At 40.9% G+C, this 42699-nt stretch carries 38 protein-coding genes; 32 read left to right on the forward strand and 6 right to left on the reverse strand.

The genetic code is table 11. The features are described 5' to 3' along the window. Positions 1-34: 34 nt before the first annotated feature. A complete protein-coding gene (locus tag V7097_RS00720; protein WP_335701670.1) occupies positions 35-2104 on the reverse strand; it encodes a transglycosylase domain-containing protein in 2070 nt (689 codons plus the stop codon). A gap of 304 nt (positions 2105-2408) precedes the next feature. Here V7097_RS00720 and speE point away from each other — a divergent pair, with 304 nt between their 5' ends. The 5 genes from speE (at position 2409) to V7097_RS00745 (ending at position 6972) form a co-directional block, all read left to right on the forward strand. Next, entirely contained in the window at positions 2409-3236 is an 828-nt protein-coding gene (gene speE, locus V7097_RS00725) for a spermidine synthase (protein WP_335701671.1), read from the forward strand. Between the two features lie 14 nt (positions 3237-3250). Next, positions 3251-4129, forward strand: coding sequence for an agmatinase (gene speB, locus V7097_RS00730; protein WP_335701672.1), 879 nt, complete (start codon positions 3251-3253; stop codon positions 4127-4129). A 162-nt stretch (positions 4130-4291) separates the two neighbouring features. After that, positions 4292-4390 (forward strand): putative holin-like toxin, encoded by a 99-nt coding sequence (locus V7097_RS00735; protein WP_335701673.1) that lies wholly within the window; start codon positions 4292-4294, stop codon positions 4388-4390. A gap of 399 nt (positions 4391-4789) precedes the next feature. Further along, complete coding sequence (locus V7097_RS00740; RefSeq protein WP_335701674.1) at positions 4790-6685, forward strand: heavy metal translocating P-type ATPase; 1896 nt, start codon at positions 4790-4792, stop codon at positions 6683-6685. A 77-nt stretch (positions 6686-6762) separates the two neighbouring features. Next, on the forward strand, positions 6763-6972 hold the full coding sequence (locus V7097_RS00745) for a heavy-metal-associated domain-containing protein (RefSeq protein ID WP_335701675.1): 210 nt from the start codon (positions 6763-6765) through the stop codon (positions 6970-6972). A gap of 43 nt (positions 6973-7015) precedes the next feature. Here the strand turns inward: V7097_RS00745 and modB are convergent, their stop codons facing one another. After that, positions 7016-7675, reverse strand: coding sequence for a molybdate ABC transporter permease subunit (gene modB, locus V7097_RS00750; protein WP_335701676.1), 660 nt, complete (start codon positions 7673-7675; stop codon positions 7016-7018). Further along, entirely contained in the window at positions 7672-8460 is a 789-nt protein-coding gene (gene modA, locus V7097_RS00755; protein WP_438824176.1) for a molybdate ABC transporter substrate-binding protein, read from the reverse strand. The genes modB and modA overlap by 4 nt, the downstream gene beginning before the upstream one ends. A gap of 111 nt (positions 8461-8571) precedes the next feature. Between modA and V7097_RS00760 the strand changes: the two genes are divergently transcribed. From V7097_RS00760 to V7097_RS00780, 5 genes are all read left to right on the forward strand, one after another. Beyond that, complete coding sequence (locus V7097_RS00760; protein WP_335701677.1) at positions 8572-9489, forward strand: helix-turn-helix transcriptional regulator; 918 nt, start codon at positions 8572-8574, stop codon at positions 9487-9489. 116 nt (positions 9490-9605) lie between these two features. Beyond that, the gene (locus tag V7097_RS00765; RefSeq protein WP_335701678.1) at positions 9606-9983 is read left to right on the forward strand and encodes a cytochrome-c oxidase; all 378 of its coding nucleotides are present in this window, start codon (positions 9606-9608) and stop codon (positions 9981-9983) included. A gap of 147 nt (positions 9984-10130) precedes the next feature. Further along, positions 10131-10568 carry a DUF1934 domain-containing protein gene (locus V7097_RS00770; RefSeq protein WP_438824177.1) on the forward strand — a complete coding sequence of 146 codons (438 nt, stop codon included), beginning with the start codon at positions 10131-10133 and terminating at the stop codon, positions 10566-10568. Continuing rightward, positions 10569-12239 carry an arginine--tRNA ligase gene (gene argS, locus V7097_RS00775; protein WP_335701680.1) on the forward strand — a complete coding sequence of 557 codons (1671 nt, stop codon included), beginning with the start codon at positions 10569-10571 and terminating at the stop codon, positions 12237-12239. Positions 12240-12369: 130 nt separating this feature from the next. Next, a complete protein-coding gene (locus V7097_RS00780) occupies positions 12370-12549 on the forward strand; it encodes a XapX domain-containing protein (RefSeq protein ID WP_335701681.1) in 180 nt (59 codons plus the stop codon). A gap of 122 nt (positions 12550-12671) precedes the next feature. Here the strand turns inward: V7097_RS00780 and cls are convergent, their stop codons facing one another. Further along, positions 12672-13877, reverse strand: a complete 1206-nt coding sequence (cls, locus tag V7097_RS00785; RefSeq protein ID WP_335701682.1) for a cardiolipin synthase — start codon at positions 13875-13877, stop codon at positions 12672-12674. Positions 13878-14180: 303 nt separating this feature from the next. On the opposite strand from cls, the gene V7097_RS00790 reads away from it, so the two are divergent. The 12 genes from V7097_RS00790 to V7097_RS00845 all read left to right on the forward strand — a co-directional run bounded on the left by V7097_RS00790 (position 14181) and on the right by V7097_RS00845 (position 29232). Beyond that, positions 14181-16301, forward strand: a complete 2121-nt coding sequence (locus tag V7097_RS00790) for a (Fe-S)-binding protein (RefSeq protein ID WP_335701683.1) — start codon at positions 14181-14183, stop codon at positions 16299-16301. Positions 16302-16662: 361 nt separating this feature from the next. Further along, a complete protein-coding gene (locus V7097_RS00795; RefSeq protein ID WP_335701684.1) occupies positions 16663-17841 on the forward strand; it encodes an acetyl-CoA C-acetyltransferase in 1179 nt (392 codons plus the stop codon). Positions 17842-17869: 28 nt separating this feature from the next. Next, entirely contained in the window at positions 17870-18724 is an 855-nt protein-coding gene (locus V7097_RS00800; RefSeq protein ID WP_335701685.1) for a 3-hydroxybutyryl-CoA dehydrogenase, read from the forward strand. 70 nt (positions 18725-18794) lie between these two features. Beyond that, entirely contained in the window at positions 18795-19928 is a 1134-nt protein-coding gene (locus V7097_RS00805) for an acyl-CoA dehydrogenase (RefSeq protein ID WP_335701686.1), read from the forward strand. A gap of 281 nt (positions 19929-20209) precedes the next feature. Further along, complete coding sequence (locus V7097_RS00810) at positions 20210-21349, forward strand: acyl-CoA dehydrogenase (RefSeq protein ID WP_335701687.1); 1140 nt, start codon at positions 20210-20212, stop codon at positions 21347-21349. A 33-nt stretch (positions 21350-21382) separates the two neighbouring features. Further along, positions 21383-22021, forward strand: coding sequence for a TetR/AcrR family transcriptional regulator (locus tag V7097_RS00815; protein ID WP_335701688.1), 639 nt, complete (start codon positions 21383-21385; stop codon positions 22019-22021). Between the two features lie 124 nt (positions 22022-22145). Beyond that, positions 22146-25406 carry a fused isobutyryl-CoA mutase/GTPase IcmF gene (gene icmF / locus V7097_RS00820; RefSeq protein WP_335701689.1) on the forward strand — a complete coding sequence of 1087 codons (3261 nt, stop codon included), beginning with the start codon at positions 22146-22148 and terminating at the stop codon, positions 25404-25406. Positions 25407-25590: 184 nt separating this feature from the next. Further along, a complete protein-coding gene (gene rpoE / locus V7097_RS00825) occupies positions 25591-26151 on the forward strand; it encodes a DNA-directed RNA polymerase subunit delta (RefSeq protein ID WP_335701690.1) in 561 nt (186 codons plus the stop codon). 266 nt (positions 26152-26417) lie between these two features. Then, on the forward strand, positions 26418-28025 hold the full coding sequence (locus V7097_RS00830) for a CTP synthase (RefSeq protein ID WP_335701691.1): 1608 nt from the start codon (positions 26418-26420) through the stop codon (positions 28023-28025). A gap of 150 nt (positions 28026-28175) precedes the next feature. After that, positions 28176-28379 (forward strand): helix-turn-helix transcriptional regulator, encoded by a 204-nt coding sequence (locus V7097_RS00835; protein ID WP_335701692.1) that lies wholly within the window; start codon positions 28176-28178, stop codon positions 28377-28379. A gap of 3 nt (positions 28380-28382) precedes the next feature. Then, positions 28383-28910, forward strand: coding sequence for a hypothetical protein (locus V7097_RS00840; protein WP_335701693.1), 528 nt, complete (start codon positions 28383-28385; stop codon positions 28908-28910). After that, on the forward strand, positions 28903-29232 hold the full coding sequence (locus V7097_RS00845) for a hypothetical protein (RefSeq protein ID WP_335701694.1): 330 nt from the start codon (positions 28903-28905) through the stop codon (positions 29230-29232). The genes V7097_RS00840 and V7097_RS00845 overlap by 8 nt, the downstream gene beginning before the upstream one ends. Before the next feature lie 45 nt (positions 29233-29277). On the opposite strand, the gene V7097_RS00850 is transcribed toward V7097_RS00845, so the two are convergent. After that, entirely contained in the window at positions 29278-29811 is a 534-nt protein-coding gene (locus V7097_RS00850) for a DUF2529 domain-containing protein (protein ID WP_335701695.1), read from the reverse strand. Positions 29812-30094: 283 nt separating this feature from the next. On the opposite strand from V7097_RS00850, the gene V7097_RS00855 reads away from it, so the two are divergent. The 7 genes from V7097_RS00855 (at position 30095) to V7097_RS00885 (ending at position 37824) form a co-directional block, all read left to right on the forward strand. Then, the gene (locus V7097_RS00855; RefSeq protein ID WP_335701696.1) at positions 30095-30466 is read left to right on the forward strand and encodes a response regulator; all 372 of its coding nucleotides are present in this window, start codon (positions 30095-30097) and stop codon (positions 30464-30466) included. 335 nt (positions 30467-30801) lie between these two features. Further along, on the forward strand, positions 30802-31659 hold the full coding sequence (locus tag V7097_RS00860) for a class II fructose-bisphosphate aldolase (RefSeq protein ID WP_335701697.1): 858 nt from the start codon (positions 30802-30804) through the stop codon (positions 31657-31659). 787 nt (positions 31660-32446) lie between these two features. Then, on the forward strand, positions 32447-33733 hold the full coding sequence (locus tag V7097_RS00865) for a UDP-N-acetylglucosamine 1-carboxyvinyltransferase (protein ID WP_335701698.1): 1287 nt from the start codon (positions 32447-32449) through the stop codon (positions 33731-33733). Positions 33734-33914: 181 nt separating this feature from the next. Next, the gene (gene glpX, locus V7097_RS00870; RefSeq protein WP_335701699.1) at positions 33915-34877 is read left to right on the forward strand and encodes a class II fructose-bisphosphatase; all 963 of its coding nucleotides are present in this window, start codon (positions 33915-33917) and stop codon (positions 34875-34877) included. Positions 34878-35321: 444 nt separating this feature from the next. Beyond that, positions 35322-36614, forward strand: coding sequence for a transcription termination factor Rho (gene rho / locus V7097_RS00875; protein ID WP_335701700.1), 1293 nt, complete (start codon positions 35322-35324; stop codon positions 36612-36614). Between the two features lie 210 nt (positions 36615-36824). Next, positions 36825-37025: a 50S ribosomal protein L31 gene (gene rpmE, locus V7097_RS00880; RefSeq protein ID WP_053403734.1), complete on the forward strand. Its 201-nt coding sequence runs from the start codon at positions 36825-36827 to the stop codon at positions 37023-37025. A gap of 178 nt (positions 37026-37203) precedes the next feature. Further along, positions 37204-37824, forward strand: coding sequence for a thymidine kinase (locus V7097_RS00885; RefSeq protein WP_335701701.1), 621 nt, complete (start codon positions 37204-37206; stop codon positions 37822-37824). Positions 37825-37888: 64 nt separating this feature from the next. Here V7097_RS00885 and V7097_RS00890 read toward each other — a convergent pair whose 3' ends face one another. Next, positions 37889-38404, reverse strand: a complete 516-nt coding sequence (locus V7097_RS00890; RefSeq protein WP_335701702.1) for a MerR family transcriptional regulator — start codon at positions 38402-38404, stop codon at positions 37889-37891. A 406-nt stretch (positions 38405-38810) separates the two neighbouring features. On the opposite strand from V7097_RS00890, the gene putP reads away from it, so the two are divergent. The 3 genes from putP (at position 38811) to prmC (ending at position 42593) form a co-directional block, all read left to right on the forward strand. Further along, positions 38811-40292, forward strand: coding sequence for a sodium/proline symporter PutP (gene putP / locus V7097_RS00895; protein WP_335701703.1), 1482 nt, complete (start codon positions 38811-38813; stop codon positions 40290-40292). A gap of 364 nt (positions 40293-40656) precedes the next feature. Then, entirely contained in the window at positions 40657-41724 is a 1068-nt protein-coding gene (prfA, locus tag V7097_RS00900) for a peptide chain release factor 1 (protein ID WP_335701704.1), read from the forward strand. Then, positions 41724-42593 carry a peptide chain release factor N(5)-glutamine methyltransferase gene (gene prmC / locus V7097_RS00905; protein WP_335701705.1) on the forward strand — a complete coding sequence of 290 codons (870 nt, stop codon included), beginning with the start codon at positions 41724-41726 and terminating at the stop codon, positions 42591-42593. The genes prfA and prmC overlap by 1 nt, the downstream gene beginning before the upstream one ends. The last annotated feature ends 106 nt before the right edge of the window (positions 42594-42699 follow it).

A 42699-nucleotide genomic window follows, 5' to 3' on the forward strand; every position in this document is an offset into this window, starting at 1 on the left:
CAGTCCGAATCCAGTCGTCTAAATTCTATCAGTATTAAAACCAATCAAACATCCGTTTAAAGAAACCTTTCTTCTCTTTTTCTTCGTCTTTCTTTGGCTTTTCCTTCTTTCCATCTTCTACATTCGCCGAACAATATTCTGTTGGCTCGGTTCCTGCTTTATAATAGGTCAGTCTAGAAACAGGGCAATCCTTTGTTGGAAGCAAGCCTGTATCTGGATTTACATACACCCCGACAACTCCTTCTGTCGGTTTGAATGGTTTTGGTGCAATATCCTGATGGGCTTCCTCCATGAATCCGGCCCAAATGTTTTTTGCATATTTGTTTTCTTCGACAATCGTCAGTTGTTCATTATTGTCATATCCGGTCCAAATACCCGCGACAAGCTGTGGAGAGTATCCAATCATCCAGCTATCCGTGTCAGTTGATCCTGATTTCGCAGCGTAAAAGCGTGTCAGCTTATCGCTAATTGTTGATCCTGTTACAGCTGTATAATCATTTAATTTTTCATCAAACATTCCTGTCATTAGCTGTGTTGTTACAAACGCTAGATCCTCATCAAGCACCTTTTTGGGTTTAGGAGTATTTTCATAGATGACTTCACCTTTGTAATTTTCAACCCTCGTGATAAAAATGGGCTTATGAAGGGTCCCGCCATTATTAAAGGTGGCGTATGCATTAACCATTTCAAGTACGCTTACACCCGAAGTCCCTAATGCAAGTGAAGGCACATCCTTAAGTTTGCTTGTGATTCCAAGCTTCTTCGCAGTGTCGACAAGCTCGCCGTCATCTAGGAAAAGATGTGTTTTCACGGCGTACACATTGTCAGACAAGGCAATTGCCTGAGCTAACGTAATGGAATCATTGGCATAGTAATTTTTATAATTTCGTGGTGTATATTTTGAGCGGTCATCATCATACAAAAACGTTGTAAGTTCACTTCGAATTTGTGTTGACGGCGTGTAGCCTTTCTCAAGTGCCGCATAATATAAAAATGGTTTAAAGGTTGAACCTGGCTGACGTTTTGCTTGTGTTGCCCGATTAAATGGGCTATCTTCGAAATTTCTACCACCAATTAATGCACGCACCTCACTATTTTTCGGGTCCATCGCAATAAAGCCAAGCTGAATCCCGGAATCTTCTTTTATAAAGTTGACGGACTTATCCTCAGCGATTTTTTGCAGATCTGGGTTTAATGTAGTGTAGACACGTAAGCCACCCGTTTCAATCGTTTCTTGGTCAAGCTTCAATTTTGAATGGAGTTCTTTTTTTACAATGTCCTGGAAATAAGGAGCAATATCCTCCCGCCCAACTATTTTGTTACCGGTTAAGCTTAATTTTTCTGCATTTGCTTGTTCAGCTGTCTTTTTTGAAATGGCGCCATTCACAACCATGGAGTGAATGACGACATTTTGGCGCTGTTTTGCTTTTTCCTCATTTACTAAAGGAGAGTAATGTGTTGGACCCTTTGGGATCCCTGCAAGCATGGAAGCTTCTGCAAGTGAAAGCTCGCTTGCTCTTTTTCCAAAATAGTAATTTGCTGCCGCTTCAATTCCATAGACACCATGTCCATAATAGATAGTATTTAAATAGCCTTCTAAAATCTCTTTCTTGGAATAGCTTAGTTCAAGTCGAATCGTATAAAGGGCCTCGGTGAGTTTTCGGTTCCATGTTTTTTCATGCTCTAAAAACAGGTTTCGGGCGTATTGCTGGGTAATCGTACTCGCGCCTTGGACCTTGGCCATTGCTTTAATGTCGGCAATGATTGCACCGCCAATTCGTTTGTAGTCAAAACCACGATGGTCAAAAAAGTTCCGATCCTCAATCGATACCGTTGCATCAATCACCGCATCGGACATATCATCAAGCGACACCCAATAGCGGGTTTCGCCTTGATGACGTTCTTCCCCGATTAAAGTTCCATCTTCCGCGTAGAATAAGGTCGATAAAGGAACCGCAAGAGGTGGTGCCCCCTGAGTTTTCGCATAGGAAAGCACGCCTAAAATTCCGGCAGCCACAAGGGCACAGCCGATTAAGCCAATGAAAAGACAAGCGCGCAAAATTTTAATCGCCATTTTTAACCGATCATTTGTGATAAGCTCCACCAGGGTTCACCTCTCTCTTTTCTAAGCCATTTCTCGCAGGCATATATCAATCAGTATGAAAAGAATGACGGCATTTTAAACATTAATTTGCTAAAAGATGAAAAATTTTCTTGCATTTTCGCTGGATTCATCTATACTTTTTTGAGTTGAGAGAAATCCGGAAGCTAGCTTTACGTATGCCAAGGCAGATCCATCAACATTGTCTAATTGCACAATCAGGCAGAAACATCAATTTTTTTGAAGGAATTGGGAACGATAAAGGGATGGAATCCCTGAATTTTTCAATCGAAAGGATGTTATGAACATGGAATTATGGTTTACGGAGAAACAAACAAAAAGCTTTGGTATCACGGCAAAAATTAAACAAACCTTACATACAGAACAAACAGAGTTTCAAAAGCTCGATATGATAGAAACTGAGGAATTCGGTAACATGCTTGTTCTTGATGGCATGGTGATGACCACTCAGGTAGATGAGTTCGTTTACCACGAGATGGTAGCGCATGTACCTTTATTTACTCACCCGAATCCTGAAAACGTATTAGTTGTTGGTGGCGGTGACGGCGGAGTAATCCGTGAAGTGTTAAAGCACCCAAGTGTGAAAAAAGCAACTTTAGTTGATATCGACGGAAAAGTAATTGAGTATTCAAAGAAATACCTTCCTGAAATTGCAGGCAAGCTTGAGGACCCACGTGTGGATGTGAAGGTTGACGACGGCTTCCTGCATATTGCCAACAGTGAAAATGAATACGACGTCATTATGGTTGACTCCACTGAGCCTGTAGGTCCAGCGGTAAATCTATTCACAAAAGGCTTTTATGCGGGCATTTCAAAGGCATTAAAAGAAGATGGCGTTTTTGTTGCGCAATCTGACAACCCGTGGTTCACACCAGATTTAATCAGAAACGTTCAACGTGATGTGAAGGAAATCTTCCCAATCACACGTCTATATATTGCGAATATCCCAACATACCCAAGTGGTTTATGGACATTCACGATCGGTTCGAAAAAATATGATCCACTTGAAGTAAGTGACGATCGCTTCCATGAGTTGGAGACAAAATACTATACAAAAGAAATCCATAAAGCAGCGTTTGTATTACCTAAATTTGTTGCTGACTTAACGAAATAATTGGGGGATTTTTGATGAGATTTGATGAAGCTTATTCAGGAAATGTGTTTATCAAAAGCCATCCGAATTTTGAGGAGAGCGAAGCAGTCATTTATGGCATGCCAATGGACTGGACAGTTAGCTACCGTCCAGGTTCACGTTTTGGCCCTAGCCGAATTCGCGAGGTATCGATTGGACTTGAGGAATATAGTCCATACCTTGATAAAGAGCTAGATGAAGTGAAATATTATGATGCGGGCGATATTCCGTTGCCTTTCGGAAATCCGCAACGAAGCCTTGATATAATAGAGGATTTTCTTGATCAGGTGTTAGCAGCTGGAAAATACCCACTTGGAATGGGCGGCGAGCACCTCGTATCCTGGCCAGTGATGAAGGCAGTTTATAAAAAGTATCCAGATCTAGCGATTATCCATTTGGATGCCCATACCGATTTGCGAGAGAATTATGAGGGAGAAGCACTCTCTCACTCGACACCAATTCGTAAAATTGCTGAACTGATTGGTCCTGAAAATGTATTTTCATTCGGGATTCGCTCAGGAATGAAGGAAGAATTCCAATGGGCGAAGGAAAACGGGATGCATATTTCAAAATTTGAAGTGCTAGAGCCGTTAAAAAAGGTTCTGCCAAAGCTAGCGGGCCGCCCTGTATATGTAACGATTGATATTGATGTATTGGATCCGGCGCATGCACCAGGAACAGGTACTGTGGATGCGGGAGGAATTACGTCGAAGGAATTATTAGGTGCGATTCACGAGATTGCGAAATCCGATATTCGAGTAGTCGGTTCAGACTTGGTAGAGGTTGCACCAATCTATGATTCGTCTGAACAAACAGCGAATACAGCTAGTAAGCTAATTCGTGAGATGATTTTAGGATGGGTTCAGAAGAAATAATTAGTGAGTGGAAAGCTTGGGTCTTGGTGGCCCAGGCTTTTTTGTTATGATAGATTTTTGGAATATGTAGGAAAAACGAACAAAAATATGGGTATAATGGAGCTATACAGTTGAAGCAGGGTGGGCAATGTGGTCACTTCCCTAGAGAAGGGAGGTGGCAATATGGTTACTGTTTACGAGGCGCTGTCTCTTATGCTCGGATTCGGAACATTAATCGTAACAGTCATTGCCGTAGTTATTTCGTTTAACAAAAAGAAATAGCTCACCCTGCTAATGTCCAGTTAGATGGTGAGCTTTCTCGCTTAGGACCACTGCTCTTCTTGCAGTAGACTGTATGGTGGAGGAATGGTTGTTAGAGCAACCATTCCTCTTTTTAATATGTGTTGTATTATACATATAATATACCATTTTTTTGACAATAGCAAAACACTTTACCTTCATTTATTAAAAAACCAAAGATTAAAAGACCTATATAGAAAAATTCATAAACTAGAAAAAAGATAAAAATGTAAAATAAGGAACTCCCCAAATCACGTTCATGTGCAACAGTGTTTGGGGAGTTTTTCTTGAATTTTGACGGCGGTCAAATAATTTATCCTGTCTTTTCCTTATCATAAAGATATAGAAAGAAAGCAAAGTAGGAAAGGGGAGAAAATCAAAATGATCAAGTGGATTAATCAACAAAAAACGAAAGTAACTGTAATTTCAGGAGCCTTGCTTGTTCTCGCTTTGATTTTTCATTTAGCCGAATATGATTTGTTAAAATCAGCTTCACTCATCATTGTGACAATCACCGCGGGAATCCCAATCTTCATTAGAGCATTCCAAGCATTAAAAATGAGGGCATTCAGCATTGAGCTACTCGTCACGATCGCTGTTATTGGTGCGTTGTTTATCGGTGAATTTGTCGAGTCAGCCGTTGTTACATTCCTATTTTTATTCGGTGATTATTTAGAAGCTCGAACTCTGGAAAAAACACGTTCATCCCTAAAAGACCTTGTCGAAATGGCACCACTGGAAGCGGTTGTTATCAGAGATGGCAGTCAAGTCACAATCCCAGTTAAAGAGGTTCGAGTTTGCGACCGTGTGATTATCCGCTCAGGTGGAAAGGTTCCAGTAGACGGCAGAATCGTTTCAGGTCAGGCTTCTCTCAATGAAGCAGCTGTTACCGGTGAATCTGTACCAGCATCAAAGAAAATAGAAGACAAAGTATTCAGTGGAACAATCGTAGACAATGGCTATATCGAATTGATTGCAGAAAAAGTGGGAGACGATACAACTTTTGCAAAAATTATCGAGCTTGTGGAAGAAGCACAGGAATCTAAATCAAAAACAGAGAAATTCCTTAATAAATTTGCGAATATCTATACACCAGCTGTCGTTGTTTTATCAGTACTTGTCTATCTGTTCACTAGAGATGTCCATATCGCGATAACGTTCCTTGTCATCGCTTGCCCCGGTGCACTTGTGATTGGAGCCCCAGTATCAAACGTTGCTGGGATAGGAAATGGTGCGAAAAACGGTGTCTTAGTGAAAGGTGGAGAAGTCATGGATATATTCTCAAAAGTAGACACGCTCGTCTTCGATAAAACAGGTACACTGACGAAAGGGAAACCCGAAGTAACAGATATCAAGGCCTTCGGAAGCCTCGAAACAAATGAATTATTGCAACTCGTTGCACAAGCGGAAACCATTTCCGAGCACCATCTAGGACAAACGATTGTTAAAGAAGCAATTGCGAGAAAACTAGCGTTAGAGATTGAACCAGAAGAAGGCGAAGTCATTAAAGGAAATGGGATCCGGGCAAAAGTTGCAGGTTATGTACTTGCGATTGGGAATCGGAAACTGATGGATTCTGAAGGTATTGAAATTCCTGAAACCATCGGGGCTTATGCAATTGACAGAGAAAAAGCTGGAAACACCGCAATCTTTGCTAGTGTTGATGGCAAAATCGCAGGCATTTTTTCAATTGCGGATCAAATTCGTGAAGATGCACAAAGAGCACTAGCCCAATTGCGAAAAAATGGCGTTAAGAAAATCGTGATGTTAACCGGTGATAACAAACATACCGCGGAGCTTGTCGCAACTACCTTAGGCTTGGATGGATTTCATGCAGAGTTACTTCCAGAGGATAAAGTCGAATACGTGAAAAAATTAAAAGCAGCAGGTCATGTCATTGCAATGGCAGGAGACGGAATCAACGATGCTCCAGCAATTGCAACTGCTGATATCGGACTCGCAATGGGTGAAGGTGGTACAGATATTTCGATGGAAACGGCTGACGTCGTCTTAATGGAAGATAAGCTCATGCAATTCTCACATGCTTATTTATTATCAAAAGCAACCATTCGCAACATGAAGCAAAACACATTCTTTGCAGTTGGAATTGCATTCGTCCTTCTTATCGGGGTCCTCATGGGAACGGTCCACCTAGCATCTGGAATGTTCATCCATGAAGCAAGCGTCCTCCTTGTGATTCTGAACGCTATGAGATTAATGGGCTTCAACCGCAAAACAATGAAGAAGGAACACGCATTGCGAGTAGCAACTGCCTAAAATTTGACCTGGGTCAAAGAAGTACATGAAAAATCATCTTACAATAATAATAGAAAAAGAAAAAAGGAGAGATTTACATGGAAACAATTAAACTACAATTAGAACCACTTACTTGTCCATCTTGTATTAAAAAGATCGAATCAAAGGTTGCAAAAATGGAAGGTGTAGAAGAAGCAAAAGTATTATTTAATTCAAGTAAAGTGAAGGCTACATTTGACTCCGAACGAGTTTCAAAAGAACAAATCGCGGAAACCATCGAAAAACTAGGTTACCAAGTATTGCATTAATGTTGAAACGGGCAGGCGACCATGAGACTTGCCCGTTTCATATTTAGTTAGCTTTTATAAAATGCACAAGAAACAGCATGATAAACGAAATGACAATGATACATGCGACCCACGCCCATGCTAATTGCATGTTTCCTGAATCAATTGCCAAATAAATGGCTACCGAAGTTGTCTTGGTTTTTCCTGGGATATTTCCAGCAAACATGAGAGTGGCACCAAATTCACCTAATCCCCTTGCAAAGCTTAATATTCCGCCTGAAATAATGGATTTTAGCGCGAGTGGAATCGAAACGAAGAGAAATAGTTTCCAATTCCCTGCACCATCTACACGGGCTGCGTTCTCAATATCAGGATCAATACCTTCGAATCCTGTCTTAGCGGATTGATACATGAGTGGAAAAGCAACAACGGTTGAGGCGATTGCAGCAGCCCACCATGTAAACATAATCGGTTGATCAAATAGCCATTCAATCCCTTGACCAATCACACTGTTTCTACCAAAAATAATAATTAACAAGAATCCTACAACGGTAGGGGGTAAGACTAAAGGTAATAGAAAGATCGTTTCTACGATTGCCTTCCCTTTGAATTTAGCATGAGCCATTCCTCTTGCTAAAAACAGCCCTGCTATTAATACGATTACAGTTGATACTGTAGCTATTTCGAGTGAAAGCTTGATCGGTGACCAAAAATCAGATGTCATTTTGCTTCATTCAGTCCTTTGAATCCATATTCTTCAAATATATTTATCGAAGATTCATTTTGAAGATATTCATAGAATTTTAGTGCTTCCTCCCGATGCTTGCTTTCTTTAATGACACCTAGAGGATAAATAATGGGTGAATGGGTATCAGCGTCTGCTGTTGCAATGATTTGCACTTTTTCAATAGAGACAGCATCTGTTTTATAGACGATTCCCGCATCTACATTATTCGTTTCCACATATGTAAGTACTTGGCGAACATCTTTAGCGAATACAATCTTTTCTTCAATGGCAGTCCAGATATTCATTTTTTCTAGAGCTTCCTTGGCGTATTTTCCGGCAGGTACAGATTCCGGTGTGCCAATGGAAATTCTGGTCGCATTTGATAGTTCTTCGAATGATGTAATCCCATTTTCAGCATCCTTAGGAACGACCAAAACGATTTCATTCCCCAATAGTTGGATCCCATCTTCCTTGTCAATGAGTCCTTCATTAACCAATGATTCAAATTTATCCATTGCAGCAGAGAAAAATAAATCAGCCGGAGCTCCCTGTGAAATTTGCTGTTGAAGGGTACCAGATCCACCAAAGTTAAAAACTAACTTTATATTAGGGTACTCTTCCTCAAACCCTTTTTGAATTGTTACTAAGGCATCCTGTAAGCTTGCTGCAGCAGAGATGGTCAGCTCTACTTTTTCAGTGGTCTTTGCTTGGTCATCTGCTGAACAAGCCACTACGACAAAGAACATCATTAAAAAAAGTAAGAAGTAAGTAAATTTTTTCATTTTGTACTCCCTTTTATATCTAGTTATAACTAATTATAGCTAGATATAATTGAAAAGAAAATAACAATTTTGCGGATGATTGGGATAAAATGAAGAGATGGAGGGATGAACATGCCAAACGAACTTTCCTATACGATAGAAGAAGTATCACAGTTACTCAAGGTATCCAAATTAACCGTATATGACCTTGTGAAAAAAGGAGAACTTCCTGTTTTTCGAGTGGGTAGACAGATGCGGATGGACGCGAAGGATTTGCACAATTATATCAATCAACAAAAGACTTCTTCAGTGATACCGCCTGAGCTACAAAGACCAGAGGTAAAATCTTCACCGAGCATTGTCATAAGTGGACAGGACATGGTATTAGATATTCTCGGGAAGTACATTGAGCAGCATTCAACCCATAAAACACTCCGTTCATTCTCGGGTAGTTTGAATAGTCTTATCTCCATGTATAATGGAGAATGTGATGTTGTAAGTTTACATATGTTTGATGGAGATACAGGAGAGTACAATCTTCCTTATATAAAAAAGATCTTAGTGAGTTACCCATATGTATTAATCAATCTTCTTTCTAGAAAAGCAGGTTTTTATGTTCAAAAGGGAAACCCACTTGGGCTCTCTGATTGGACAGATTTAAGTAGGGAGAAGCTAAGAATCGTTAACCGCGAAAAAGGCTCTGGAGCTCGAATTTTGCTTGATGAACAGCTTCGAATCAAGCAGATTCCGGTAGCGGGTATTAATGGTTATGAACGCGAGGAAACAAGTCACTTAAGTGTGGCATCTGCTGTTTCCACAGGAGCTGCAGATGTTGGTGTCGGGATTGAAAAGGCAGCAAAAATAGTTGGAATTGATTTTATCCCTTTAATTTCGGAACGATACGACCTAGTGATGCTAAAAACACCAAAAAACGAAGAACTCATTAAGACTGTAAAATCCATTTTGGCTTCTAAGGTATTTCAAACTGAGATAAACTCCTTGGGAGATTATGATGTATCCGAAACAGGCAAGGTTCTTTTTGAAACGTGAATGATCATACGGAGGCTAAGCGCTCCTAAAATATATTTACAAAATTATGGCAATTCTTTCTTGTTAGGTGAATATAATACATTTGAACTACATTTGCCTAATAAAGGAGGAATTCGATGGTTGGGATTCGCTTTTTGAAAATGGCGGCATTGTATTTTGTGATTGGTGTTCTGATCGGGATGGGCATGTCGATGTCACACACGTACACGCTAACAGGAGTCCATGTTCATATTAACTTACTAGGCTGGGCCTCCATGGGGCTTGCTGGGATTGTTTACTATTTATTCCCGCGGGCAGGAGAATCAATGCTTGGTAAGATCCATTTTTGGCTTCATAACATTGGCTTGCCGGTGATGATGATTGGACTTACGATGTTATTGTTTGGCAATACGGCGGTCGAACCAGCTATTGCAGTAGGCGGCACCGTTACAACCCTCGGCATCATACTATTTGCAATCAATGTCTTCTTGAATGTCAAAGTTACAAAGCAATAATACTATAATCACACTTATCCAAACATCCAAACTCGGCCCACAAAGCCGAGTTTTTTTATACCATCACGACGGCGAAAAATCCATTTTAATTTGAAATCCCCTCACAAAATGCCGTATACTAGTAAAGTTAATGACTTATAGGGATGTGTGAAAATGAGTCAAGAAGGAACACCTATTGACCTCAAATTTGTAACAGAAATTAAAGACGGCCCGCGGAAAGAAAATGTTGCTTTTGACGCAAATGGTCTATACTACATAAAGGGTAATAATACGTACTTGCAGTTTGATGAAGAGCAAGAAATCGGTACAGTAAAAACGGTCATCAAAATCTCGGACAAAGAGGTTCTCATTCTTCGTTCGGGTATTGTGAAAATGCGTCAGGTTTACCGAAAAAATGAAACCACAAACGGTTCCTTTAAAAACCAGCTTGGAACGTTTAACCTCACCACAAAAACAAATAATATTGAATACAAATGGTACAAAAACTCTCGTAAAGGGACGTTGTTTTTAGCATATGAGCTTTCACTTCACGGTGAAAAGTCGGGATTACATAAAATAACCATTACATTTAAGGAGCGAAACTAGATGAATGTTGTTGACCAAGTAAAAGAACGCTTAAAAGCAGAAATAAAAGCCGCGGTTTTAAAAGCTGGACTAGCTACAGAAGACCAAATTCCTGAGGTTGTGTTAGAGCTTCCAAAGGATAAGGCGCACGGGGACTATGCGACAAACATGGCGATGCAGCTAGCGCGTGTAGCGAAAAAGGCACCTCGTATGATTGCCGAAGAACTCGTTGCGAACTTCGATAAATCAAAAGCCTCCATTGAAAAGATTGAAATTGCCGGCCCAGGATTTATCAATTTTTATATGAATAATTCCTATTTAACAGATTTAATCCCCGCGATTTTAACAGCAGGTGAAGCGTACGGTGAAACAACAGTAGGTAATAAGCAGAAGGTTCAAGTCGAGTTTGTTTCAGCAAACCCAACAGGTGACCTTCACCTTGGACATGCTCGTGGGGCAGCAGTAGGTGATTCATTAAGTAATATTTTAGAAAAAGCAGGCTATGATGTGTCTCGCGAGTACTACATCAATGATGCCGGTAACCAAATCAACAACTTAGCGAAGTCCGTTGAGGCACGCTATATGCAGGCGCTCGGCAAGGATGCCCAGATGCCTGAAGACGGCTACCATGGGCAAGATATCATAGGGATCGGAAAGCGAATTGCTGAAGAGTTCGGCGATAAATATGTGAATATAGCTGAACAAGAACGCTTCGACTTTTTCCGTGAATATGGGTTGAAATATGAGATGGAGAAGCTTCAAAAGGATTTAGAAGAGTATCGAGTTCGTTTTGATGTATGGTACTCTGAGACTTCTCTTTACCATAACGGAAAAATTGACCGAGCTCTTAGTGCGCTTCGTGAAGCTGGACATATTTACGAAGAGGACGGTGCTACATGGTTCCGTTCAACAACATTTGGTGACGACAAAGACCGTGTTTTAATTAAAAATGATGGTTCGTATACGTATTTAACACCGGATATTGCCTACCATCAGGACAAGCTTGAGCGTGGCTTTGAAAAATTAATCAACGTGTGGGGTGCTGATCATCACGGATATATTCCACGTATGAAGGCGGCCATTCAGGCGTTAGGCTATGAAAATGATACTCTTGAAGTCGAAATTATTCAGCTTGTTCATCTCTTTAAAGATGGTGAAAAAATGAAGATGAGTAAACGTACAGGTAAGGCTGTTACGATGCGCGAACTAACTGAAGAAGTTGGTTTAGATGCAGTTCGATACTTCTTCGCAATGAGAAGCTCTGATACTCATCTTGATTTTGACCTTGATTTAGCGGTATCACAATCAAATGAGAACCCTGTGTACTATGCACAATATGCGCACGCACGTATTTGCAGCATGCTCCGCTCTGGTGACGAGATGAATATTACCCTAGACGGAAACTATGCGCTTGAAAATATTAATTCCGAAAAAGAAATTGACCTTTTGAAGAAGCTTGGTGAGTTCCCTGCGGCTGTAACGGAAGCAGCAGAAAAGCGAATTCCACACCGCATCTCAAATTATATTAATGAGCTAGCGGCTGCACTTCATAGCTTCTACAATGCTGAAAAAGTGCTTGATCAAGACAATCTTGACAAAACAAAAGCACGCCTGGCTCTAATGAAAGCTGTACAAATTACATTGCAAAGTTCGTTAAAATTAATTGGTGTATCTGCACCTGAAAAAATGTAATACTTTTGCCTGAGGCCCTTACTTTGAGTAGAGGGCCTTTTTGTCGGGAATAATGAGGTAAAGTGAAGCTTCAATTAGTGGAGGTTTTACTGCTTTGTTAATTCGGGGAAAAAAGGGGAGGATTCCATACATGAAAGAGGTTCTCTTGGCACTCATATCGGGTGTAATTGTCGGATTTTTATTTGCTTTACTAAAACTACCAATCCCAGCACCACCAGCGCTCGCAGGGGTTACTGGAGTAGTTGGCGTTTATTTGGGATTTAAGTTATTCCAATGGATAGTACCACTCTTTCAATTTGGACCGAAATAAAGAAGAGGCACCTATGCTACGGGTGCCTCATTTGTGCTAAAAACAGTATTTCTGAATTAACGTTTGTATTTTCGTATTAAAAACAGTTTTTGAAAAATAAAAACAGTATTTCGCACCGAACCCTATAAAAAGAACGAAATCAAGGTCGCAAATTTGATTTTAAACTTTTTCTCTGACTTTAGTTCATTGATTCGATCCCGAGTAAGTTCATCTGAAGTTGCAAAATCCTCCTCCACAACCTTTTTTATCTCTTTAATCACTTCCTTGTCATGGATATAACAATTGATTTCATAATTAGAATAAAGACTTCTTTTATCAAAATTTGCGGTTCCAATGTCACATAGCTTGTCATCGATACAAATCACTTTTGCATGATAAAAGCCCCTTGTATACATATTGAATTGAATGCCAAACTTTGAAAGTTCGTCTAAATATGGTATGGAAGCTTCTTTTACAAAAGGATGATCTGGTTTCTTTGGTAAAAGGACACGGATTTTTACATTTCGTTTCGCAGCGGCAATCAATTCCTGTTTGAGCTGATCACTTAGTACAAAATAAGGAGAACCAATGATGATTTCATTCTCAGCCTCCTTGATCATATCGACAAAATCGTCTTCTAGGTAAGCGCCGTTTGTTGAAATGAACCTTGTGGGCGATTTACCTTTTGGAAGTGGTGGGAAATAGGTGTTATGGTTTTTGATGGCTTCCTCTGTTGAATCATACCAATCTTTCAAAAACTGTGTCTGCAGGTCTGCGACTCCTTCACCGGTCAGTTTCAAATGATAATCACGCCAAAAGCCAAATTTCGGGTCCTTGCCGAGATATTCTTTTCCGATATTAAAGCCGCCCATATACCCCGTTTTTCCATCAACGACAGTAATCTTTCTGTGGTTACGTGCATTGAGCTTGTAAAAAAAATATGGAAAGTTAGGTTTGTTGCTGTAGGCAAATGAAACGCCTGAACGGGTCAGGTCTTTTTCCATTTCCTTCGTAACATTGTGGGCACCAACCCAATCCAGAAGCAAACGAACCTTGACACCTTGCTCCGATTTTTTCTTTAAAAGAGTGACAAAATCTTTACTAATATCATCATCCTGCAAAATATAAAACTGCACATGAATATGATCGGATGCATTTTCCATGTCTGAAAAAAGCTCGGAGAAGAGTGAATTCCCTGTGGCATATAGACTGACATCACTATTTCGTAATGGAAACTCATCGTTAACTTGTTTTTTTAAGTGACTTTTTCTTCCGAGACTGTAATCAAGGCGGAGTAACAGTAATAGAATAATGATAATAAGGACAATCCAGAAGATAGCTCTCAACATATTTACCCCTCCTTTAATGGCGTTCACTTAGTTTATACGAAAATTGGATTGATTATTTGAGATTTCTTAATAAAAATCATTGACTGAATGCTCATTCATTATATAATGGAGGTATAAACAATATAGTCTGAAAATTAATTCCATTAACTTTATTCAGTCGAAGTTTGAACTCCGACTAAATAAAGTTAAAGCCTCCGGCGGAGACATGCGATTTTCAAAGGAAATTTTTCGAGCAAGTCGAAAAAATCTGGGCGCAAATACGCCAAGGCGCATTTGATTAAAACTTACGAAAGGAGTTTAAACATGAATATCCTCTTAGTTATCAATCTTCTTGCATTCTTAGTTGTAACCGCTTACGCAATTTATCTTTTCGTTTATCTCATTAAGACAAGAATTGCTTATATCAAGCTTGGCAAAAAGGTTGAATTTGATGGGAAAGTCAAGGAACGCCTTGAACAGATTTGGATCAACGTGTTCGGACAGAAGAAACTTTTAAAGGATAAAAAGAGTGGAGCCATCCACGTCATGTTTTTCTATGGGTTTATTCTTGTCCAATTTGGAGCGATTGATTTTATTTGGAAGGGCTTAAAGCCAGGATCGCATCTTCCCCTTGGACCATTGTATCCAGGCTTTGCATTTTTCCAAGAAATTGTCACATTTATGATTTTAGTTGCGGTCGTGTGGGCTTTCCATCGTCGCTATGTTGAAAAGCTTGTACGTCTCAAAAGAGGCTTTAAATCAGGACTTGTCCTTTTATTTATTGGTGGCTTGATGCTTTCTGTTTTATTAGGAAACGGTGCGGGAATCGTCTGGCATGGTCATGAAGCAACATGGACTGAGCCAATCGCATCCGTAATTTCACTTGCTTTAGGTGGGCTTAATGAAACAGCTGCAATTGTCATTTTCTATATTGCATGGTGGATTCACTTAATCTTCCTGCTAAGCTTCCTTGTCTATGTGCCACAATCTAAACACGCGCACTTAATTGCTGGACCTGTGAATGTTTACTTAAGTAGACAAACAAGCCCAGGCAAGCTTGAGAAAATTGATTTTGAAGATGAAACTCAGGAAACCTTTGGTGTTGGAAAAATTGAAGACTTTAAGCAAACACAATTAGTCGATCTATATGCATGTGTTGAATGTGGTCGCTGTACAAATATGTGTCCGGCAACAGGCACTGGAAAAATGCTTTCGCCAATGGATTTGATTTTGAAATTACGTGATCACCTAACTGAAACAGGTGCGGTCGTTACTTCACGTGTACCATGGGTGCCAGCTGTTGCATTCAATCATACAAAGGGAAATCAGCTAGCACTTGCTTCAAGTAGCCAAGGCGCAAATGAAACAGCTGCTACTGCTGAATTAGCCTATAGCCCAAGCTTAATTGGCGATGTCATCACAGAAGAAGAAATTTGGGCATGTACTACTTGCCGTAACTGTGAAGACCAATGTCCAGTTATGAACGAGCATGTAGATAAAATCATTGATTTACGTCGTTATTTAGTTCTTACAGAGGGCAAAATGGATGCCGATGCTCAGCGTGCAATGACGAATATTGAGCGTCAAGGAAATCCTTGGGGCCTTAACCGTAAGGAAAAAGAAAACTGGCGTGCAGTCCGAGATGATGTTCATGTACCAACAGTAAAAGAAGTAAAAAAAGCAGGCGAAGAGTTCGAATACCTTTTATGGGTTGGTTCCATGGGTGCATTTGATAACCGAAGCCAAAAAATCGCTCTTTCTTTTGCGAAGCTGATGAATGAAGCAGGCGTGAAGTTTGCGATTTTAGGAAACAAGGAGAAAAACTCTGGTGATACACCTCGTCGTCTTGGAAATGAATTCCTATTCCAAGAGCTTGCGACAAATAACATCGCTGAATTTGAAAAGGAAGAAGTGAAGAAAATCGTCACAATCGACCCACATGCATACAATATTTTCAAAAATGAGTACCCAGACATGGGGCTTCAGGGTGTTGAGGTCTTCCACCATACAGAGCTCTTATATGACCTTGTAAAAGAGGGAAGATTGGTTCCGAAGCATGCAGTGAACGAAGTCATTACTTGGCATGATTCATGTTACTTAGGACGCTACAATGACGTGTATGATCCACCTCGTGAAATATTAAAACAAATTCCAGGTGTGCAGCTCGTCGAAATGGAACGCAACCGTGAACAAGGAATGTGCTGTGGTGCAGGTGGCGGTCTAATGTGGATGGAAGAGGATACAGGTACTCGCATTAACGTAGCAAGAACAGAGCAAGCGATAGCTGTAAACCCAACCACAATTGGGTCCGGTTGTCCTTACTGCTTAACAATGTTAAGTGATGGTACGAAGGCGAAGGAAGTTGAAGACCAAATCGGAACTTACGATATCGCTGAAATCCTTGAAAGATCAGTAGTCGGCGATCAAAAGGAAATTGCATCTTAATGGAAATTCATGATTTATCTTCCATGATTGATGTTGTAAAATAGGAATATAGGAAACTTCCAAAAGAATTTTAATAGTATAAGAGTAACGAGAGAGGTGTACATTCGTACGCCTCCCTCTTTCAGACAAGGTTGAGCGAGCGTTCAGTCGGGTAAATGTAAGCGGTTTCTAATGTTGGGTGAATTGTACCCGATTCGGGGTAGCTGCAAGGAAAAGGGTAACACAAACGTGAGAATCGTACCCGATTTGGGGTAGCTGCAAGGAAAAGGGTAACACAAACGTGAGAATCGTACCCGATTTGGGGTAGTTGGAAACCAATAGCTAAACTAATTTCATTCGATAAAAATCAAGGAGGTTGGAGATGGGAAAAACAGTAATTGTCAGCGGTGTTCGTACTCCATTTGGAAAATTAGGGGGAAGTCTTAGTTCATTAACAGCATCTGAGCTTGGTGGAATTGCCATCAAGGAAGCATTAAAGCGAGCAGGTATCGAAGGTAATATTGTGGATGAAGTAATATTTGGAAATGTTTTACAGGGTGGCCAAGGTCAGATTCCTTCACGTCAGGCAGCACGAAACGCGGGAATCCCGTGGGAAGTAAAAACAGAAACCATCAATAAAGTGTGTGCATCAGGGCTTCGCAGTGTCACGCTTGCCGATCAAATCATTCGTGTTGGTGACGAAGAAGTGATTGTTGCCGGTGGCATGGAATCAATGAGCAATGCGCCATATTTTTTACCGAAAGCACGCTTTGGACTACGTATGGGAGATGCGAGCTTAAAGGACTTAATGGTTCATGATGGCTTAACCTGTAGCTTCCAGGGTGTTCACATGGGAACCTATGGTAATGAGGTTGCGTCAGAGCTGGACATTTCAAGAGAAGAACAAGACGAGTGGGCTCTCCGCAGTCATGAACGTGTGATCTCAGCAACCCGGTCAGGGAAACTAGCTGAAGAAATTGTGGCAGTGGAAGTAAAAGGTCGAAAAGGAGCAGTTACAGTCGTTGACCAAGACGAGGCACCACGTGCAGACACAACCATCGAAAAGCTAGCAAAACTTAAGTCTGCGTTTAATGCAGACGGTACGATCACAGCAGGGAATGCGCCTGGTGTTAACGACGGTGCGGCTGCTCTCGTTCTTATGAGTGAGGAGCGGGCAAAGCAAGAAGGAAAAGAGCCCATTGCTACAATTCTTGCCCATGCAGCCATTTCCGTTGAAGCGAAGGACTTCCCAAAAACTCCAGGCCTTGTGATCAATGAATTATTAAAGAAAACAGGTAAAACGGTTGATGAGATTGATTTGTTTGAAATCAATGAAGCCTTTGCTGCAGTTGCGTTAACAAGTGGAAGAATATCCAATCTTGACCCAGAAAAAGTCAACGTCAACGGTGGAGCAGTAGCACTAGGTCACCCAATCGGGGCAAGTGGAGCGAGAATTATTATTACACTTATCCATGAATTAAAACGTCGTGGCGGTGGCATCGGAATTGCGGCTATCTGTAGTGGTGGAGGCCAGGGCGACGCGATAATGGTCGAAGTATAAAAATGGTGAATCTAGGAGGTATGTTTCGATGAAGGTTCAAAAAGTGATGGTAATTGGGGCAGGGCAAATGGGCTCAGGGATTGCACAGGTTTGTGCAATGGCAGGCTATGATGTGAAGCTTCATGATTTAAAGCAGGAATACCTTGATCGCGGGTTTGCGACGATCACGAGAAATCTTACCCGCCAAGTGGATAAAGGTCGAATGAGTGAAGAAAATAAGGCAGCAATATTGGGAAGACTCTCACCATCTCTAGAACTACAAAATGCAAGTGATGTTGACCTAGTCATCGAGGCTGCCCTTGAAAATATGGACATCAAAACGAAGCTTTTCTCTCAACTAGATGAAATTACACCTCAGAACGCTATTTTAGCAACAAATACTTCCTCTCTCCCAATTACTGAAATTGCGGCAGCAACAAAGCGCCCGGAAAAAGTAATTGGAATGCATTTTATGAATCCAGTTCCAGTTATGAAATTAGTTGAAATTATTCGCGGCTTAGCGACAGGCGATGAAGTCTATCAAGTCATTGAAGACATGACAAAAACGTTAAACAAGGTCCCTGTTGAAGTGAACGACTTCCCAGGATTTGTGTCAAACCGCATTTTAATGCCGATGATCAATGAAGCAATTTACACACTTTACGAAGGTGTTGCCACAAAGGAAGCAATTGATGACGTCATGAAGCTTGGAATGAATCATCCGATGGGGCCACTGACACTAGCTGATTTTATCGGGCTTGATACATGCCTTTATATTATGGAAACCCTTCACGAAGGCTTCGGTGATGACAAATATAGACCATGTCCATTGCTTCGTAAATACGTGAAAGCAGGTTGGTTAGGCAAAAAATCAGGTCGAGGTTTCTATACTTACGAGGGATAGAGGTGAGTCATACGTGACAACTCTAGCAAATAACCCAAAACATCAGGAACCCCTATCGGAGGGAAACAGCATGGATTTTCATTTTACAGAAGAGCAAGACATGATGCGGAAAATGGTTCGTGATTTTGCGAAAGAGGAAATCGCGCCGTTTGTGGAGCGCATGGAAAATGGGGAGTTTCCAAGAGACATTCTTTCGAAAATGGGGTCCCTTGGACTAATGGGAATAACAACCCCTGAAAAATATGGCGGTGCTGGGATGGATTTTACATCCTATATTATTGCCATCAATGAGCTCTCTAAGGTGAGCGCGACAATCGGGGTTATTTTATCCGTTCATACCTCTGTTGGTACGCACCCCATTTTATATTTTGGAACAGAGGAGCAAAAGCAGGAGTACATTCCTAAGCTTGCCAGTGGGGAATATCTTGGGGCTTTTTGCCTCACAGAACCGAGCGCTGGCTCAGATGCCGCAAGCTTAAAAACAAGAGCTGTAAAGCGGGGTGACCATTATGTATTGAATGGTTCAAAGGTCTTCGTCACAAATGGTGGGGAAGCGGATGTGTATATTGTGTTTGCTCGTACAAATCCGAATGAAACAGGAAGTAAGGGCATTACGGCTTTTATTGTTGAAAAAAACACCCCGGGCTTTGTGTTCGGTAAAGATGAGCATAAAATGGGGCTTCTTGGTTCTCGGACACTTCAAATCACACTTGAGGATGTGAAGGTGCCAGTTGAAAATGTTCTAGGTACTGAAGGTGAGGGCTTTAAGGTCGCAATGGCGAATCTAAGCGTTGGTCGAATCGGTATCGCCGCACAGGCCCAAGGAATTGCGGAGGCTGCGCTTGAACACGCAGTGGAATACGCAAAAGGACGTCATCAATTCGGTAAACCAATCGCCTCATTACAGGGGGTAGGCTTTAAGCTAGCTGATATGGCGACAGCTGTTGAAGCGGCAAGACTACTTGTTTATCGGGCGGCATTTCTACAACAGCAAGGTTTGCCTTGTGCGAAGGAATCCTCGATGGCAAAGCTATTTGCATCTAAAACCGCGATGGAGGTCACCTCGGAAGCGATTCAGGTATATGGCGGCTACGGATATACGAAGGATTATCCAGTAGAAAGGTTCTTCCGCGATGCGAAAATAACCGAGATTTATGAGGGTACAAGTGAGATTCAAAGGATTGTGATTAGTAAGCAATTGTAATGGGCTATTGTGCAAATAACTGTGTGGGTGACGCGAATATGAGGTCAGCAACGCAAATCTGTTGGTGACGACGCAAATCCGTCGCATGTGACGCAAATAATTAGCCGAGGACGCAAATCCGTGGATTCCGACGCAAATATTTAGCTGGAGACGCAAATATCCGGCCACAGACGCAAATAACTGGGCGAATGACGCAAAAATCCAAACAATGACGCAAATCCCGCCCTAACGATGCAATTCATCACAAAAACTAACATTCTATGAAAGTGGAGGTCCTATCGATGTACTTTAAATTATCAGAAGAGCATGAAATGATTCGGAAAATGGTTCGTGATTTTGCCAAAAATGAAGTGGCACCAACTGCAGCAGAACGCGATGAAGAAGAACGATTTGACCGTGAAATTTTCGATAAAATGGCAGAACTCGGCTTAACCGGGATTCCGTGGCCAGAGGAATATGGTGGCATTGGTAGTGACTATTTAGCGTATTGTATCGCAGTTGAGGAGCTATCAAGAGTTTGTGCATCAACAGGGGTAACACTTTCTGCCCATACATCACTGGCAGGCTGGCCTATTTACAAGTTTGGTAGTGAGGAGCAGAAGCAAAAATATCTACGACCAATGGCACAGGGCGAAAAAATCGGTGCGTATGGTTTAACCGAGGCTGGCTCCGGATCTGATGCTGGTGGAATGAGAACAACTGCTAGATTAGAAGGTGACCATTATGTTTTAAACGGCTCTAAAATCTTCATCACAAATGGTGGGATTGCTGATATTTATGTCGTGTTTGCGCTAACAGATCCATCCTCTAAGCATAAAGGAACGAGTGCATTTATTATTGAAAGCGACTTTCCTGGTTTCTCAGTAGGGAAAAAGGAAAAGAAGCTGGGTATTCGTTCATCACCTACAACTGAAATTATGTTTGAAGAGTGTCGCGTACCTAAGGAAAATTTACTTGGTGAAGAGGGAGAAGGCTTTAAAATTGCAATGATGACGCTTGATGGTGGCCGTAATGGGATTGCTGCACAAGCAGTTGGGATTGCGCAAGGCGCACTAGATGCAGCAACGGAGTATGCGAAGGAGCGTGTCCAGTTTGGCAAGCCAATTGCAGCTCAACAAGGGGTTGGCTTTAAGCTTGCGGATATGGCAACTAGTGTAGAGGCTGCTCGTCTCTTAACCTATCAAGCGGCATGGTTGGAGTCAGAGGGACTTCCATATGGAAAAGAATCAGCGATGTCGAAACTTTTTGCTGGGGACACCGCGATGAAGGTGACAACGGAAGCAGTTCAAGTCTTTGGTGGGTACGGTTATACAAAGGATTACCCAGTGGAGCGTTATATGCGCGATGCTAAAATCACCCAAATCTATGAAGGTACACAGGAAATCCAACGTCTCGTTATCTCTAGAATGCTAACAAAATAGTACAATCAAAAAATTGGAGTAGGGGGTGAAGGGATGCGAAGGAATGATGTGCCGGCTTCTGTGAAGGATGAGCGGCTCATTAAGAAACGTCGGGACCAGATGATAAAGGGGGCTGTGACTCTTTTTAAGGAAAAAGGGTTTCATCGCTCGACAACAAGGGAGATTGCAAAAGCAGCCGGGTTTAGCATCGGTACGCTTTATGAATATATCCGTAAGAAAGAGGATGTTCTCTATTTGGTTGTAGACAGCATTTATGACCAGGTTCAGGAACGTCTCCAGCAAGCTATCAACACGAAGGAAGGCAGTATTGAAAGTCTGAAGCTTGCGATTCGTAATTACTTCCTCGTTATGGATGAGATGCAGGATGAGGTTCTAGTACTTTACCAGGAGGCAAAATCACTTTCGAAGGATGCTCTACCATATGTGCTGAATAAGGAAGTGGAAATGGTCGGCATGTTTGAAAAAGCGATTGAAGACTGTATCGCAAAGGGAGAGCTTCAATTGCCGAAGAAGCAGGTTGAGCTTGTTGCCCATAATATTTTCGTGCAAGGCCAGATGTGGGGCTTTCGCCGTTGGGCGATGCGCAAGCGTTTCACACTTGAGGAATATATTGAAATGCAAACAGAGCTTTTATTAAAGGGGATTACCTTTATTCAGAAAGGGACTGAATAAAGGTAAAGCCTCCGGCGGATGCCACGATTTTTCTAAGGGGATTTTTCGAGCAGGCTCGAAAAAAATCGGGTGGCAAATACGCCAAGGTGTATTTGATAAAAATAGCAAGACAGGGGGAGTAGGAATGAGCACGGTAGAAGTGTATCGTCCTAAACATCATGTAAGGTTTGTGACGGCATCAAGCTTATTCGATGGGCATGATGCTTCGATAAATATTATGCGCCGCATCCTGCAGGCGAGCGGGGCTGAGGTCATTCACCTTGGGCATAATCGCTCTGTCGAGGAAGTGGTCAACGCAGCAATCCAGGAGGATGCACAAGGGATTGCGATTTCCTCCTATCAAGGTGGCCATGTGGAATATTTTAAATATATGTACGATCTTCTAAAGGAGCGAGGGTCATCCCATATCCGGATTTATGGCGGTGGCGGCGGTGTAATCATCCCTCGTGAAATGAAGGAGCTTCATGAATACGGGATTGCTGGCATTTTTTCACCTGAAGATGGTCGTATCTTGGGGCTCCAAGGGATGATCAACAAAATGATACAAGAGTGTGATTATCCAACAAACACTGAGCTAACAGATGAGCTTGAACTACTTCAAACAAGGGATTACAAAACAATCGCAAAACTGATTACGATTGCTGAAAATCAAATTGGTAACGCAGATGAAACGGCAGCGGCTGCAGAATCAATCATTCAAAAAATAAAAGACCTTGAGAAAGAAGTTCCCGTTGTTGGAATTACGGGTACAGGCGGAGCAGGTAAAAGCTCACTCACGGACGAATTAATACGCCGTTTTATCAATGAATTAGATGATAAAAAGGTAGCAATTCTATCAGTTGATCCCACAAAGCAAAAAACAGGTGGAGCTTTACTTGGTGACCGAATCCGCATGAATGCAATTTTTAACCCAAGAGTTTATATGCGAAGCCTTGCAACAAGGGGGTCTAAATCAGAGCTCTCACTTGCGATTAAGGATGCCATCGCCGTCGTAAAAGCAGCCGGCTTTGACTTAATCATCGTTGAAACAAGCGGAATTGGGCAAGGTGATGCCGAAATTACTGAAGTTTGTGACGTATCCATGTATGTCATGACGAGCGAATTCGGTGCACCTTCACAGCTTGAAAAAATCGACATGATTGACTATGCCGACCTCATTGTCATTAACAAATTTGAGCGCAAAGGCTCAGAGGATGCAAAACGTCAGGTGCAAAAGCAGTACCAGCGCAGCCATCTTTTATTTGAAAAAGACTATGAAGAAATGCCGGTATTCGGCACAATTGCGAGTCAATTTAATGACCCTGGGACAAACGCCCTTTTTGCTAATTTAGTTGATCGAATCAATCAAAAAATGGGTACGAATTGGAAAACGTCTTTTGAGAAAACAGCAGATGTTCAAAAACAAAATGTGATTATCCCAAACGACCGTCGTTATTATTTACGTGAGATTTCTGATACTGTTCGGAACTATCATAAAAAAGCAGCTGAGCAGGTGGAAATTGCCCGAAAGCTATTCCAAATTACCGGCACGATTGAAAGTGTGAAGGAGCTTGGAAATGCAGAAGTCGTCACAACTCTTGAAACCTTAAAAACTCAAAATGAAGCAAGGCTTACGGATGAATCGAAGAAAATCCTTGCAAACTGGGAATCCATTAAAGAAACCTATAAGGGCGAAAAGTTCATTACGAAAATTCGCGATAGAGAAATTGTCACGATTTTAAAAACAAAAAGCCTTTCTGGTCTATCAATCCCCAAAATTTCCCTACCAAGCTTTAAGGACTTCGGGGAAATTTTACGATGGGTTTATAAAGAAAATGTTCCGGGTGCATTCCCGTATACGGCCGGTGTTTTTCCGTTCAAGCGTGAAGGGGAAGATCCAAAGCGTCAGTTTGCTGGCGAAGGGACACCTGAAAGAACGAACCGCCGCTTTCATTACTTATCGAAGGATGATGATGCAAAACGCTTAAGTACAGCGTTTGATTCTGTTACCTTATACGGGGAAGACCCAGCATATCGCCCTGATATTTATGGGAAAGTTGGAGAAAGTGGCGTCAATATTTGTACCCTGGAGGATATGAAAAAGCTGTATAACGGCTTTGACCTCTGTGCTCCTTCAACATCTGTTTCGATGACAATCAATGGTCCAGCACCGATTATTCTTGCGATGTTTATGAATACGGCGATTCACCAGCAGGTTGAAAAACGCGAACAGGAGCTTGGTCGCATTTTAACAGTGGAGGAATTCCAGGAGGTCCGCGCAAAAACGCTACAAACTGTTCGTGGAACCGTTCAAGCCGATATTTTGAAAGAAGACCAAGGTCAAAATACATGTATTTTCTCAACAGAGTTTGCACTTAGGATGATGGGCGATATCCAAGAGTATTTCATTGACAATAAAGTGCGTAACTATTATTCAGTTTCGATTTCGGGCTATCATATTGCTGAAGCGGGTGCAAACCCAATTTCCCAGCTTGCCTTTACGTTATCAAATGGGTTCACATATGTGGAGTATTACCTCAGCCGTGGTATGAATATTGATGATTTTGCGCCAAACCTTTCCTTCTTCTTCAGTAACGGTTTGGACCCAGAATATACGGTAATAGGTCGCGTAGCACGCCGTATCTGGGCAACAGTAATGAGAGAGAAGTATGGGGCAAATGAGCGCAGTCAAAAATTAAAGTATCATGTTCAAACATCAGGTCGCTCCCTGCATGCACAGGAAATTGATTTTAATGATATACGTACGACCTTACAGGCGCTCATGGCTCTTCATGATAACTGTAATTCGCTTCATACAAACGCGTATGATGAGGCGATTACCACACCGACAGAGGAATCCGTAAGACGTGCGATGGCGATTCAAATGATCATTACGAAAGAGCATGGCTTAACGAAAAATGAAAATCCGCTACAAGGCTCCTTTGTTATAGAGGAACTCACAGATTTGGTTGAGGAAGCAGTGCTTCAGGAATTTGAACGACTCAATGACCGGGGTGGGGTTCTTGGTGCGATGGAAACACAGTACCAGCGCGGAAAAATTCAAGATGAGTCGATGCATTATGAAATGAAAAAGCACACAGGAGAGCTTCCGATTATTGGGGTGAATACGTACCTTAATCCAAATCCACCAACAGAAGAGGATTTAAACAATATTGAGCTTGCCCGTTCAACGAAGGAAGAAAAAGAACTTCAAATAAATAATTTAAAAGAATTCCAGGACAGAAATAAGGATAAGGTAGAAGACGCATTGAAGAACTTAAAACAGGTTGCCGTTAGTAATGGAAATATTTTTGAGGAGTTAATGGAAACGGTACAGGTCGCAAGTCTCGGCCAAATTACGCAAGCACTTTATGAAGTAGGCGGACAATACCGTAGAAATATGTAGAAAAAGATCGAGGCTGGGTCAAAATGGATGACTCAGCCTTAAAAAATGAATAGACTGGCATAAAGTGGTTGATTTTGTTTATAATGAATGATATGTATTTTACAGAACTTATTTTTTGTAGTTCATAGTTAAACATTATACTTAAGTTATTACCATGATTTGTACATAGAAAGGGAGTGCCTTGATGAGTCTTGATCAATACTCACCAGAGCAAATAAAAGAAATGTCAATGCTTGAAGTAGCGTATGAGATTTTCTTAGGGAGAAAAGATGCGATTACATTTAACGAGCTAGTTGACGAAATAGCAAAAGTATTAAAGCTTTCCGAAGAAGAGCTTCGCGCAAAAGTTTCTCAGTTTTATACAGACATTAATATCGATGGTCGTTTTATTACATTAGGCGATAATCGTTGGGGACTTCGTACATGGTATCCATACGAGCAAATCGATGAAGAGGTTACGCATACTGAAAAACCGAAGAAGAAGAAAAAAGGCAAGAAGAAGAAGGACGAGGATGACGATCTTATTGGCTTCGATGACCTTGACGAAGATGATCTTGATTTCGATGAAGATTACGATGAAGAAGAAGAAGTTGATGACATTGACGATGAAGAGGAAGAGTTCGACGACATCGAAGACGAAGATGAGGATTTCGATGAGGAAGAAGAAGAAGAGTTATTAGACGATGAAGAATATGAGTTAGATGAAGACGAGGAAGACCTGGAGGAAGACGAGGAAGAAGACTAATAGTTGTCTAAATTCCACTTAAACTCATATTGACTTTTCAATCCTAACTCGGTAGAATACTTTTTGGGCTCTAAAAAAGAGTATCTACGAAACCATATTACAAGTTTCGCTCCCTTACATATTGTGAGAGGAGCTTTTTTATTTTTATAAGAGTAAAAAGGTACGGCGTGTGAAATCTGTTACCCCCGCACCACAAAGAATTTCTTTATACATTTTGATTTTTTGAGCAAACTTTAACTAATTACATGAATGGGGGAAAAAGAAAGATGACGAAATATATTTTTGTAACAGGTGGGGTTGTATCGTCCCTCGGAAAAGGGATTGTTGCCGCATCTTTAGGTCGTTTATTGAAAAACCGCGGATTGAATGTAACGATTCAAAAATTTGATCCATACATTAATGTGGACCCAGGAACAATGAGCCCATACCAGCATGGCGAAGTGTTCGTTACCGATGACGGTGCTGAAACAGACCTTGACTTAGGTCACTACGAACGTTTTATCGACATTAACTTAAACAAATACAGCAACGTGACGACAGGTAAAATCTATTCAACTGTATTAAAGAAAGAGCGTCGCGGTGATTATTTAGGTGCAACGGTTCAGGTTATCCCACACATTACAAACGAAATCAAGGAAAGAGTATTCCGTTCTGGCCATGCAACAAATGCAGACGTCGTAATCACTGAAATCGGTGGAACGGTTGGAGACATCGAATCATTACCTTTCCTAGAAGCTGTCCGTCAGATTAAAAGTGACGTGGGCTCCCGCAATGTGATGTATGTGCATTGTACGCTTGTTCCATACATTAAAGCTGCTGGTGAGATGAAGACAAAGCCAACTCAGCACAGTGTAAAGGAGCTTCGTAGCTTAGGAATTCAGCCAAACATCATTGTTCTCCGTACAGAAATGCCGATTTCAGAAGAAATGAAGGATAAAATTGCACTATTCTGTGACATTGATTCAAGAGCAGTTTTTGAGAGCCGTGATGCAGAAACTTTATATTCAATTCCGTTATCTCTTCAACAACAGGGTATTGATCAAATCGCATGTGAGCATCTTCAATTAGACTGCCAAGAAGCAGATATGACAGATTGGATCAAGCTCGTTGAGAAAGTTACACACCTAACAAAAACAACAAATATCGCGTTAGTCGGAAAATATGTGGAGCTTCAGGATGCGTATCTATCTGTTGCAGAAGCATTAAAACATGCCGGCTATGCATTTGATTCTGATATCAATATCAACTGGGTAAACTCTGAAGAAGTAACAGATGAAAATGTAGCAGAATTACTTAGTGGCTCAGATGGAATTCTTGTTCCTGGTGGTTTCGGTGACCGCGGTGTGGACGGAAAAATTGAAGCTCTAAAATATGCGAGAGAGACAAACACACCTATGCTAGGTATTTGTCTTGGTATGCAGCTAGCATCTGTTGAATTTGCACGAAATGTACTAGGTTTAGAAGGTGCACATTCTGCTGAGCTTAATCCAGATACTACACATCCAGTCATTGACCTTTTACCAGAGCAAAAGGATGTTGAGGATTTAGGCGGAACGCTACGTCTTGGACTTTTCCCTTGTAAAATTGAAGAAGGGACAAAGGCTTACGAGGCATATAATGATGAAGTGGTCTATGAGCGTCACAGACACCGTTATGAATTTAACAACCATTATCGTCAAGCAATGGAAGAAGCAGGCTTTATTTTCTCTGGGACTAGTCCAGATGGCCGTCTAGTGGAAATTATCGAGCTGAAGGACCATCCATGGTTTGTGGCTTCACAATTCCACCCAGAATTTAAATCAAGACCAAACCGTCCACAACCATTATTCAGAGAATTTATTCGAGCATCAATAACAAACGCAGAAAAAATGTAAAAATATAGATATGAACGAAATGGCGAGTGTGATAGACATTCGCCATTTTTTATTAAGAGGAAAAAATTGACGATAAAACAAATATGTTATATATTTATAACATAATGTGAGAAATATATAACATTTATCAAAGGAGGAGGTCAGTGCCATTTGCTAAAAACAAATTTAAAGGAATTTCGTGCAAAACATAATATGAATCAGCAAACGCTCGCAGATAAGGTGGGCGTCAGAAGGGAAACGATTGGACATCTCGAACGTGGAAACTACAGTCCATCGCTAAAATTAGCCTGGGATATTGCGAAGGTTTTCGATGTGCGGATAGAAGAAATTTTTCATTATGAAGAGGAGGAATAGGGAGTGGATGAAAGAAGTCAGCAGCATATCGCAAAGGGGTTAGGGATTACATTAAGCATCTTGTATATTTCTCTTTTTATTTTCGCCATTTGGAAGTACGTGAGTACAAAGGATATTTCAAGCATTACCTGGGAGTTAGTCATCATAGTCATGATTCCAGCATCCATCGCCTGGTTCGCGCGTCGGGATGAAAGCTTAACCATTCCTAAAACGATTTCAGGTGACCTGATCGAGACGGGATTAGATAAAAAATCTCGAACAAACAGAAAAAAATATTATTTTCTAGATTCATTAGGTTTTGCTTTTGTCGTATTGATTCTCACAATCATTACAACCTTTTTTATCGAAAAAGATTGGCAACACTTATATTTGTTTCCACAAATGAGTGAGGCTGCTAATATCATTGTGGCTCTGTCCCTTGAATTTTTCATCTCCTTACTTGTGTTTTATGGTATTTCACTAGTATGGGAAGAGTTCAATATAAAGAGATACAATCGAAAACTGGATGAGCTGGAGGATCACAATGAATAAATATGACGAGAAAATAAATCAATATGCCCAGGATAATGATGAGGTATATGAGTTGCTTCAAAGTGAAGTACGTGGGAATGGTGGAAAAGTATTAAATTTTTTATTAGAGGGTCTATTTTCATTCGGTTCGGCTGTAAAACAATTGGAAACAAGAGATGCTTTCTATCTTGTCATTAATACAGAAAAGGCAGAACTGGTTACCATTCAAAAAACACTCGAGCTTTCTCATCAAGATGTAACAGGCCCAGTACAAGATGCCTCAGGAAAAAAATCCTTTTATTATGATGGACATAAGTACAAGATGTTTCGAAAAATTAAGTAGATATCAATAAAAAAACTTGCCATTATTTAAGGCAAGTTTTTCACTTTATTCAAATTCCTCGACCATTTCTTTGATTGTAAATTTTAGTCCGAAATAGGCATATAAGGCTGTCATCACGCTTGGAAAACCGTAGCGGGTCCCGACATCATCCGGAATGAGTGGTTTTGTAAGCTTACAATCGATATGGATATCAACGCTCTTCTCAAGGGTGCGTTCACCCTCTGTTTTTACAATTGCGGAAATCGCAACCGTCTGGATTCCCTTACTTCGAAGTTCTTCCGCAAGTTTAATTGCTTCTTCATCTGTTGAGAATCGAGTGATTAGCAGAACAGAGTCGACATCCTCAACCTCATTTATTTTTCCATTAGTAAATAAAGGCTTAGCAGACTTGAGTGGTTCAGCGCCATACAAAGCCTCGGTTGCAACGGCAGCCATTTCACCAAAGCCATGAACTAGAATTGCGCCATCGCTAATCACTGACTGGGCAAGAATCCTTGCGCCATCTTCCATATTCAATTCCTCTTGCTCCATGATTCGATTAAAATGGCCCTGAAGCTGTGTAGTAAAAATTTTCAACATACATGTAAAATTCCTTTCTATTTAACTTGCTATTTCCATATATTATCATTATAACGCTATACGAAAAAAATAAGAAATGATGTCGAAAAATGCAGAGAAATAAGTTTCGGTCTTGGAAATAAAAGTTTTCTGCGTAAAAAGAAGGAAATATGTTTCTTTTGGTAGAATTAAAAATGAATAACGATATAATAATATTCGAAAAAACGAACGTAAAAAAACGATCGTAAAAAACAAAGCAATATTATTAATTACTTTTATCTATTTTGAGGGGGGTTTTTACAGAATGTCAGAGAAAATCTTAATTGTGGATGACCAATACGGAATACGAATACTATTAAATGAAGTTTTTCAAAAAGAAGGTTACAAGACATTCCAAGCAGCCAATGGAGTACAAGCAATCGATATCGTGCAAAAACACTCTCCAGATTTAGTATTACTAGATATGAAAATCCCTGGTATGGATGGGATTGAAATCTTAAAAAGACTCAAAAAAATCAATCGGGATATTCGAGTCATTATTATGACAGCTTACGGTGAGCTTGATATGATCCAGGAAGCTAAGGATTTGGGGGCAATTACCCATTTTGCAAAGCCTTTTGACATTGACGAGCTACGAGAAGCAGTAAGAGCAAATATCCCATTAAAATCCGAATAAAAAACACAAAAACAAATAAACCGCGTTATTATCAAAATGGAAACGCTTTATGGTGAAACACACGAAACAATGGTCTCTTGCGAAATCAAAATCTTGTGATATGCTTAGTACTGTATTGTTGCTATTCCTTAACACAAAGGGCATTTTGTGTGCTTTTTGTCTGTTGATTTTTCTATCTTCAGCTTACATATTATGATTTTGTTTCGGTCATTCTATTAGGTGATACGAAATCTTTGGAATAAGTATACAATTAACCCCGGCGTTTCTTTGCCGTGGTTCTATGTGCACAGGGACTTTTCCCTACATAAAAAACGGTACAAAAGGAGGAAATTCACATGCCTTTGGTTTCAATGAAAGAAATGCTTGAAAAAGCAAAAGCAGAAGGTTATGCAGTAGGTCAATTTAACTTAAATAACCTTGAGTTTACACAAGCAATTTTACAAGCTGCACAAGAAGAAAATTCACCAGTTATTCTAGGTGTTTCTGAAGGTGCTGGCCGTTATATGGGTGGATTCAATACTGTTGTTGCGATGGTAAAAGCACTAATGGAAGACTATAAGGTTACTGTTCCAGTTGCTATCCATCTTGATCACGGTTCTTCTTTCGAGAATTGTGCGAAAGCTATTCATGCTGGATTCACATCTGTTATGATCGATGCTTCTCATCATCCATTTGAAGAGAACATTGAGATTACTTCTAAAGTTGTTGAACTTGCACACTTCCACGGAGTTTCTGTAGAAGCTGAGCTTGGTACAGTTGGTGGACAAGAAGACGACGTGATCGCTGAAAGTGTTATCTATGCGGATGTAAATGAGTGTGTTGAGCTTGTTAACCGTACCGGCATCGATTGCTTAGCACCTGCTCTTGGTTCTGTTCACGGTCCTTACAAAGGTGAACCAAACCTTGGTTTCAAAGAGATGGAAGAGATCGGAAATAAAACTGGTTTACCACTTGTACTTCACGGTGGAACTGGAATTCCAACAAAAGATATCCAAAAGTCAATTTCTCTTGGAACAGCTAAGATCAATGTTAATACAGAAAACCAAATGTCTTCTGCAAAAGCAGTACGCGAAGCACTAGCTGCTAAGCCAGAAGAGTATGATCCACGTAAATACTTAGGACCTGCTCGCGATGCGATTCGTGAAACGGTAAAAGGCAAAATGCGTGAATTCGGTTCTGCTGGTAGAGCGTAAGAAAGAAACCTTTTTATTGTATCAAATATCGCCTTGGCGTATTTGCGCCCAGATTTTTTCGAGCCTGCTCGAAAAGTTTTCTCTGAAAATCTGTGGTATCCGCCGGAGGCTGAAACTTTCTATAAAGTTTCAACGTCTAATTAAATAGAATGGAGATTCGTCTCCAAACCATATAGAAAAGCCGCTTATTTCCTGTTATTTATAACGTGATTTGGAGATAGCGGTTTTCTTGCGTTATAATAAGAAAAGCGCAAGGCGTTTTTCTTAACAATCCTTGCCAACTAAATGGGAGTCTAGGGGTAATTACAGATCATCAACATAAAAAGTGGAAGGAGCTGATTTGTGTAACTTACCCAATTTTGACACATAGACGAACGCTGCAACGAATATTATAAAGACCTTCAACTAGATTCACTTCAATCACTTCATGAAAAACTATATCTCAAAAAAAGAAGGACCAGAACTTTAGTCGTATGGAAAATTTCCTTAAAGAAATATCTTTAGTGGGTGAATTTGATTGTTTTTGCGAAAAGGTATAAAATGATACATGATTTTTATATTTTCGTGTAAACTTAGAATTAATACTTGTACATTCATGTAGTAAATTTATGTTAAAATATACCATTTCAAGTGAAGTGCTGTTACGATTTGCGTAACGTTAATAAGGGAATAGAGCTGCCTAAAACGCTAGATTTTATTAAGTCAAAGATCGTGCGGACAGGTTGTATCAATGGCAATTCAAGGTTTCCCTTACAAAACCGTCATCTTCGCTAGAAGGGAGCCACATATGGAAAAACTAAAAATAGCAGGCGGTTATCCACTAAAAGGAACTGTAAAAATCAGTGGGGCAAAAAATAGTGCTGTTGCCCTCATCCCTGCAACGATCTTAGCAGAATCGCCAGTTACAATTGAAGGACTACCTGATATTTCAGACGTGCAAATTTTAGGTGATTTGCTTGAAGAAATTGGTGGCCATGTAGAGATATGTAAAGAAGAAATCTTCGTTGACCCATCCAATATTGTGTCAATGCCATTACCGAACGGAAAAGTAAAAAAGCTTCGTGCATCTTATTACTTAATGGGAGCGATGCTTGGTCGCTTTAAAAAGGCTGTCATTGGCTTACCAGGGGGATGTCATCTAGGTCCGAGACCAATTGACCAGCATATTAAGGGCTTTGAAGCATTGGGTGCAAAAGTAACGAATGAACAAGGCGCAATCTACCTTCGTGCAGATGAGCTAAGGGGTGCTCGCATTTACCTTGATGTTGTAAGTGTTGGTGCAACCATTAATATCATGCTGGCTGCAGTCCGTGCAAAAGGACGTACAGTCATTGAAAATGCTGCAAAAGAACCGGAAATTATCGATGTTGCGACATTATTAACAAGCATGGGAGCAAAAATTAAAGGTGCCGGAACTGATGTCATCCGCATCGATGGTGTTGATTCCTTGCAAGGTTGTCGCCATACCATTATTCCTGATCGTATTGAAGCTGGTACATACATGATTATTGGTGCCGCTATGGGTGAAGGTGTATTAATTGATAATGTGATCCCACTTCACTTGGAATCCTTGATTGCCAAGTTTCGTGAAATGGGTGTAACCGTTGAAACAAGTGACGACCAAATTTGGGTTGCCGGTAATAGGGATTTAAAATCCGTTGATATTAAAACACTTGTGTATCCAGGTTTCCCAACCGATCTACAACAGCCTTTTACATCCTTTCTCACCAAAGCAACTGGAACAGGCGTTGTAACGGATACGATTTATGGCGCAAGATTTAAGCATATCGATGAGCTTCGCAGGATGAATGCACAAATTAAAGTTGAAGGCAGTTCAGCAATTGTCACTGGACCTGTTCAGCTTCAAGGTGCGAAAGTGAAAGCGAGTGACTTACGCGCAGGAGCTTCACTTGTTGTCGCTGGCCTTATGGCGGAAGGCGTAACAGAAATTACAGGCCTTGAGCATATCGACCGTGGATATAGTCATTTAGAGGAAAAACTAACAGGCTTAGGTGCAACCATCTGGAGAGAAAGTCTAACAGAAGAAGAAATCGAACAGCACCAAAATTCATAATTGAATAAAAATTTACCAAACTCCCACTACAAAAAGTGGGAGTTTTCATGTATCCTTAAATGGAAAAGTAGAGAGAAAACGTTTTTATGTTATGAGAATGAATTTAAAGGGTGATAACCCAAGCATCTAAATTTTTAAACATACGCCAGAAAAAGATTACTATCATCAAGGGGGAAGGATCATGGAAAGAAGCTTATCAATGGAGCTTGTACGTGTTACAGAGGCAGCAGCATTGGCATCAGCCCGTTGGATGGGTCGCGGTAAAAAAGACGAGGCGGATGGTGCAGCAACCTCTGCGATGAGAGACGTTTTCGACACAATCCCGATGAAGGGGCAAGTTGTCATTGGAGAAGGGGAAATGGACGAAGCCCCGATGCTTTACATTGGTGAAAAGCTTGGAAATGGCTATGGACCTAGAGTGGACGTTGCAGTCGACCCACTTGAAGGAACCAATATTTTAGCGTCCGGTGGATGGAATGCGCTTTCTGTGCTGGCGGTAGCCGATAATGGGAATTTGCTTCATGCACCAGATATGTATATGGAAAAAATTGCTGTTGGCCCTGAGGCAGTAGGCTTAATCGATATTAACGCACCGATTATCGATAACTTAAAAGCCGTGGCAAAAGCAAAAAACAAAGATATTGAAGACGTCGTGGCAACTGTCTTGAATCGCCCAAGGCATGAGCATATCATTGCACAGCTACGTGAAGCGGGTGCCCGTATTAAGCTAATTAATGACGGTGATGTTGCAGGAGCGATTAATACCGCGTTCGATCATACAGGTGTAGACATTTTATTTGGTTCCGGTGGTGCTCCTGAGGGTGTCCTGTCAGCAGTCGCGCTAAAGTGTTTAGGAGGAGAAATCCAAGGAAAGCTTCTACCGCAAACAGATGAAGAGTTAGCTCGTTGTATTAAAATGGGACTTGATGTCACAAAGGTTTTTGGGATGGAAGACTTAGTTAGCGGTGACGATGCGATTTTTGCAGCAACAGGTGTCACAGATGGAGAGCTTTTACGCGGTGTTCAGTTTAAAGGGTCAATCGGAACAACTCATTCTCTCGTTATGCGTGCGAAATCTGGAACTGTTAGATTCATAGACGGCAGACACAGCTTGAAGAAAAAGCCAAATTTAGTAATTAAATAGAGTAGAAGCGAGTCTTTGTACTCGCTTTTCTTTATAAAACAAGGCTTTTGTCATGAAACCGTAATACTCTATCAAAATAAGGGTATTGATTAAAAATACGAGAATAGGGTAAAATAAAGAAGACTGTAATGGTTACTATACTTCTGAACAAATTCGAAACTAGGGTTTTCATTTGCCCAACCGAAAAAATGAGTGCCGCTGTGAAAACTTCTATGCAAGCCTCAGAATGCTTCTATATCATTCCATCCAAATCGATTCATATAAAATGTTTCATAGTGCCTCTTTATTTCTAAAAAGAGAAAATGCGAAAACGCTTTTATATGTTGGACGAATGAACCAATCATCAAATGCGCCTAGGCGTATCTGCTGAAAGTATAAATCCAACCAATTGGAGAGCATTAAGAGAAATAGAAAATAAACTAAAAAACAAAGAGTGGTGTACGAATGAGTATTACAATTTCTAGCCTGGAAAACATGAAGCTAAAGGAATTATACGAATTAGCACGTGAATTTAAGGTTTCCTACTATAGCAAATTAACGAAGAAAGAGTTAATCTTTGCGATCCTAAAAGCGCGCGCTGAGCAGGATGGCCTTTTATTTATGGAGGGTGTTCTTGAGATTATCCAATCAGAAGGATTCGGATTCTTACGCCCAATCAACTATTCTCCATCCTCAGAGGATATCTACATTTCAGCCTCTCAAATCCGTCGTTTTGACCTGCGAAATGGGGATAAGGTTTCAGGTAAAGTCCGTCCTCCGAAAGAAAATGAACGTTATTACGGTCTTCTTCACGTTGAGGCTGTAAACGGCGATGACCCAGAGTCTGCAAAGGAACGTGTCCACTTTCCTGGTTTAACACCTCTATATCCAGATCGCCAAGTGATATTAGAGACAAAGCCAAACCATATTTCAACACGAATTATGGATATTCTAGCACCAGTTGGTTTCGGTCAGCGTGGTCTAATTGTGGCGCCTCCAAAGGCTGGTAAAACAATGCTGATAAAGGAAATTGCAAACAGCATTACAACAAACAACCCAGAGGCAGAATTGATTGTCCTATTAATCGATGAGCGTCCGGAAGAGGTTACGGATATCGAGCGTTCTGTAGCAGGTGATGTGGTAAGTTCAACTTTCGATGAAGTACCAGAAAACCATATTAAAGTTGCTGAACTAGTACTTGAAAGAGCGATGCGTCTTGTTGAACATAAACGTGACGTGATTATCCTTATGGATAGTATCACACGTCTTGCGAGAGCTTATAACCTAGTTATTCCTCCAAGTGGGCGTACGTTATCAGGGGGGATTGACCCTGCAGCATTTCACCGTCCAAAGCGTTTCTTTGGGGCGGCGAGAAATATCGAAGAGGGTGGAAGCTTAACCATCTTAGCGACTGCACTTGTTGACACAGGTTCACGTATGGATGATGTCATCTATGAGGAATTCAAGGGTACTGGTAACATGGAGCTTCACTTAGATCGCTCACTTGCTGAGAGACGTATTTTCCCTGCAATCGATATTCGTCGTTCTGGTACACGAAAAGAAGAGCTTCTGATTGAAAAAGACAAGCTTGATAAAATCTGGGCAATCCGTAAAGCAATGTCAGATCAACCAGATTTTGCAGAGAAATTTTTACGAAAACTTAAGCAAACTAAGTCAAATGCAGAGTTCTTTGAAATGCTTGAAGCAGAGAAAAAAGCGGCAGTGGCAAGAAGAAACAACAGCAGACCTGAGGCGTAAGAAGTATATAGTGTTGTGAATCCGCACTGAATTTTTGTTGGAAAATTTAACGATTTTTAACAGCAGGATTAAGTTGCAATTCATCGTTTCACTTGTTATAATTTCAACATGTGCGTTTTAGGTTTTCGAAATTGTACATGCAAATATGCAATTTTGCTAAAACGTAACTCTGTTTCGATCAATGATTCAGGGCGGAAGGAGATGAGACGAATGAAATCAGGAATTCATCCAAACTACAAAAAAGTTATGGTGAAATGTGCTTGTGGAAATGAATTTGAAACTGGTTCTGTAAAAGAGGAGTTACGCGTTGAGGTATGCTCAGAGTGTCACCCATTCTATACAGGCCGTCAAAAATTCGCTGATGCAGGTGGACGTGTCGATAAATTCAACAAAAAATACGGTATTAAATAATAATACTGATTTGAAAAGCCAAAAACAGGCAAGTTTTTCCTTCTTGCCTGTTTTTTGTGCTAATATACCAATTTATACTAGCAATTATTCTTATTTACCTCATATAATATAATCCTCATACTTACGGTCAATAGTTGACTTAAGACTAGAAACACGGAGGAAAGGAGACCTTCGTTTCATGTATATTATGAAGCAAAGTGGCTGGCTTGAAGTAATTTGTGGAAGCATGTTTTCAGGAAAATCTGAAGAACTTATTCGACGTGTTCGTCGTACTGAATTTGCAAGACAATCTGTTCAGGTGTTTAAGCCTCAAATTGATAATCGATATAGTGAAAATTCTGTTGTCTCTCATAATGGAACATCCTTTGTCGCAAAGCCAATGGCATCCTCAGCTGAAATTTTGGAAGAAGTCTCAGCAGATACTGATGTCGTCGCAATCGACGAAGTACAATTTTTTGATGATGAGATTGTAGAAGTTGTCCAAATTCTCGCAAACCGTGGCCATCGTGTCATCGTTGCAGGCTTGGATCAAGACTTCCGCGGTGAGCCGTTTGGAAAGGTTCCAGAACTACTTTCGTTAGCTGAGCTTGTAACAAAACTTCAGGCTGTTTGCTCCGTATGTGGTTCTCCTTCAAGTAGAACTCAGCGTTTAATCAATGGACAACCAGCATCCTATGATGATCCGGTTATTTTAGTTGGTGCTTCTGAGTCATACGAGCCTCGTTGTCGCCACCATCATGAAGTACCAGGAAAACCACTATTAAAAGCTGTATCACAAATGGATTCAATGAAGTTATAAGGCGCTCCGAGGGAGTGCTTTTTTTTGTGCATGAAAAAAGACCAGGAGGCTATCTGTCCTGATCTTAAAAAAGAAATCCAAGTACTCTTTTGCGTTTTCTTGACCCATCCACTTTTTCAAGGGTAATCGCTGTTTGTTTTTGAAGCTCTTCATTTTCCCTTTCAAGCTGCTCGATATAATCTTCCATTTTCTGCATCCTTTTTTGGAGTTCATCGATTTCCTTCCGATGCTGCAAAAGCTGGTAGGATACAACATCACTTGCTTTTTCCTCGATCCGTCTTTCGTTTTCCTTGATTCGATCCATCATCGAATTAAGTTTTTCCGAGAGTGTTTTATCTGAAGCTTGTACCATTTTCCGTGCGGTCCCCTTCCTAGGCTCTGGTGGTGATAGTTCGATTTTATCAGATGGGACCCCAGATTTCACTTGATTCCGTATTCCTTCGAATAGAGGAAGGTCAGTTTCCTCAAACACATAATGGCCATATTCATTTTTTTCACATTGTAGATCAAAGTTTTTAATCCACTTCCGAACCGATTTTGTAGAAACCCCTAATTTTTTTGCAAACTCCGCCGTATTCACACCAACCACTCCCTCTATTTCTCTTCTTCCCCTATGCTCATTTTTCCGATTCTTTGTATAGTAGTACGATTCTCCTTTTCATGGGTAAAATCCTCCCTGTAGACAAAACTAGAAGCTTTTCGTCAAAGATAGAAGCAATCCTACATAATATCTATGTTTCGACAGCGAAATTTGGATAAGTGGTTTTTTTATAGGAACTTATGGGCCTAATAATATATGAAAATAGTACTATATCCAGGGATATTAGAAATTGATAGTTATATTTGCTTTATTGTAATAATAGTATGAAAAACATGGGGTGTAGGAAATGCAATAAAAGCATTACAAATCACTCAAGGATTAAACTCCGACTGAATAATGAGATGGTGCAAATACACCAAGGTACATTTAATAAGGAGGATTTTTAATGACCAATGAAGTATATCAATTGTTAGCTATAATTATTTACATGGTTGGGATGGTGTGGATTGGTTGGTATGCATATAAACGTACATCTAATCTGACGGACTACATGCTTGGAGGGCGTGGACTAGGACCAGCGGTGACAGCTTTAAGTGCAGGTGCTGCAGATATGTCAGGCTGGTTACTCATGGGGCTTCCTGGAGCAATCTATGTAAGTGGGCTTGTTGAAGCTTGGATTGCTGTCGGACTGACACTCGGTGCTTATTTGAACTATGTACTTGTTGCACCACGTCTTCGCGTGTATACAGAAGTGACGAAGGATTCCATTACAATTCCGAGTTACTTAGAAAATCGTCTAAAAGATAAATCTCGTTTTTTACGGATTGCATCAGGGATCATTATTCTTTTTTTCTTTACTTTTTACGTATCTTCCGGAATGGTAGCGAGTGGTAAATTTTTCAATAGTTCATTTGGACTTGACTATCACATTGGTCTGTTAATCGTTTCAGGCGTTGTCATTTTCTATACTTTGTTTGGCGGATTTTTAGCGGTCAGCTATACGGATGTTGTTCAAGGACTTATTATGTTTTTCGCCCTTTTACTCGTTCCGATCGTAGGGATATTTTATACGGGTGGTCTCTCGGAAACAGCAATGAGCATTCGGGAAGTTGATCCCCAAATGTTGAACTTTGTATCTGGTGCTTCCTTCCTTGGGGTATTATCTGCGGTTGCATGGGGGCTTGGTTATTTCGGGCAACCACATATTATTGTTCGTTTTATGGCGATATCCTCGGTTAAAGAAGTGAAGAGTGCACGTCGTATTGGAATTGGGTGGATGGTCCTCAGCATATTTGGAGCTATTGCAACGGCACTTATTGGGATTGCTTATTTTCAGCAAACGAACGGAACACTTTCTGATTCGGAAACAGTTTTCATTGTGATGGGGCAGATTCTTTTCCATCCTTTTATCGCGGGAATTATGCTTGCAGCAATACTTGCAGCGATTATGAGTACGATTTCTTCGCAGTTAATTGTGACATCCTCAGCACTCATAGAAGACTTGTATAAAGCTGTCTTTAAGACAGACGCATCGGATAAGCGATATGTATTTTTAGGAAGAATGGCTGTACTTGTCGTATCGATTTTAGCGATGGCGCTTGCTTGGCCAAATAACGAGTCTATTTTGAAAATCGTTTCGTTCGCGTGGGCAGGGTTTGGTGCTTCATTCGGTCCAGTCATTTTACTTTCTTTATATTGGCGGAAGATTACAGCTACAGGTGCCCTTTGGGGAATGGTTGCTGGTGCGATCACCGTTATGATTTGGGGTAATGTTGCTTCATTGACGGGTACACTTTATGAAATTGTTCCTGGTTTCATAATTGGTTGGGCTGTCACGTACTTTGTTAGCTTGGCGACGTATCGACCGAATGCCGAGATTGATAAGGAATTCACAGAAGCGATTGAAATTTTAAAGAAAGAAAGTTGATTGAAAAGCCTGCAGTAATAGCTGCGGGCTTTTTGGTGATTTAGTTAATGTGTAAATCACTAAATTGGAGTGACATGCATCTTCTCTTCGCTGTCTTGGTGTCTAGTTGCAGAGCCTAGACCCTCTCTGGTCTAACTAATCCGTCAAGAAGGATAAAGGGCATTCTTCTCGCCGGCTTTTCTTATGCTTGTCGGACTTGCACTTAGTCGTGCTGACATCGACATTTGCCACAGGGTGTGGCAGTAGTTAGTCGATGTTCCTCTTTTCAAGACGCCTCCGCTTTTCGATTGTAATTTGCTTTGACGATGTTGGGTACCCTATACTATAATTATACTGTTATGGACTAAATTTTGAGGTGAAGAGCGTGTTCGATCGTTTAGAGGCTGTAGAAGCTCGTTATGAAAAACTAAATGAACTATTAAGTGACCCAGATATCGTCAGTGATACAAAAAAACTACGTGAATATTCAAAAGAACAATCTGATATACAAGAAACTGTTGAGAAATATAGAGAGTACAAAGAGGTTAAGGAACAGTTTACTGATGCGAAAGCAATGCTGGAAGAAAAGCTCGATGCAGAGATGCGTGAAATGGTGAAGGAAGAAATCAACGAGCTTGAGGACCAATTGGAGGAGCTTGAGGAGCGTCTTCACGTGCTCTTATTGCCAAAGGATCCGAACGATGACAAAAACGTAATTATGGAAATCCGTGGCGCTGCAGGTGGAGATGAGGCTGCGCTATTTGCTGGTGACCTATACCGCATGTACAGCCGATTTGCCGAACACCAAGGCTGGAAGATTGAGGTTATGGATACGAACTCAACTGGTGTTGGTGGGTTTAAAGAAATTATCTTTATGATTAACGGAAAAGGTGCATTTTCTAAATTGAAATTTGAAAATGGGGCCCATCGTGTGCAACGTGTTCCTGAAACAGAATCAGGCGGACGCATCCACACATCAACTGCGACTGTTGCGGTATTACCTGAAGCAGAAGAGGTTGAAGTTGAAATTCATGAAAAAGATATTCGTGTGGATACATTTGCTTCCAGTGGACCCGGGGGACAAAGTGTTAACACGACAATGTCGGCGGTTCGTTTAACTCATTTGCCAACTGGAACTGTGGTTTCCATTCAGGATGAGAAATCTCAAATCAAAAACAAGGAAAAAGCAATGAAGGTATTGCGTGCCCGTGTCTACGATAAATTCCAACAGGAAGCACAAGCAGAATACGACCAAAACCGTAAACAAGCAGTAGGAACAGGTGACCGCTCAGAGCGTATCCGTACGTACAACTTCCCGCAAAACCGTGTAACCGACCACCGGATTGGATTAACGATTCAAAAGCTGGATCAAATCCTAACAGGGAAGCTTGATGAGGTAATCGATGCTCTCATCATGGAAGACCAAGCAAGAAAAATGGAGCAAGCCGAATAATGGCAGAATTTCATAAGATATTCGAAGCCCTCAAATGGGCTTCTTCTTTTTTACGGGAAAATGGTCGGGACGAGAATATTGGGGAAATACTTTTATGTCATTATCTTGGGATGAGTCGATCTAAGCTACTTGCTGAACTACGTGAAGAACTAGCTAATGAAGAGAAAGATAGGTTTGTGAAAGCTGTAGAAGAAGTTGTAAGCGGGATTCCGGTTCAGCACATCATTGGCCATGAGGAGTTTTACGGACGTAGATTTTTGGTGAATAAGGAAGTTTTAATCCCGAGGCCTGAGACGGAAGAGCTGGTTCAAGGGTTGCTAATGCGGATAGAGAGTTTATTAGGTACGACTGAAGTCATTAAGGTTGTAGATGTAGGGACAGGAAGTGGCGCCATCTCAGTAACGCTTGCCCTAGAAAACCCGCAACTTGACGTAATGACGGTGGATATTGCGAGAGCTTCTATCGATGTAGCATGTGAAAATGCGGATCGTTTAGGGGCAAAAGTAAGATTCTTTGAAGGTGATTTATTAGGACCGCTGATAGAAGAAGGCATTATGGTCGATGTAGTCGTTTCGAATCCACCTTATATTCCAGAAGAAGATATTCCGACTTTATCGACGGTCGTGAAGGATCATGAACCTCTCCGTGCGCTTGTGGGCGGTCAGGACGGATTGGACTTTTATCGTCGATTCATGAAGGAGAGTCCTGTTGTGTTGAATGAAAAAGGAATTGTGGCTTTTGAAGTAGGAATTGGGCAAGGAGAGTCCGTTGCAGAGATGCTGCGCTTTACGTTTCCTGATGCAAAAGTGGAAGTAGTCAACGACATCAACGGAAAAGACAGAATGGTGTTTGCGGAAATAGGGTTTTAGAAAAGGCTTGGGTTAGTGCTCCCAAGCCTTTTTTTATGATATACGCTGGATTGCGCGATCATAATGCATTATTGCGCTTTAAACCACTGAACATGCCCCTGTCAAG

It is taken from the genome of Bacillus sp. JJ1562 (genome assembly GCF_036962705.1).
Taxonomy (GTDB): domain Bacteria; phylum Bacillota; class Bacilli; order Bacillales; family Bacillaceae_L; genus Ferdinandcohnia.

Bases quoted from the DNA above. Each gene is read 5' to 3' on its own strand.
- V7097_RS00790 (WP_335701683.1), top strand. From the start codon at position 14,181: ATGAATATCCTCTTAGTTATCAATCTTCTTGCATTCTTAGTTGTAACC.
- speB (WP_335701672.1), top strand. From the start codon at position 3,251: ATGAGATTTGATGAAGCTTATTCAGGAAATGTGTTTATCAAAAGCCAT.
- V7097_RS00845 (WP_335701694.1), top strand. From the start codon at position 28,903: ATGAATAAATATGACGAGAAAATAAATCAATATGCCCAGGATAATGAT.
- V7097_RS00735 (WP_335701673.1), top strand. From the start codon at position 4,292: ATGGTTACTGTTTACGAGGCGCTGTCTCTTATGCTCGGATTCGGAACA.
- V7097_RS00855 (WP_335701696.1), top strand. From the start codon at position 30,095: ATGTCAGAGAAAATCTTAATTGTGGATGACCAATACGGAATACGAATA.
- rpoE (WP_335701690.1), top strand. From the start codon at position 25,591: ATGAGTCTTGATCAATACTCACCAGAGCAAATAAAAGAAATGTCAATG.
- rpmE (WP_053403734.1), top strand. From the start codon at position 36,825: ATGAAATCAGGAATTCATCCAAACTACAAAAAAGTTATGGTGAAATGT.
- V7097_RS00760 (WP_335701677.1), top strand. From the start codon at position 8,572: ATGCCAAACGAACTTTCCTATACGATAGAAGAAGTATCACAGTTACTC.
- V7097_RS00800 (WP_335701685.1), top strand. From the start codon at position 17,870: ATGAAGGTTCAAAAAGTGATGGTAATTGGGGCAGGGCAAATGGGCTCA.
- V7097_RS00815 (WP_335701688.1), top strand. From the start codon at position 21,383: ATGCGAAGGAATGATGTGCCGGCTTCTGTGAAGGATGAGCGGCTCATT.
- V7097_RS00780 (WP_335701681.1), top strand. From the start codon at position 12,370: ATGAAAGAGGTTCTCTTGGCACTCATATCGGGTGTAATTGTCGGATTT.
- argS (WP_335701680.1), top strand. From the start codon at position 10,569: ATGAATGTTGTTGACCAAGTAAAAGAACGCTTAAAAGCAGAAATAAAA.
- V7097_RS00865 (WP_335701698.1), top strand. From the start codon at position 32,447: ATGGAAAAACTAAAAATAGCAGGCGGTTATCCACTAAAAGGAACTGTA.
- V7097_RS00850 (WP_335701695.1), bottom strand. From the start codon at position 29,811: ATGTTGAAAATTTTTACTACACAGCTTCAGGGCCATTTTAATCGAATC.
- V7097_RS00740 (WP_335701674.1), top strand. From the start codon at position 4,790: ATGATCAAGTGGATTAATCAACAAAAAACGAAAGTAACTGTAATTTCA.
- glpX (WP_335701699.1), top strand. From the start codon at position 33,915: ATGGAAAGAAGCTTATCAATGGAGCTTGTACGTGTTACAGAGGCAGCA.
- V7097_RS00805 (WP_335701686.1), top strand. From the start codon at position 18,795: ATGGATTTTCATTTTACAGAAGAGCAAGACATGATGCGGAAAATGGTT.
- icmF (WP_335701689.1), top strand. From the start codon at position 22,146: ATGAGCACGGTAGAAGTGTATCGTCCTAAACATCATGTAAGGTTTGTG.
- modA (WP_438824176.1), bottom strand. From the start codon at position 8,460: ATGAAAAAATTTACTTACTTCTTACTTTTTTTAATGATGTTCTTTGTC.
- speE (WP_335701671.1), top strand. From the start codon at position 2,409: ATGGAATTATGGTTTACGGAGAAACAAACAAAAAGCTTTGGTATCACG.
- V7097_RS00830 (WP_335701691.1), top strand. From the start codon at position 26,418: ATGACGAAATATATTTTTGTAACAGGTGGGGTTGTATCGTCCCTCGGA.
- putP (WP_335701703.1), top strand. From the start codon at position 38,811: ATGACCAATGAAGTATATCAATTGTTAGCTATAATTATTTACATGGTT.
- V7097_RS00795 (WP_335701684.1), top strand. From the start codon at position 16,663: ATGGGAAAAACAGTAATTGTCAGCGGTGTTCGTACTCCATTTGGAAAA.
- cls (WP_335701682.1), bottom strand. From the start codon at position 13,877: ATGTTGAGAGCTATCTTCTGGATTGTCCTTATTATCATTATTCTATTA.
- rho (WP_335701700.1), top strand. From the start codon at position 35,322: ATGAGTATTACAATTTCTAGCCTGGAAAACATGAAGCTAAAGGAATTA.
- V7097_RS00860 (WP_335701697.1), top strand. From the start codon at position 30,802: ATGCCTTTGGTTTCAATGAAAGAAATGCTTGAAAAAGCAAAAGCAGAA.
- V7097_RS00810 (WP_335701687.1), top strand. From the start codon at position 20,210: ATGTACTTTAAATTATCAGAAGAGCATGAAATGATTCGGAAAATGGTT.
- V7097_RS00765 (WP_335701678.1), top strand. From the start codon at position 9,606: ATGGTTGGGATTCGCTTTTTGAAAATGGCGGCATTGTATTTTGTGATT.
- prmC (WP_335701705.1), top strand. From the start codon at position 41,724: ATGGCAGAATTTCATAAGATATTCGAAGCCCTCAAATGGGCTTCTTCT.
- V7097_RS00745 (WP_335701675.1), top strand. From the start codon at position 6,763: ATGGAAACAATTAAACTACAATTAGAACCACTTACTTGTCCATCTTGT.
- V7097_RS00885 (WP_335701701.1), top strand. From the start codon at position 37,204: ATGTATATTATGAAGCAAAGTGGCTGGCTTGAAGTAATTTGTGGAAGC.
- modB (WP_335701676.1), bottom strand. From the start codon at position 7,675: ATGACATCTGATTTTTGGTCACCGATCAAGCTTTCACTCGAAATAGCT.